General features: G+C 68.5%; 57 protein-coding genes (1 of these 57 only partly in view). 41 read left to right on the forward strand and 16 right to left on the reverse strand.

Annotation, left to right across the window (positions count from 1 at the left end):
* On the reverse strand, nt 1–1059 hold a 1059-nt coding region (locus tag NN4_RS31260; RefSeq protein WP_147138982.1), incomplete at its 3' end, for an AAA family ATPase.
* A 119-nt stretch (nt 1060–1178) separates the two neighbouring features.
* On the opposite strand from NN4_RS31260, the gene NN4_RS31265 reads away from it, so the two are divergent.
* Nucleotides 1179–1787 carry an MspA family porin gene (locus tag NN4_RS31265; protein ID WP_246181180.1) on the forward strand — a complete coding sequence of 203 codons (609 nt, stop codon included), beginning with the start codon at nt 1179–1181 and terminating at the stop codon, nt 1785–1787.
* A gap of 139 nt (nt 1788–1926) precedes the next feature.
* Entirely contained in the window at nt 1927–3162 is a 1236-nt protein-coding gene (locus NN4_RS31270) for a T6SS phospholipase effector Tle1-like catalytic domain-containing protein (RefSeq protein ID WP_147138983.1), read from the forward strand.
* Here the strand turns inward: NN4_RS31270 and treY are convergent.
* The 3 genes from treY to NN4_RS31285 all read right to left on the reverse strand — a co-directional run bounded on the left by treY (nt 3055) and on the right by NN4_RS31285 (nt 8226).
* Nucleotides 3055–5487 carry a malto-oligosyltrehalose synthase gene (gene treY / locus NN4_RS31275; RefSeq protein ID WP_147138985.1) on the reverse strand — a complete coding sequence of 811 codons (2433 nt, stop codon included), beginning with the start codon at nt 5485–5487 and terminating at the stop codon, nt 3055–3057. The genes NN4_RS31270 and treY overlap by 108 nt on opposite strands.
* 11 nt (nt 5488–5498) lie before the next feature.
* Complete coding sequence (gene glgX / locus NN4_RS31280; RefSeq protein ID WP_147138987.1) at nt 5499–7619, reverse strand: glycogen debranching protein GlgX; 2121 nt, start codon at nt 7617–7619, stop codon at nt 5499–5501.
* A gap of 73 nt (nt 7620–7692) precedes the next feature.
* Nucleotides 7693–8226 (reverse strand): cupin domain-containing protein, encoded by a 534-nt coding sequence (locus tag NN4_RS31285; RefSeq protein WP_147138989.1) that lies wholly within the window; start codon nt 8224–8226, stop codon nt 7693–7695.
* 30 nt (nt 8227–8256) lie between these two features.
* On the opposite strand from NN4_RS31285, the gene NN4_RS31290 reads away from it, so the two are divergent.
* Nucleotides 8257–8706 (forward strand): MarR family winged helix-turn-helix transcriptional regulator, encoded by a 450-nt coding sequence (locus NN4_RS31290; protein WP_147138991.1) that lies wholly within the window; start codon nt 8257–8259, stop codon nt 8704–8706.
* Between the two features lie 99 nt (nt 8707–8805).
* On the opposite strand, the gene NN4_RS31295 is transcribed toward NN4_RS31290, so the two are convergent.
* Nucleotides 8806–9747, reverse strand: a complete 942-nt coding sequence (locus NN4_RS31295; RefSeq protein ID WP_147138993.1) for a bifunctional helix-turn-helix transcriptional regulator/GNAT family N-acetyltransferase — start codon at nt 9745–9747, stop codon at nt 8806–8808.
* A gap of 182 nt (nt 9748–9929) precedes the next feature.
* Here NN4_RS31295 and NN4_RS31300 point away from each other — a divergent pair, with 182 nt between their 5' ends.
* A complete protein-coding gene (locus NN4_RS31300; RefSeq protein WP_246181181.1) occupies nt 9930–11204 on the forward strand; it encodes an adenosylmethionine--8-amino-7-oxononanoate transaminase in 1275 nt (424 codons plus the stop codon).
* Nucleotides 11205–11216: 12 nt separating this feature from the next.
* Here the strand turns inward: NN4_RS31300 and NN4_RS31305 are convergent, their stop codons facing one another.
* A complete protein-coding gene (locus NN4_RS31305) occupies nt 11217–11588 on the reverse strand; it encodes a cupin domain-containing protein (RefSeq protein ID WP_147138997.1) in 372 nt (123 codons plus the stop codon).
* Nucleotides 11589–11649: 61 nt separating this feature from the next.
* Here NN4_RS31305 and NN4_RS31310 point away from each other — a divergent pair, with 61 nt between their 5' ends.
* The 3 genes from NN4_RS31310 to bioD are packed head-to-tail and all read left to right on the forward strand — an operon-like array spanning nt 11650 to nt 14039.
* Nucleotides 11650–12129: a MarR family winged helix-turn-helix transcriptional regulator gene (locus tag NN4_RS31310; protein WP_147138998.1), complete on the forward strand. Its 480-nt coding sequence runs from the start codon at nt 11650–11652 to the stop codon at nt 12127–12129.
* Nucleotides 12130–12183: 54 nt separating this feature from the next.
* Nucleotides 12184–13368 (forward strand): 8-amino-7-oxononanoate synthase, encoded by a 1185-nt coding sequence (locus NN4_RS31315; protein WP_147139000.1) that lies wholly within the window; start codon nt 12184–12186, stop codon nt 13366–13368.
* Complete coding sequence (gene bioD, locus NN4_RS31320; protein WP_147139002.1) at nt 13365–14039, forward strand: dethiobiotin synthase; 675 nt, start codon at nt 13365–13367, stop codon at nt 14037–14039. The genes NN4_RS31315 and bioD overlap by 4 nt, the downstream gene beginning before the upstream one ends.
* Before the next feature lie 247 nt (nt 14040–14286).
* On the opposite strand, the gene NN4_RS31325 is transcribed toward bioD, so the two are convergent.
* From NN4_RS31325 to NN4_RS31335, 3 genes are all read right to left on the reverse strand, one after another.
* Complete coding sequence (locus tag NN4_RS31325) at nt 14287–15312, reverse strand: ABC transporter substrate-binding protein (RefSeq protein WP_147139004.1); 1026 nt, start codon at nt 15310–15312, stop codon at nt 14287–14289.
* A gap of 163 nt (nt 15313–15475) precedes the next feature.
* Nucleotides 15476–16480, reverse strand: coding sequence for an ABC transporter ATP-binding protein (locus NN4_RS31330; RefSeq protein WP_246181182.1), 1005 nt, complete (start codon nt 16478–16480; stop codon nt 15476–15478).
* Nucleotides 16477–17508 (reverse strand): FecCD family ABC transporter permease, encoded by a 1032-nt coding sequence (locus NN4_RS31335; protein WP_147139006.1) that lies wholly within the window; start codon nt 17506–17508, stop codon nt 16477–16479. The genes NN4_RS31330 and NN4_RS31335 overlap by 4 nt, the downstream gene beginning before the upstream one ends.
* Before the next feature lie 484 nt (nt 17509–17992).
* On the opposite strand from NN4_RS31335, the gene NN4_RS31340 reads away from it, so the two are divergent.
* The 5 genes from NN4_RS31340 (at nt 17993) to NN4_RS31360 (ending at nt 23254) form a co-directional block, all read left to right on the forward strand.
* Complete coding sequence (locus NN4_RS31340) at nt 17993–19162, forward strand: alpha/beta fold hydrolase (RefSeq protein WP_147139008.1); 1170 nt, start codon at nt 17993–17995, stop codon at nt 19160–19162.
* Between the two features lie 63 nt (nt 19163–19225).
* On the forward strand, nt 19226–20320 hold the full coding sequence (locus NN4_RS31345; RefSeq protein WP_147139010.1) for an ABC transporter substrate-binding protein: 1095 nt from the start codon (nt 19226–19228) through the stop codon (nt 20318–20320).
* The gene (locus NN4_RS31350; RefSeq protein ID WP_147139012.1) at nt 20320–21180 is read left to right on the forward strand and encodes an ABC transporter permease; all 861 of its coding nucleotides are present in this window, start codon (nt 20320–20322) and stop codon (nt 21178–21180) included. The genes NN4_RS31345 and NN4_RS31350 overlap by 1 nt, the downstream gene beginning before the upstream one ends.
* On the forward strand, nt 21156–21908 hold the full coding sequence (locus NN4_RS31355; RefSeq protein ID WP_186818722.1) for an ABC transporter ATP-binding protein: 753 nt from the start codon (nt 21156–21158) through the stop codon (nt 21906–21908). Before NN4_RS31350 ends, NN4_RS31355 begins: the two co-directional genes overlap by 25 nt.
* On the forward strand, nt 21905–23254 hold the full coding sequence (locus NN4_RS31360) for an LLM class flavin-dependent oxidoreductase (RefSeq protein ID WP_147139014.1): 1350 nt from the start codon (nt 21905–21907) through the stop codon (nt 23252–23254). The genes NN4_RS31355 and NN4_RS31360 overlap by 4 nt, the downstream gene beginning before the upstream one ends.
* A 78-nt stretch (nt 23255–23332) precedes the next feature.
* Here the strand turns inward: NN4_RS31360 and NN4_RS31365 are convergent, their stop codons facing one another.
* On the reverse strand, nt 23333–23917 hold the full coding sequence (locus tag NN4_RS31365) for a TetR/AcrR family transcriptional regulator C-terminal domain-containing protein (protein ID WP_135235943.1): 585 nt from the start codon (nt 23915–23917) through the stop codon (nt 23333–23335).
* Nucleotides 23918–24134: 217 nt separating this feature from the next.
* Here NN4_RS31365 and bioB point away from each other — a divergent pair, with 217 nt between their 5' ends.
* From bioB to NN4_RS31390, 5 genes are all read left to right on the forward strand, one after another.
* Nucleotides 24135–25148 carry a biotin synthase BioB gene (gene bioB, locus NN4_RS31370; protein ID WP_135235944.1) on the forward strand — a complete coding sequence of 338 codons (1014 nt, stop codon included), beginning with the start codon at nt 24135–24137 and terminating at the stop codon, nt 25146–25148.
* 26 nt (nt 25149–25174) lie between these two features.
* Nucleotides 25175–25384, forward strand: coding sequence for a biotin synthase auxiliary protein BsaP (bsaP, locus tag NN4_RS31375; RefSeq protein WP_107655216.1), 210 nt, complete (start codon nt 25175–25177; stop codon nt 25382–25384).
* Between the two features lie 20 nt (nt 25385–25404).
* Nucleotides 25405–26052, forward strand: coding sequence for a DUF2567 domain-containing protein (locus tag NN4_RS31380; protein WP_147139016.1), 648 nt, complete (start codon nt 25405–25407; stop codon nt 26050–26052).
* Nucleotides 26053–26145: 93 nt separating this feature from the next.
* The gene (locus tag NN4_RS31385) at nt 26146–26679 is read left to right on the forward strand and encodes a DUF1353 domain-containing protein (RefSeq protein WP_147139018.1); all 534 of its coding nucleotides are present in this window, start codon (nt 26146–26148) and stop codon (nt 26677–26679) included.
* A gap of 139 nt (nt 26680–26818) precedes the next feature.
* Nucleotides 26819–27001, forward strand: coding sequence for a hypothetical protein (locus tag NN4_RS31390; protein WP_147139020.1), 183 nt, complete (start codon nt 26819–26821; stop codon nt 26999–27001).
* Between the two features lie 6 nt (nt 27002–27007).
* Here NN4_RS31390 and NN4_RS31395 read toward each other — a convergent pair whose 3' ends face one another.
* Nucleotides 27008–27766: an NUDIX hydrolase gene (locus NN4_RS31395; RefSeq protein ID WP_147139022.1), complete on the reverse strand. Its 759-nt coding sequence runs from the start codon at nt 27764–27766 to the stop codon at nt 27008–27010.
* A gap of 76 nt (nt 27767–27842) precedes the next feature.
* Between NN4_RS31395 and nadA the strand changes: the two genes are divergently transcribed.
* The 5 genes from nadA to NN4_RS31420 all read left to right on the forward strand — a co-directional run bounded on the left by nadA (nt 27843) and on the right by NN4_RS31420 (nt 34151).
* Nucleotides 27843–28901, forward strand: coding sequence for a quinolinate synthase NadA (gene nadA / locus NN4_RS31400; RefSeq protein ID WP_147139024.1), 1059 nt, complete (start codon nt 27843–27845; stop codon nt 28899–28901).
* 49 nt (nt 28902–28950) lie between these two features.
* Nucleotides 28951–30558: an L-aspartate oxidase gene (locus NN4_RS31405; RefSeq protein WP_147139027.1), complete on the forward strand. Its 1608-nt coding sequence runs from the start codon at nt 28951–28953 to the stop codon at nt 30556–30558.
* Between the two features lie 96 nt (nt 30559–30654).
* The gene (gene nadC / locus NN4_RS31410; protein ID WP_147139029.1) at nt 30655–31515 is read left to right on the forward strand and encodes a carboxylating nicotinate-nucleotide diphosphorylase; all 861 of its coding nucleotides are present in this window, start codon (nt 30655–30657) and stop codon (nt 31513–31515) included.
* Nucleotides 31516–31617: 102 nt separating this feature from the next.
* Nucleotides 31618–32619: an alpha/beta hydrolase family protein gene (locus NN4_RS31415; RefSeq protein ID WP_147139031.1), complete on the forward strand. Its 1002-nt coding sequence runs from the start codon at nt 31618–31620 to the stop codon at nt 32617–32619.
* Nucleotides 32620–33149: 530 nt separating this feature from the next.
* Nucleotides 33150–34151 carry an alpha/beta hydrolase family protein gene (locus tag NN4_RS31420; RefSeq protein ID WP_147139033.1) on the forward strand — a complete coding sequence of 334 codons (1002 nt, stop codon included), beginning with the start codon at nt 33150–33152 and terminating at the stop codon, nt 34149–34151.
* A gap of 94 nt (nt 34152–34245) precedes the next feature.
* On the opposite strand, the gene NN4_RS31425 is transcribed toward NN4_RS31420, so the two are convergent.
* Entirely contained in the window at nt 34246–35424 is a 1179-nt protein-coding gene (locus NN4_RS31425; protein WP_147139035.1) for a winged helix DNA-binding domain-containing protein, read from the reverse strand.
* A gap of 23 nt (nt 35425–35447) precedes the next feature.
* Nucleotides 35448–35789, reverse strand: coding sequence for an ArsR/SmtB family transcription factor (locus NN4_RS31430; protein ID WP_147139037.1), 342 nt, complete (start codon nt 35787–35789; stop codon nt 35448–35450).
* A gap of 106 nt (nt 35790–35895) precedes the next feature.
* On the opposite strand from NN4_RS31430, the gene NN4_RS31435 reads away from it, so the two are divergent.
* From NN4_RS31435 to hisH, 10 genes are all read left to right on the forward strand, one after another.
* A complete protein-coding gene (locus NN4_RS31435; RefSeq protein ID WP_147139038.1) occupies nt 35896–37110 on the forward strand; it encodes an MFS transporter in 1215 nt (404 codons plus the stop codon).
* A 365-nt stretch (nt 37111–37475) separates the two neighbouring features.
* Nucleotides 37476–38465: an alpha/beta hydrolase family protein gene (locus tag NN4_RS31440; protein WP_246181183.1), complete on the forward strand. Its 990-nt coding sequence runs from the start codon at nt 37476–37478 to the stop codon at nt 38463–38465.
* A 121-nt stretch (nt 38466–38586) separates the two neighbouring features.
* Nucleotides 38587–39453 carry an arylamine N-acetyltransferase family protein gene (locus tag NN4_RS31445; protein ID WP_147139040.1) on the forward strand — a complete coding sequence of 289 codons (867 nt, stop codon included), beginning with the start codon at nt 38587–38589 and terminating at the stop codon, nt 39451–39453.
* Nucleotides 39454–39524: 71 nt separating this feature from the next.
* Nucleotides 39525–41276, forward strand: a complete 1752-nt coding sequence (locus NN4_RS31450) for a penicillin-binding transpeptidase domain-containing protein (protein ID WP_147139042.1) — start codon at nt 39525–39527, stop codon at nt 41274–41276.
* A gap of 156 nt (nt 41277–41432) precedes the next feature.
* Nucleotides 41433–43013: a serine/threonine-protein kinase gene (locus NN4_RS31455; RefSeq protein ID WP_147139044.1), complete on the forward strand. Its 1581-nt coding sequence runs from the start codon at nt 41433–41435 to the stop codon at nt 43011–43013.
* 28 nt (nt 43014–43041) lie between these two features.
* Nucleotides 43042–43644 (forward strand): maleylpyruvate isomerase family mycothiol-dependent enzyme, encoded by a 603-nt coding sequence (locus tag NN4_RS31460; protein WP_246181184.1) that lies wholly within the window; start codon nt 43042–43044, stop codon nt 43642–43644.
* A 101-nt stretch (nt 43645–43745) separates the two neighbouring features.
* Nucleotides 43746–45083, forward strand: a complete 1338-nt coding sequence (gene hisD, locus NN4_RS31465) for a histidinol dehydrogenase (RefSeq protein WP_147139046.1) — start codon at nt 43746–43748, stop codon at nt 45081–45083.
* A complete protein-coding gene (locus NN4_RS31470) occupies nt 45080–46213 on the forward strand; it encodes a histidinol-phosphate transaminase (RefSeq protein ID WP_147139047.1) in 1134 nt (377 codons plus the stop codon). The genes hisD and NN4_RS31470 overlap by 4 nt, the downstream gene beginning before the upstream one ends.
* 20 nt (nt 46214–46233) lie before the next feature.
* The gene (hisB, locus tag NN4_RS31475; protein WP_107660219.1) at nt 46234–46851 is read left to right on the forward strand and encodes an imidazoleglycerol-phosphate dehydratase HisB; all 618 of its coding nucleotides are present in this window, start codon (nt 46234–46236) and stop codon (nt 46849–46851) included.
* Entirely contained in the window at nt 46848–47477 is a 630-nt protein-coding gene (hisH, locus tag NN4_RS31480; RefSeq protein ID WP_147139049.1) for an imidazole glycerol phosphate synthase subunit HisH, read from the forward strand. The genes hisB and hisH overlap by 4 nt, the downstream gene beginning before the upstream one ends.
* Nucleotides 47478–47479: 2 nt before the next feature.
* On the opposite strand, the gene NN4_RS31485 is transcribed toward hisH, so the two are convergent.
* Nucleotides 47480–47941 (reverse strand): hypothetical protein, encoded by a 462-nt coding sequence (locus NN4_RS31485; RefSeq protein ID WP_147139051.1) that lies wholly within the window; start codon nt 47939–47941, stop codon nt 47480–47482.
* Between the two features lie 213 nt (nt 47942–48154).
* Between NN4_RS31485 and NN4_RS31490 the strand changes: the two genes are divergently transcribed.
* The 9 genes from NN4_RS31490 to hisI all read left to right on the forward strand — a co-directional run bounded on the left by NN4_RS31490 (nt 48155) and on the right by hisI (nt 53831).
* Complete coding sequence (locus tag NN4_RS31490) at nt 48155–48682, forward strand: hypothetical protein (RefSeq protein ID WP_147139053.1); 528 nt, start codon at nt 48155–48157, stop codon at nt 48680–48682.
* 165 nt (nt 48683–48847) lie between these two features.
* The gene (locus tag NN4_RS31495) at nt 48848–49288 is read left to right on the forward strand and encodes a MarR family winged helix-turn-helix transcriptional regulator (protein WP_147139055.1); all 441 of its coding nucleotides are present in this window, start codon (nt 48848–48850) and stop codon (nt 49286–49288) included.
* Between the two features lie 131 nt (nt 49289–49419).
* Nucleotides 49420–50151: a bifunctional 1-(5-phosphoribosyl)-5-((5-phosphoribosylamino)methylideneamino)imidazole-4-carboxamide isomerase/phosphoribosylanthranilate isomerase PriA gene (priA, locus tag NN4_RS31500; RefSeq protein ID WP_107655235.1), complete on the forward strand. Its 732-nt coding sequence runs from the start codon at nt 49420–49422 to the stop codon at nt 50149–50151.
* Nucleotides 50148–50963, forward strand: a complete 816-nt coding sequence (locus NN4_RS31505) for an inositol monophosphatase family protein (protein ID WP_147139057.1) — start codon at nt 50148–50150, stop codon at nt 50961–50963. The genes priA and NN4_RS31505 overlap by 4 nt, the downstream gene beginning before the upstream one ends.
* A gap of 4 nt (nt 50964–50967) precedes the next feature.
* A complete protein-coding gene (hisF, locus tag NN4_RS31510; RefSeq protein WP_147139059.1) occupies nt 50968–51741 on the forward strand; it encodes an imidazole glycerol phosphate synthase subunit HisF in 774 nt (257 codons plus the stop codon).
* A gap of 57 nt (nt 51742–51798) precedes the next feature.
* Complete coding sequence (locus NN4_RS31515) at nt 51799–51981, forward strand: hypothetical protein (protein ID WP_147139061.1); 183 nt, start codon at nt 51799–51801, stop codon at nt 51979–51981.
* Nucleotides 51978–52922 (forward strand): TIGR03564 family F420-dependent LLM class oxidoreductase, encoded by a 945-nt coding sequence (locus tag NN4_RS31520; protein WP_147139062.1) that lies wholly within the window; start codon nt 51978–51980, stop codon nt 52920–52922. Before NN4_RS31515 ends, NN4_RS31520 begins: the two co-directional genes overlap by 4 nt.
* Nucleotides 52923–53050: 128 nt before the next feature.
* Complete coding sequence (locus NN4_RS31525; RefSeq protein WP_206055052.1) at nt 53051–53476, forward strand: MarR family winged helix-turn-helix transcriptional regulator; 426 nt, start codon at nt 53051–53053, stop codon at nt 53474–53476.
* Nucleotides 53477–53483: 7 nt separating this feature from the next.
* Nucleotides 53484–53831, forward strand: coding sequence for a phosphoribosyl-AMP cyclohydrolase (gene hisI, locus NN4_RS31530; RefSeq protein WP_147139064.1), 348 nt, complete (start codon nt 53484–53486; stop codon nt 53829–53831).
* Between the two features lie 68 nt (nt 53832–53899).
* Here the strand turns inward: hisI and NN4_RS31535 are convergent, their stop codons facing one another.
* Together NN4_RS31535 and NN4_RS31540 are read right to left on the reverse strand one after the other, a co-directional pair.
* Entirely contained in the window at nt 53900–54340 is a 441-nt protein-coding gene (locus tag NN4_RS31535; RefSeq protein WP_234391360.1) for a MarR family winged helix-turn-helix transcriptional regulator, read from the reverse strand.
* Nucleotides 54341–54541: 201 nt separating this feature from the next.
* Nucleotides 54542–55062: the 3' portion of a permease gene (locus NN4_RS31540; RefSeq protein WP_147139068.1), read on the reverse strand. The gene runs 52 nt beyond the window's last position; 521 of the gene's 573 nt are visible here — the last part of the coding sequence; the start codon falls outside the window, past its right edge; it ends in the stop codon at nt 54542–54544.

The following is a 55062-nucleotide window of genomic DNA, read 5'->3' on the forward strand; positions in this document are numbered from 1 at the left end:
ACCGGTCGCCGACGCGGCCAGATGCCACGCGCGCAGGTCGGCGTTCTCCGGCCCGGTCGACGCCTCGGCGAGCGCGCCGTGCACGGCTAGGCGCTGGGTCAGCGGCGCACCCTGGTACACGGCCGAGCGCAGCAGCGGATGCCGGAAGGTGAGGGTTCGTCCGTCGCTGTGCACCAGGCCCGCGTCTTCGGCGGGTTGCAGGTCGGCGAGCTGCGCGCCGAGCGTGGCGGCGGCCCGCAGCGTCGTCGCCAGTTCCGCGGTGCCCGCGGCGGCCGCGACCAGCAGCAGCGTTCTGGTGGGCAGCGGCAGCTTGCTCACCCGACCGTGGAAGGCGACCTGCAAGCGCTGGGTCAGCGGTAGCGGACTGAGCCCGGCGTCCGGCGCCTCGGCGGCCAGCACCGCCGGAAGTTCCAGCAGCGCAAGCGGATTGCCCGCCGACTCGGCGAGCAGCCGGTACCGCAGCGCAGGTGCCAGATCGGGGCCGTGCCGGTCCACCAGCGCCGCCGCCGCTTCCTGGCGCAGCCCGGGCACCACGAGTTCGGGCAGGCCGGGCGCGGGGAACTCGGCAGCACCGGTCCGGGTCGCGAAGATCATCACCACGCCCTCGGCGTCGAGGCGTCGCGCCGCGAACAGCAGGGTCTCCGCCGTCGCGCGGTCGAGCCAGTGCGCGTCATCGATCAGGCAGAGCAGCGGGCCGTCGGCCGCCTCCTCGGCCAGCAGCGACAGCACGGCGAGCCCGATGAGCATGCGATCGGCCGGATCGTGCTCGGCCAGGCCGAAGGCGCCGCGCAGTGCGTCGCGCTGCCGGTCGGGCAGCGTATCGAGCAGATGGATTCCCGGCCGGACCAGCAGATGCAGTCCGGCGAAAGGCAATTCGGCCTCGGACTCGATGCCCGCGCTGCGCACCGTCGGAAGGCCCTGCGCGGCCGCGTAATTTAGCAGCGCCGTCTTGCCGATGCCCGGCTCGCCGCGCACGACCAGTGCGGCGCTGCGACCGTCGCGGGCCGCAGTGAGAAGCCGATCGATCTGGTTTTGTTCGGCTTCTCTTCCTTGGAGCATGTGCACACCGTAGCCGTCTGCTGGACGGGTGATCAGTGGTCGGTGGGCATTGCGTTCGACGCACCGTTCCGTCGTGTCGTACCCAGGGGATATAGCCAGCTGCTACTAAGGTCTGGGCTATGGCGTCGAATGTGAAAAGGGCGGTCCGGGCACTGACGGGCGTCGTGGTGGCCTCCGCGTCCGTGGCCGCGCTGGCGCCGACCGCGGAGGCCGAGATCATCAGCATGCCGCCGCACGAGAAGTCGTTCACCCCGCCGGGCAGCTCGAAGAAGTTCACCATCGGCAGCCGGGAGGAGTACATCTACCGGATCCCGCCGTTGAACTTCATGGCGACCACCCGGGAGGCGCTGGTCAGTTCCATCGCCTACGGCCTGGTCGACGGTGCGACAGCGGGCAAGCTCCGGATCGGCTACCACGTGGGCTGCGCGGTGACCATCGGCGCGACCACCCTCGGCGCGACGCCCGATGTCGTCATCGGGCAACAACCGAGTTTCAATCCCAACCCGGTCGCCACGCTGAATCTCGCCCCCGGCGACGTCGGCGAAGTCGCGATCGCGGAAAAGGACATGATTCCCGGCAAGCTGATCCAGCTCAGTTTCCGCGACTTCCACATCAAGGTGAATTCGTGCACCGGCCCGGTCACTATCCGGCAATATGCTTACGTCGAATACAAGTCTCCCGAGGTCGATGATTCCGGAGCTGTTTTCGGCGATCCAACCTGGCTCTGAACTGGGCATATCCCACTTCTCGCCCGGCTCTACCTGATTGAAACAAGCGCTGTTCATTAACGCTGCCGCATGCGCCCTCGATGATTCGAGTAGTCGAGTACGCGGGTTTCCTCAGGAATCCAGCGGGAGGATCTGGTTCATGAAACGCCTGGTTGTGTGTTGTGACGGCACTTGGAAAGCAGAGTCGAGCGGCACGGTCTCGAACATCATCAAGATCGCGCAGACGATCCGGTTCGACGCGCCCGGTCCGGCGGGGGAGAAGATCCAGCAGTGGGTCACCTACGTGTCCGGCCCCGGCGCCCGCGGCTTCCTCGCCGACCGGGTGATGGGTGGCGCGTTCGGCCTCGGGCTGCAGGCGAACCTGTCGTCCGCGTACTGGCACCTGGCACTGAACTGGGAGCCGGGCGACGAGATCTACATCTTCGGCTTCAGCCGGGGCGCGTTCACCGCGCGCAGCCTGGCCAGCCTGATCGACCGCATCGGCCTGCTGACGCCGGAGGCGATGATCGGCGGCAAGTACCCGGACGCGCTGGACATCTACAAGGAAGTACTGCCGCTGGACGGCGAGATCCCGGAGCGGTGGAAGAAGTTCCGCAGGGACAATTGCCACCAGGAGGCGCCCAAGATCAATTTCCTCGGCGTCTTCGACACCGTCGGCGCGCTCGGCGTGCCGGGGGTGACCTCGCTGCGCTACAAGTTCCATGACGTCAAGCTGTCCCCGAGCGTGCACTGCGCCAGGCAGGCCCTGGCCATCGACGAGCGGCGGCGCAATTTCGAGCCGTGCCTGTGGGAGGTGCCCGTCGTCCCAGATGTGAAGTACCGCAAGGGATTCCAGCGGGTGAAGCAGGTGTGGTTCGAAGGCGCGCACAGCGATATCGGTGGCGGGCACAAGGAATGCGGGCTCGCCGACCTCACGCTGCGCTGGATGGTGCGCGAAGCCGAATCCGTCGGGCTCGCCTTCGATCGCGATCGGCTGGACAAACTGTCCGAGGGCTGCCGGGCACTGGGCGAACGCCACATGTGGCCGCATCCGTCGCTGAAGCCCGTCTACCGCATCTTGAATGTGGTGCGCACACTGCGTAATCCGCGCAGCGCGCGGTTCTACCTGGACTCCTGGCGCAAGCTCGCGAACGGGCACGAGCAGGGCATCCGGCTCGCCTCGCTGGTCAACGAGAAAGAGGGCTACGATCCGCCCAATCTGCGCCGCTGGCGCGCGCAGCTGGGCGGCATGTTCCCCGAGGAGCTGCTGGAGAAGGTCAGCCCGGTCTCAGCGCACGAGCAGTGCGACGGGCAGCAGGCCGAAGAGCTTCTCGAGCCGAGCCCGGCCCTGGAAGGTGTGACCGGTCAGCCGGTCCGTCCAGGTGCCCTGCGGTAGGTCGAGGGTCGTGTCGCCCCAACCGGTTTCGGCGAGGCCGAGACTGTGCCGGGTGGTCGCGACGATCACTTCCGGGGCCGCACCGACGCGGCCCCGGGCGTAGGACACCAACCTGCCCGCCTGCTCGCCGGTAGCGAACAGCGGCAGGTAGGTGCCCCCGACAAAGCAGTCGGGGCGCTCCCTGCGCAGCCACAGCGCGTACGCGACGATCCACATCTTCGCCGCGCCGGTGGTATCCAATGCCGGTGTGCCGGTGAGCGATTGCAGCATTCCGATGCGGATCGTGAAATCCACCGGGCGGCGGTTGTCCGGGTCGACAAGGGAGTCTTCCCACAACTCGCAGCCCTGATAGATGTCCGGGATACCCGGCCCGCAGAGCTGGAGCAGCTTCTGCGACAACGCGTCCGACCAGGCGTGCGGCGCCAGCTCGTGCACCAGGTCGCCGAGCTCGCTGCCGACCGGGCCGTCGATCACCGTGTCGATCCAGCTGTGCACCGCGGACTCGAACTCGGCATCGGGCTCCTCCCAGGAGGTTTTGGTGCCGGCTTCGCGAATCGCCTTCTCGGCGAACAGGTGCAGCCGCTCGCGCAGGCCGGGTACGGAGGCGGCGGGCCTGCCGTCGGCGGGCCACACGCCGAACATGTTCTGCAACAAGAACAGGGTGGTCGCGCCGTCCGGACCGGGCGCGGCCTCGTCCCACGCCTCGACGCATTGTGCCCAGGTGTCGGCGACCTGGGAGAGCACGCCGATGCGGGCGCGCACGTCCTCACCGCGCTTGGTGTCGTGGGTGGACAGCGTCGTCATGGTGGCAGGCCACCGATGCGCGCGTTCGCTGTTGGACAGGTGGAACTCGTTGAGCGAGTGGCCGAATCGGGCCGGATTGCCGCCGACCTCCTGGAGCGAGACCAGCCGGGCGGCCTGGTAGAACATGGTGTCCTCCACCGCCTTCGCGGTGACCGCGCCACAGACCTGGCTGAACCGCACCGCCGCCTCGCCGTCCGCGGCGAGGGCGGCGACCAGCACCGCGAGCGGCGCGGTGAGTTCGCTGTTGCGCCGCTCCACCTCGGCGATGACGGCGCCGGCCATGCCGGCCAGCGGCGCGTAGTCGGCCCGGTACACCGGCATGAACGCGAGCACCTCGATGGTCGCGTTGGTCATCGCCATGGTGTCGAAGCTGTCCGCGCCCGCGTCCCGCTTGATCGCCGCGACCAGCCGCCGGATCTCCGGTGCCAGCAGGTTTTCCGCGACCGCCCGCTTGATCCGGTGTTCGGTCTCGCCGATCCAGGCGCGGTCGCTGCCGTGGCCGGCCAGCTGCTTGGACAGCTCGGTCAGCGCCTGCTCGCCCTCCGGCTTGATGAGCACGTTACCGAGATCGGCCAGCGCGTCGTAGCCGGTGGTGCCGTCGACCGGCAGGGTCGGATCCAGCGGCTCCCGGTTGGCCAGGATCTTCTCCACCAGCAGCAGCCGGTTCGGGCCGATCAGCCTGCGCACCCGCGCGAGATAGGCGGCGGGATAGGACAATCCGTCCGGGTGGTCGATCCGCACCCCGTCGATGAGGTCGTGCTCGCACCAGGCGGCGAGCTCACGGTGGGTGGCCTCGAAGACCTCGTTGTCCTCCTGGCGGATCGCGGCCAGGCTGCTGACCGCGAAGAACCGGCGGTAGGTGCACACCCCGGCCTTCCAGCTCACCAGCCGGTAGTGCTGCTTGTCGTGGATGCGCAGCGCATTGTCGCCGTCGGTGCCGGGCGCGATGGGAAATCGCAGATCGTGCAGGGCGAGCATCGGTTCCGGGCCGGAGCGGTCGACGGTGAGGGCCGCCGGATCGTTCTCGCTTTGCAGCACCGGGAGGGCCAGGCGCCCGCCCGCGCCGTTGCCCGGGCTCCAATCGATGTCGAAGTAGTGGGCGAAGCTGGATTCGCGACCGTTGCGCAGTACGTCCCACCACCACGCGTTCTGCCGTGGGTCGGCCACCCCGACGTGGTTGGGCACCAGGTCGACGACCAATCCCATGCCGCGGCTGCGCACCTCGTCGGACAGCGCCTTGAGCCCTGCGGGTCCACCCAGCGCGGCCGACACCGTGGTGGGGTCGGTGACGTCGTAGCCGTGGTTGGAGCCGTGCGCCGCGGTGAGGATCGGCGACAGGTAAAGGTGCGAGATGCCCAGCTGCTGTAGGTATTCCGCGATCGTGCGGGCGTCGCTGAAGGTCAGCGCGTCGGGCCGGAGCTGGAGCCGGTAGGTGCTGCGAATCGTCGTCGGCCTGGCCGTGGTGCGGCGCAGCGAGAGCGGATCGGTCACGTGCGTCTCGGGGGATTCCGTTGGGGTCATGGGCGTTCGGGTCATCCGGCGTGGCGCAGCACCAGCAGGCACCGGGATTCGACCGGGACGGTGGCCGACGCGGGATAGCTCGCCTCGGTCAGGCCGGTCGGCGTCGAACAGTCCAGTGCGACAGTCCACTGCGTGCCGTAGTCGGCGTTGGGCAGGCTGAAGTCCATGGCTTCGTCGTGGGCGTTGAAGCACAGCAGGAACGAGTCGTCGGAGATCCGCTGACCGCGCGGGTCGGGTTCGTGAATACCCTTGCCGTTGAGGAACACCGTCAGCGATTTGCCGAAGCCGCTGTCCCAGTCCGCGGTGGTCATCTCCGCGCCTTCCGGGGTGAGCCAGGCGATGTCGCGGGCGCGGTCCTTCGACCGCACCGGCCTGCCGTCGAGGAAGCGCCTGCGCCGGAAGACTGGGTGCTCGGTGCGCAACGCGATCACGTTGCGGGTGAATTCCAGCAGGTCCGAATTCTGCTGCATCAGTGACCAATCCATCCAGGCCAGCGGGGAATCCTGGCAGTAGACGTTGTTGTTGCCGTGCTGGGTGCGGCCCATCTCGTCGCCGTGCGCGAGCATCGGCACCCCCTGACTGAGCACCAGCGTGGCCAGCAGGTTACGGCTCTGCCTGGCGCGCAGCGCGAGGATCTCCGGATCGTCGGTGTCGCCTTCGACGCCGCAGTTCCACGACCGGTTCCAACTCTCGCCGTCGCGGTTGTCCTCGCCGTTCGCCTCGTTGTGTTTCTCGTTGTAGGACACCAGGTCCCGCAGGGTGAAGCCGTCGTGCGCGGTGATGAAGTTGATGCTGGCGCTCGGCCTGCGCCCGGTCGCCTCGTACAGATCGGAGGATCCGGTGAGCCGAGAAGCGAACTCGCCCAACGTCGCAGGCTCGCCGCGCCAGTAGTCGCGCACGGTGTCGCGGAACTTGCCGTTCCACTCGGTCCACAGACCGGGAAAGTTGCCGACCTGATAGCCGCCCTCGCCGACGTCCCACGGTTCCGCGATCAGCTTCACCTGGCTGATCACCGGATCCTGTTGCACCAGATCGAAGAAGGCGGACAGCCGGTCGACGTCGTGCAGCTCGCGGGCCAGCGTGGCGGCCAGGTCGAAGCGGAAACCGTCGACGTGCATGTCCAGCACCCAGTAGCGCAGCGAGTCCATGATCAGCTGCAACGTGTGCGGATGCCGCACGTTCAGGCTGTTTCCGGTGCCGGTGTAATCCATGTAGTGCGACGGGTCGTCGTCGAGCAGGCGGTAGTAGGCGGCGTTGTCGATGCCGCGGAAACTGATGGTCGGGCCGAGGTGGTTGCCCTCGGCGGTGTGGTTGTAGACCACGTCGAGGATCACCTCGATGCCCTCGGCGTGCAGATCGCGCACCATCGCCTTGAATTCGGTCACCGCGGAGTCGGCGCGTTTGATGGCGGCGTACTCGTTGTGCGGGGCGAGGTAGCCGAAGCTGTTGTAACCCCAGTAGTTTCGCAGGCCCTGATCGAGCAGCACGGTGTCGTGCAGGAACTGGTGCACCGGCATCAGCTCGATCGCGGTGACGCCCAAGCCTTTCAGATGCTCGATGATGGCCGGATGCGCGATGCCGGAGTAGGTGCCGCGCAACTCTTCCGGGATGTCGGGGTGGGTGGCGGTCATGCCTTTGACGTGCGCCTCGTAGATCACTGTCTCGTGGTACGGGCGGTTCGGCGCGCGGTCGGTGCCCCAGTCGAAGTACGGGTTGATCACCACGCTCGCCATGGTGTGGCCGAGCGAGTCCAGGCCGTGCGTGTACAGCGACGGGTCGTTGTCGAACTCGCCGTCGAAGGCCTTGCCGTACGGGTCGAGCAGGAATTTGCTCGGATCGCAACGTAATCCGTGTTCCGGGTCGTAGGGACCGTGTATCCGGAATCCGTAGCGCTGACCAGGACCGACCGCGGGCAGGTAGGCGTGCCAGACATACCCGTCGACCTCGTCGAGCGCAATCCTGGTCTCGGTGCCGTCCCCGGTGATCAGGCACAAGTCGACGGCGTCGGCAACCTCGGAGAACACCGAGAAGTTGGTGCCTGCCCCGTCGTAGGTGGCGCCCAGCGGGTAGGCGGTGCCGGGCCACACACCGAGGGGTGTCGCGTCACCGGACGCTGCGTCGGGCTGAGCCATAGCAACGACATTAGCGGCAGTGGCGTTTTACTCGGCGGGGGCGGTTGCGACGGGCGGGTCCGCGGGGACCCGGTCAGGTGTCCAGCCAGCGCCGAGAGTAACCGAGCCGGACGGCGAGGTGGGCCAGTCCGCCCAGTACGGCGCGCTGCGCCCAGCGCGGGATCCCGGCGAGGTAGCCGTCCTGGTAATCCCACAGCAATGCCAGGGCGAGTGGGTCGCGTGGGATCCGGGACCGGGTGGTTTTGCCGGCGGTGTCCAGGTTGTGCCAGAGCTGGAACATCTCCCAGTGCCGCAGCGGCGGCCGGATCTCATGATCGAACGTGGTGTCGGGTGCCTCGCTCCAGAACTCGTGCACGACGCCCGCCGGAGCCGTCACGGTGTCGCCGGGCTCGGCGACGAGCTCGACGCCGTCGATCTTGAAGCGTGCGCGGCCTTCGCGAATGGTCCACTGCTCGGACAGCACCGGGTGCCAATGCGGGCCCGCCTGCCGTTCGGCTCGCGGCAGTCGATGGTGCAGCCGCAGATAGGGGCCCTGCTCGTCCTCGCCCTTGGCAATGAAGGTGACCTGATGTCCGTTGCGGTAGGTGAGCGTTCTGCCGTCTTCCATAACCCAATTTATAAAGGTAACCTTTGTAATATGTCAACGGTCGATCCGGACGCCACGTTGCTCAAACTGCTGAGCCAGGCGACTACCGCTTACGAACGCGCGCTGAACCGGGAACTGCGTGCGCGGCTCGATGATCAGCTACGCCCGGCGCACTACGCGGTTTTTCGCCATCTGGATCCGTCCGGCTCGCGGATAACCGCGCTGGCGGAGTCGGCGGGCATGACGCAGCAGTCGATGGGGGAGTTGGTGACTCATCTGGAGCGCTGCGGTTTGGTGGAGCGGCAGGTCGACCCCGCTGATCGGCGGGCGCGGTTGGTCGTGCTGACCGATGCCGGTAAGGACGCGCTCGGCATTGCGGCGCAACGGATTCAGGGTATCGAGCAGATGATCGCGGGCAGTTTGGGCGATGACGGGCTGGTCGATTTGCGGCGGGCGCTCGTGGTGGTGAACGAGGTGCTGGAGGCTGACATCGCGGAATGACGACGTGGGCGCAGATCGTGGGATCGGTCTGCCGTTGATCGACGGCCGCGCCGGCACTCCGGATGTGGCGCAAGGCATTCAGACGTGAGGCAAGCAGCGCTACCTGGGTGACTCGAGCGAACGACGCCAGGTCTGGCCGATCAGGTCCGCGCCCCAACTGTGGTGCGGGCTCTCTTCGATCAGTTCGAAACCGGCCCGCTGATAGATGTGCCGGGCCGCCGTGAGGACGTCGTTGGTCCACAGCACCATCTCGCGGTAGCCGGCGGCGGTCGCGAAGCGCAGGCACTCCTCGACCAGAGCCGACCCGACGCCGAGTCCGCGCGCGCTCGGCTCGACCAGCAGCAGCCGCAACCGTGCGGTGGTCTCGTTCTCGGCAACGCAGAAGATGCTGCCCACCGGCTCGCCGCCGGACTCGGCGATCCAGGCCTGCTCGCGCCGCTCGTCGTGGGTGTTGAGGTAGTCGGCGATGATGCGCACGATCAACTCCTCATACGTTCCGTCCCAACCGTATTCGGCGGTGTAGAGCCGGGCGTGCCGCTCGATGACCCAGCCGTAGTCGCCGGGCTTCGGCGCCCGGATGACGAACGGTGGCGCCGCCGCGTTGGCGGGATGATCCAGGATCTGCTGGATGGTTCGCATCGCGGTGACCAGCCGGGCGCGGGCGGCGGGCGGTTTGGCGGTGAGCAGGTAGCCGATCTCGTCGCTGGAGCGTTGGTCGAGCACGGCGAAGATTTCCTTGCCCTTGGTGGTGAGCCGGACCTCTTGGCGGCGGCCGTCGCTGTCGGAGCGGTTGCGCTGGACCAGGCCCGCGCTCTCGAAGCGGGCCAGGATGCGGCTCAGATAGCCGGCGTCGAGATCCAGTGTCTGCCGCAGGGTTACCACCTCGGCGGTGCCGGAGTTGGCCAGCTCGAACAGGATTCGGACCTCGGTCAGCGAATACTCGCTGTCCAGCAAGCCTTCTCGGAGCACGCCGATGACCTTGGTGTAGCGGCGGTTGAATTCCCGGACTGCGGCGATATCCGTGGCGGCGACAGTGGTCACGACGGCTCCGTTCCTGCGGTGCGACTCTGTTGATCTTTGACGGAGTCAAAGAATAACCCCGGTGGGCCGCTGAGCGCCGGGAATTCGCACGGATGCCGCTCGCCCGCAGCTCCGGTGGTAACTTGAACGGCGTTCAAGCCCGTCCGCTGGGGCGGGGTCGTCGCTCGACCGCGAGGATTCCTGTGGCACTGACCCGTGACGAGATCGCCGCCATCGACGCCAAACACGTCTGGCACCCCTACGGCGGATTCCCGGCCACCACCGAACCATTGGTGGTCGCCGAAGCCTGCGGCACCCGGCTGACGCTGGCCGACGGCCGCGAGGTGATCGACGGCATGAGCTCCTGGTGGGCCGCCATCCACGGTTACCGGCACCCGGTGCTCGACGCCGCGCTGGTGGCGCAGTCGCAGCGGATGAGCCACGTGATGTTCGGCGGACTGACCCACGAACCCGCTGCGCGGCTGGCCGAACTGCTCGTCGAGCTGACGCCGCCCGGCCTGGACAAGGTGTTCCTGTGCGACTCCGGTTCGGTGTCGGTCGAGGTTTCGGTGAAGATGTGCCTGCAATATTGGCGTGCGCTCGGCCGGCCGGAGAAACGGCGGCTGCTCACCTGGCGCGGCGGCTATCACGGCGACACCTTCACGCCGATGAGCGTGTGCGATCCGACCGGCGGCATGCACTCGCTGTGGACCGACGTGCTGGTCGATCAGGTCTTCGCGCCGATGCCGCCGAGCGACTACCGGCCGGAGTATGTGGCGGAGCTGGATCGGCTGATCGGCGCCAACGCCGACGAACTCGCGGCGGTGATCGTGGAACCCGTCGTGCAAGGCGCGGGCGGGATGCGCTGGCATCATCCGCGCTACCTGACCGATTTGCGCAGGCTGTGCGACGAGCACGGTGTGTTGCTCGTCTTCGATGAGATCGCGACCGGATTCGGCCGCACCGGAACGTTTTTCGCGGCCGATCAGGTCGGCATCGGACCGGACGTGATGTGTGTCGGCAAGGCGCTGACTGGCGGCTACCTCACCCTGGCCGCCACGCTGTGCACCGCGCTGATCGCCGAGACGATCAGCGCGGGACACGGCGGCTTGATGCACGGGCCGACCTTCATGGGCAACCCGCTGGCCTGCGCGGTCGCGGTGGCCTCGCTCGAACTGCTGACGGCCGGGGACTGGCGTGGCGACGTGGCACGGATCGAAGCCGGTCTCGAAGCCGGCCTTGCCCCGTTGCGTGCGCTGCCGAATGTCGTCGAGGCCCGGGTGCTCGGTGCGATCGGCGTGATCGAGCTCGACCGCCCCGTGGACATGCGTACCGCGACCGACGCCGCCGTCGCCGCCGGGGTGTGGCTGCGACCGTTCCGGAATCTCGTGTACACCATGCCGCCGTTCATCAGCACAGACGAGGACATCGCGGCGATCGCGACCGGGATGCGTGCCGCCGTGGCGGCGCAGTCGTGATCGCCGCTCGGCTCAGGCGATCCAGGGCGGCACGACCATGGTGTCGCTGCCCTGCACGCCCGCCTTGGCGCCCGCCTGTGCCGTGACGATGGCGGTGAAGCCATGCTCGGTGTGTACCTGGCGCAACACATTGGCGGGCATGATCACCGTATCGCCTTCGGCGGCAGTGAGTTTCGTGCCGTCGAGGTCGACGGTGAGGCTGCCCGCGACGACGGTCCAGATCTGTTCGGTGTCGATGATGTGCACCGGGCCCGACTTGTCGGCGGGCACCTCGACCCGCCAGAGGGCGAGCGCGGTGCCGCCCTGGGTGGGCGAGGCGAGGGTGGTCATGACACCGCCGGGGGTTTCGGTGCGACGGGTTTCGGTGTGTTGGATGAGCGTCATGCGTGGGCACTCCGTAAGATAGACAATCAGGTTGTCCATATAGTCAACGAGGTTGTCCAATATGTCAAGTGATTCCGGTGGATACGAACTGCCGTTGCGGATGCTGCTCGGCTTTCGTGCGGTGATCGACGAGGTGCACGCCGAGTTGGCCGAGCACGGGCACGCCGAACTGCGGCCGATGCACGGCTTTCTGTTCCAGGCCGTCGGCCGGGTGGGTGGGCCGTACGGGTGTACCGCCGCCGATCTCGGTCGCGCCCTTGGTATCTCGAAACAGGCCGCGGGCAAGCATATCGAGACGCTCGAGCGGTTGGGGTATCTGCGGCCGGGGCATGATCCGACTGATGCGCGGCGCAAGGTCTACACGCTGACCGAGCGCGCCGTCGACATGCTGAACCGGTCCGCGCAGGTCTTCGATCGGATCCATGAGCGGTGGGCGCGGCAGCTCGGGGCGGATCGGCTGGCGCAACTCGAGCAGGATCTGCGCACGGTGACGCCGGGGGAGGTTTTCCGGTTCGATACGCCGAACTGGTTCTCCGGGTGAGTGGATCGGTCGGGGCTATGCGTCCTGAACGGTGTTCAAGTATGCTCCGGAGCTGTGACTACCGATCCATTGAGTTGGTTGGACGAGCGTGCGTCCGCGCGGGTGGCCGCCGGGCTGCGGCGTGAACTTCGTCCCCGCGCGGCGCGGTCGCCGTCGCTCGACCTGGCCTCCAACGACTATCTCGGGCTGGTCCGCCACCCCGAGGTGATCGACGGAGCGATCGAGTCGGTGCGGCGCTGGGGAGCAGGCGCGACCGGCTCCCGGCTCGTAACCGGCACCACCGCCGAGCACGAGCTGCTGGAGACCGAGCTCGCCGAATTCGTCGGTGCCGAGGCGGGACTCGTGTTCGCCTCGGGGTACGCCGCCAACCTCGGCGCGGTCACGGCGCTGGCGGGGCGTGGTGCGCTGGTCGTTTCGGATGCGGGCAGCCACGCGTCGCTCGTCGACGCGTGCAGGCTGTCGCGGGCGCGAGTGGAGGTCGCCGCGCACGGGGATGTCGACGCGGTGGATCGCCTGCTTGCCGCGCGGACTGAGGAGCGGGCGCTCGTGCTCACCGATTCGGTGTTCAGTGCGGACGGTGATCTCGCGCCGCTCGCCGCGTTGCACCGGGTGACCCGGGCGCGGGGCGCGGTGCTGATCGTGGACGAGGCGCATGGTCTCGGGGTTCGTGGTGCGGGTGGGCGCGGGCTGGTGCACGAGCTCGGGCTGGCCGGGGAGCCGGACCTGGTGATCACCGCGACCTTGTCGAAATCTCTTGCGGCGCAAGGTGGCGTGGTGCTGGCCAGTGAGCGGGTTCGGGCGCATCTGATCGATGCCGCGCGCACCTTCATCTTCGATACCGGTCTCGCGCCCGCTGCAGTCGGCGCGGCGCGGGCAGCGCTGCGGGTGCTGCGCCGGGAACCGGAATTGGCGGGCCGGGTGCTGGAGCGGGCCGCCGCTATCGCGCGGATCGCCGCTGTGCCGGTGCCGGATTCGGCGGTGGTGTCGGTGGTGCTCGGCAAGGCGCAGGTCGCCTTCGATGCCGCGCAGGCCTGCCGGGCGCAGGGGTTGGATGTCGGGTGCTTCCGTCCGCCGTCGGTGCCGGAGGGCACGTCGCGGCTCCGGCTCACCGCCCGCGCCAACTTGACGGATGCCGAACTCGACACCATCGCAACGGTCCTCGGTGATGTGCTGGCGCAGGCGCGCGGTGCGGGCGTGGGCATCGCCGGAACGGTGGGAATTCGAAGGATGGCGGTATGAGCGTTCTCTTGGTTACCGGGACTTCTACGGAAGTCGGTAAGACCGTGGTCACTGCGGCTGTCGCGGCGGCCACGCTGGCCGTCGGTCGGTCGGTGGCGGTCTGCAAACCGGGCCAAACTGGTGTAGCCGCAGGTGAACCCGGCGACCTCGCCGAAATTGAACGGCTCAGTGGTGTCACCCGGACCTCGGAATTCGCGCGTTACCCGGATCCGCTCGCGCCCGATACCGCCGCCCATCGTGCGGGACTGCCCGAGCTCACCCTGGCCGAAACCGTCGCAGGCATAGCGGCACTCGATGACGCCGACCTCACCCTGGTGGAGGGTGCGGGCGGTCTGCTTGTTCGGCTCGGTGATTTCACCCTGCTCGATCTCGCCCAGAAGCTCGACGCGCCAGTGCTTCTGGTGACCGCCGCCGGTCTCGGCACGCTCAACCACACCGAATTGACCACGCGTGCCTTGCATTCGGCGGGTGTGCGCTGCGCGGGCTTGGTGATCGGCTCGTGGCCCGCCGAACCCGACCTTGCCGCGACGTGCAACCGCGTCGATCTACCGCGCGTCACCGGTGTCGACCTGGTCGGCGCCGTCCCCGAAGGTGCGGGCTCCTGGGGCCGCGACCGTTTCGCCGCCGCGGCACCCGGCTGGTTCACTCCCGACTGGTCGCCGTTCACCTGACCTTGATCGCCGCCTCGACCTTCCGATTGCGATGGCACGCGCAGGCACCCAGGGCGGCCGCCTGCTACTCGACGCGGACGCGGACGCGGCCGCGGTAGTGGGTGTGCCGATCGCATCGCCGTAGATGTGGTGCACGATGGGCGCCGCCGGTGACTCGCTGGCAGCCAACGAAAGCGGCTGGTTTCGGCCCCTCGGCAAGCTGGCCGCCTTGCCGAGGCCGACGCTGTGCCCTGACTGTGTGCTGGCTTCAGCGGAGGGCGTCGTCTGCCAGGGGTTGAATGTTGGAGGCGGGGACCAGATTCCAGTGTTCGAGTTGCTTGCGGATCTGCTCGGCGGCGTCGATGTTGAGGGGGCCGCTGGTCCACATGGCGTAGGGGAGGTTGAGGAAGCGGCCCTCGGTGACGGCACGGAGTTGGTTGATGCCGGGCTTGGCGCGCAGGGCCTCGACCTTCTGGGCGAAGGTCTGCGGCGGGTAGTCGACGAACATGATGGCGTCGGGGTCCGCGGCGGCCAGGCGCTCCCAGGACACCCTGGTCCAGGTGTCGGCCACGTCGCTCAGCGCGTTGCGACCACCGGCGGCGTCCAGGATCGCTTGGGGTGCACCGAAACTGCCGCTGGACATCAGGGAATCGGTGGCGCTGTCGAACAGGAAGATGGTCGGCTTGCGCTCGGACTGCGGTGCGGCGCTCAGTGCGGCCAGGCGTCGGTCCAGGTCGGCGGTCAACTCGGTGGCGCGGTCGGCGCGGCCGGTGATGGCGCCGAGATTGGTGAGATCGGTGCGCAGCGCCGTCCACGGCTCGACGATGCCACGCGGGCGTTCGCCATTGCGCTGACGGCAGCTCTCGGTGAGGGTGTAGGCCGCGATTCCGGCCTTGCTCAACGACTCCGGAGTCAGATTCTTGGCTTCGTCATAGCCGTAGCTCCAGCCCGCGACCATCACATCGGGTCCCTGCGCCAGCACGGTCTCGCGTGAAGGATATTCGGGCGCAACAGACTTCAGCTGATCGACCACCGGTCCGTAGTGCCTGCGCAACGTATCGGCGTCGCGCTGCACGCTCGACACCGCGACCACCTGATCCTGTGCCCCTAGCGCGAGCGCCATCGAGATCAGATTTCCGTCGTTGACGAACAACCGTTGCGCGGGAGCCGGAAACCGCACGTCCACATCGCAATTCCGGATCGTGAGATCCCCGGCCCTCGTGTTCTCCGCACTGCATCCGGCCACCGCCGCGGCCAGTGCGACCGCTACCAACACTCGCAGAGTGTGCTTCATAGTTTCGCCTCTCAAGGTATTCAACGGTTCGAGTAGTCCACGAACGGGGATGGCGGCGCCGATAGGCTCGAGAACCCGCCTTGATGGCCCGTTCGATGTGCAGCGGCCGCGCACGGGATTGCTGGGTGATTCGTGCGCGGTGAACTGATTCGCGCGCACCGTGTCATGGGCCCGCCTCGCGGGGAGTGATCAGGAGGTGGGGGTCGCCGGTTTCGGGGTGCGGGACGCGGAGGGCGCGGACGCCGAACACGGTGTCCACCACCTCTGGAGCGAGGGCGGTGGCCGGCTCGGCAAGGGGATGGGCGGTGCCGTTGTGTAGCACCAGGATTCGGTCGCAGTAGCGGTCCGCCAAGGTCAGATCATGCAGCGCCATGATGACGGTTCGTTGCAGGGTGCGGGTCAGCGCGAGGAGTTCGAGGCGGTGAGTGATATCCAGGTGATTCGTCGGTTCGTCCAGCAGTAGCACCGGGGTGTTCTGCACGAGAGCGCGGGCGAGCAGCACTCGTTGGCGTTCGCCGCCGGAGAGTCGATGCACCGGTCGGTCGGCGAATCCGGTCAGGTCCACCGTGGCCAACGCCTCTTGGACAGCCTGCTGTTCGAGCGGCGAGCCGGCACCCCATGGCGGCAGGTACGGGGTGAGGCCCAGCGCCACTACCTCGCCCGCGCGCAGGTCGGCGGGTGGGCGCTCGTCTTGCGCGACCATCGCGACCGTGCGGGCCCGTCGGCGCGACGACATCTCGTGCAGCACTTCGTCATCCACCGTGACCCGACCACGCACCGGCCGCCGCACCCCGGCGAGAGTCTGCAACAGCGTCGACTTCCCAGCGCCGTTCGGCCCGACGATCCCGATCGTCTCGCCGGGCTGGATCGCGAAACTCACGTCAGTGACCACCGTCCGACGCCCAGCGGCGCACGTGAGTCCGTGCACTTCTAATGCCCCAGTGGTGCTGGTGGTTTCGACGCTGCCGTGCGCAGTTCGAGTGGTGCTGGTGGATTCGGCGACGCCGTATGCAGTGCCAGTGGTTTCGGCGATGCCCTGTGCAGCGCCAGCGACGGCGGAGGTTTCCATGACGCCGCTTCCAGTGGGTTCCTTGCCGTTGACGCGACGATCGGCTGCCTCGCTCAGCTCTGGCTTCGTGCGGCCCCGGGCAGTTTCGTTGCTGCTCATGACTCCCCGAACCGGTAACGCCGTCGCCCCATCAGAAGCAGGAAGGTGGGTGCGCCGATGAGCCCGGTCAGCACCCCGACGGGGATCTCGATGGGGCGAACCACGATTCGAGTGGCGGCGTCGGCCACGACGAGGAACAGTGCACCGCAGAGCGCACAGGCGGGTAACAGATTGCGGTGACGCGGGCCGACCAGCAGACGAGCCGCGTGCGGGACAACCAGCCCGACGAAGCCGATACCACCGGAGACCGCCACGAGCACGCCGACCAGCACCGCGAGCAACACGAACAGCGCAATGCGGAGCTCTTTGACGGGAACGCCCAGCGAGGCGGCGGTATCGCCGCCGACGGTCAGCGCGTCGAGCCAGCCACTCGCACCTAGCAGCGCGACACCCGCGACAACTACCACGCTCAGCGGCAACGCGATTCGCGTCCAGTCGGCGCCCGCGAGGCTGCCGAGCAACCAGAACAGCACCGCCTGGGCGTGCGAAGGATCCGGGCGGCGGAAGATGAGATAACTGCTCAACGCGGCGAACCCGGAGCCGAGCACGGTGCCGGTGAGCACCAGCCGCAACGGCGTCAGCCCGCCTTGCATGACCGCAATCAGGAACACCAGCCCCGCCGCGACGAACGCCCCGACGAGTGCACCACCGGACAACGCCCACACCCCGGCCCCGGCGAACAACCCGGAGGTGATGACCGCAGCCGCGCCGACGCCCGCACCTGACGAAACTCCGAGCAGATACGGGTCGGCCAGCGGATTACGCACCAGGGTCTGCATGGCCGCGCCCGCCAGCGCCAGCCCAGCGCCGACGATCGCGGCGAGCACAGTTCGCGGCACCCGCAGCTGCCACACGATGGTGTCCAAGCCGAAGTCGGTGGGCGCCTCCCCGGTCACCCGGTGTTGCAGCACCGTCAATACCGAAGAGACGGGCAAGGTTTCCGCACCGAATCCGGTGGCGAGGATCATCGCGCAGATCAGTAAGGCCCCGAGGACAGGGAAGATGATCGCCGCACGGACACGAGTCATGCCGCCACCCCGCCAGCGCTGGGTTTCGGCGTGCCGCAAGGGCACTGCCACACGATTGGCTCGCTGCGATCGCTCATGCCGCCGCCGCGCCTGCGCTCGGTTCCGGCATGCTCCAAGGGGGCCGTGATGCCTGTCCCGCGCCAGCGGTCGGTTCCGTCAGGCCCCAGGAACGCTGCCAATTGACGCGCTCGCTCATGCCCGCCCCGGCACCGGCGGTCGGCTGCGGAATGCGCCGGGCGTACCGGCGCATGGTTCGGTGGTGCTCCACAGGCAAGTCGCGGCCTCTCCAGAGTTGTCCCGGCAGGGGAGGTCTGACTTTCGCCGTGAGGGCGATCACAGTGGCGCGACCGTTCCGGAATTGCACCGGATTCCCGCACCCGCCGAGGGTTGACGGCAGAACTCTACCGTTCGGTCGGGTTCGCGGCGTCGCGGGGGCAAGGTGTGGAATGGCGACAGTCCACATTCTTTACCTACAGTGGGACAGATGTCGCCGTTCGATGACCGGCACCCGTCCACTGTCGCGGACTGGGACGACGCGCGACGCAAAGCCCGGCTACGGGACACCAGCCTGTGGCACGAGTGGAAGACGTTGCGTCGGACCAGGTCCGCGGTGCTGCGGGTGGTCGTACTGCTGGCCGCCGTACTGGTCGTCTTCGCCCAGTACCTCACCTACGACGTAGAACCCGAACAGGTACGACTCGCCCGCACCGACCCCGCGATCCTGCCCGTCGCCGCCCCGGCCGATCCCGAAGACTGGGACACGGTGGTGGTCGACATGGTCGGCCTCGGCGGCCTGGACGCCAGCGCGACCGCCGCCGCCCTGCCCGCGCTGCGCGGGATGGGCGTGGTCTGGGCCATCCGCTACGACAACGAAGGTATCGACACCAAGGTCATCGCCGACCTGATCGTGCGCGCCACCGAGCTGTCCGGGTTGAAGAACATCGTGCTGGTCGGGCACAGCATGGGTGGGGTGATCGCGCTGGAAGTCGCCAAACACATCCACCTCGACAGCGACCGCCGCCTGGCCGGTGTGATCCTGGACTGCACCCCGGTGGACCTGAACGCCGTCCGCCCGGAGAGCCGCGGCCGCGGCGAGGACATGGTGCGCTGGATGCGCTGGCTGCCCGGCGCCCGGGAAAGCCGCCTGCTGCGGCTGACCGTGGAAACCTATGCGCGCCGCGACCGTTTCGTCTCGTACGGCGGCGACGGCCGGCCGCCCGGCATCCGCTTCGCCCGGCTGCGGGCGGTGATAGGGGAGGTGTTGCGGGAGAAGATCTTCTCCCGCAACGCGGCGAGCAACGGACTGATCGAGGCGCAGTTCACCGCGATCGTGGCGGGCGGCGCGACCAAGGATCTGAAGGCGCTGGCCGCTCCGGTGGACGGAAAGCCGCGCCCCGCCATCGTTTTCATCCGCCCGCGCGACCCGAGCCGGGACCGGGTGGTCGATGTCGAGTACTCGCACCAGGTGTTGATCGAGCAGGTCGGCGGCGTGGACGGCACGCTCTCGGTGGTGCAGGCGCGAAACACCGGGCATGCCAATCCCATGCAGCGCCCGGTCGAATACAACACGGTGATCGACCAGCAGATCCTGCCGTTCATCCGGCAATACCAGGAGCAGGTCCGGGCGCAGACGACCGCGGCGGCACCGCGCTGAGCAGTTCGAACCAGCATGCGACAAACGGTGTTCGGGCCGGATTTGTCTTGTTTGAATCCCTGCATGTACCGACCACGCACGTTTCTGTTCGGCCGCCAAGGCCGCACCACCGCCGCATTGCTCGCCGTGGCCACCGTTGCGACCCTCGGACTCACCGGCTGCGCGAACAACGACAAGCCGGTCGGTCCCGTCGCCGCGGACACGCCGCTACCCGTTGAGGTTCCGGCAGGGACCAAGCTGATCGTCGCCGACCAGTCCGAGCGCCTGCAGTCGGTGCTCCGGATCTCCGGTGAGCTGGACAAGCTGCCGTTCCAGGTCGAGTTCGCCAATTTCGTCGGCGGACCGGCCATTCTCGAAGCCTTCCGCGCCGAGGCCGCCGACGTCGCGCAGGTGGGCGATGTGCCACCGATCCACGCGTTGATCGCCGGGCAGGACGTGCCGATCGTCGCCGCCTACCAAACCAGCCCGACCGCACTGAAACTCGCGGTGGCGCCGGGCAAGTCGGTGAGCACGCTGGCCGACTTGAAGGGCAAGAAGATCGCCTACGCCGAGGGCACCGCCCAGCAGGCCGCGGTGCTGCGCGCACTGGACAAGGCCGGATTGAAACCCGGTGACGTGCAATTGATCCGGCTGCAGCTGGCTGAGTTCCTCGACGCCGTGCGCACCGCACAGGTCGACGTCGCGCCGCTGATCGAGCCGAATGTGACTCGGCTGCTGCGTACTCCGGGTGCGTCGCTGATCCCGGACGCGCAGACCGAAGGCATCTACGGCGGGCTCGGCTACCTGTATGCCCGCCGCGCGGTGGCGCAGGATCCGGCCAAGGCCGCCGCGACCCGTGCCCTCGTCGGCGCGTTCGTGCGGGCGAACCAGTGGGTCAACGCCCATCAGGAAGAGTGGGCGCGCAGGTATTACGTGGACAACCAGAAGGTCAGTCCCGAGGACGCCAAGCGCATCGTGGACTCGCTCGGCACCTTCACCTTCCCGCATCTGGATCAGAAGCTGGTCGACCGGCAGCAGGCCACCATCGACGCCATCGCCAAGGCCGGTGAGCTGCCGAAGAAGGTGCAGGCGGCCAACGGCTTCGACCTGCGCTACGACGCCGCGATCACCGAGGCGGTCACCGCCAGCGGTGCCGCGTTCGCCCCGAAGGAACGCTGATGGCCACCTTGGACGCCGGAGTATGGAACAAGTTCGGGCGCAGTGCCGCACCGGCGCGCGAACTCGCCAAGCGCAGGCCGACCCGGCCCCGGCTAGGCCCCGGCCGGCCGATCCCGTTCGGCGCTGCTGTCGGACCGACGCTGCTGGTCGCCGCGTGGGTGCTCGGATCTGCCTCCGGCACACTGGATCCGGAGACCCTTCCTGCGCCCTGGACGGTCGCCGAAACGGCCGGTGACCTGCTCGCCGACGGCAGGCTGCAATCCAACCTGCTCACCTCGATGCAGCGCGCCGGTTACGGCCTGGTCCTCGGTGTCGCCGTCGGGCTGGTCCTCGCGCTCGTCGCGGGCCTGAGCCGGATCGGTGAAGCGCTGGTGGACGGTCCGATTCAAATCAAACGCGCGATTCCGACGCTCGCGCTGATCCCGCTGTTCATCGTGTGGTTCGGCATCGGCGAGGAGATGAAGCTGCTCGTCATCACGACCAGCGTGGCCATCCCGATCTATCTGAACACCCACGCCTACCTGCGCAGCGTCGACGCCAGGTACGTGGAACTCGCACAGACGGTAGGGCTTTCGCGCTGGGGCTTCATCCGCCGCATCGCGCTCCCCGGTTCGCTGCCGGGCTTCTTCCTCGGACTTCGCCTCGCGGTCACCATCGCCTGGCTGGCCCTGGTGGTGGTGGAACAGGTCAACGCCACCAGCGGCATCGGCTACCTGATGACCCAGGCCCGCACCTACGGCCAGATCGACGTGATCGTGGTCGGGCTCGTGATCTACGGCCTGCTCGGACTTTTCGGTGATCTCGCCGTGCGTGCGGTGGAAAGGAAGGCGCTGTCATGGCGACAGACATTGGGGGACTGAACGTCGTGCGAACACGCGCGTTGCGTCGCGGCTTCGGCGAGCGGGTCGTGCTGCGCGACATCGACCTCGACATCGCGCGCGGGGAGTTCGTTGCCCTGCTCGGTCGTAGCGGTTCCGGAAAGAGCACGCTGCTGCGTGCGTTAGCGGAACTGGACTACGACGTGCCCGGCTCGGGCGAACTGACGGTTCCGGCCGAACGTGCGGTGGTGTTCCAGGATTCCCGGCTGCTGCCGTGGATCCGGGTACTCGACAACGTGATCCTCGGTCTGCGCGGGCCGGGCGCCGCCGAGCGCGGGCGGGCCGCACTCGCCGAAGTCGGCCTGGCCGGTCGCGAAAAGGCTTGGCCCAGGGAACTTTCCGGCGGCGAACAGCAACGCGTCGCGCTGGCCCGTTCGCTGGTGCGGGAGCCGGAACTGCTGCTGGCCGACGAACCGTTCGGCGCGCTCGACGCGCTCACCCGGATCAGGATGCATGTGCTGCTGCAAGACCTGTGCGCGCGGCACAAGCCGGCCGTCCTGCTGGTCACCCACGATGTCGATGAGGCGCTGCTGCTCGCCGACCGTGTCCTCGTGCTCGACGAGGGGCGAATCGCCCTCGACCAGCGGATCGATCTGGAACGTCCACGCAGGCACGGTGATCCGGCCTTCATCCGGCACCGCGCCCTGCTGCTGGCCAGCCTCGGCGTCGGCGCCGACGACCTCCACGAAGAAGAGAAGCAAGCCTCATGAGTATTCCGCGTCAGCTCAGCCTCAACGCGTTCATCTACCCGTCGGGCCACCACGAGGCCGCCTGGCGGCATCCCGACAGTCAGCCCGGCCGGATCTACGACGTGGACTACTACCAGCAGATCGGGCGCACCGCCGAGGCCGCGAAGCTGGACGCGGTGTTCTTCGCCGACGGACCGGCGCTGCGCACCAACGTCAAGCACAACGCGGGCTCCGGACTGGAGCCGATTACCCTGCTCACCGCCATCGCCACGGCGACAACGCATCTCGGCCTGATCGCCACCGCGTCGACCACCTACTACGAGCCCTACAACCTGGCCAGGCTGTTCTCCACGCTGGACCACATCTCGCGCGGCCGGGCGGGCTGGAACATCGTCACCACCGGCACCGACCTCGCCGCCGCCAATTTCGGCCTCGACAAGCATCCCGACCATGCCGAACGTTACGCGCGGGCACGGGAATTCGTGGACGCTGTGGTCGCATTGTGGGACAGCTGGGAGGACGACGCCATCCTGCTCGACCAGGCGAGTGGCGTGTACGCCGACCCGGACAAGATCCACCCGATCGACTTCGTCGGCGAACACCTCAGTGTCCGTGGTCCGTTCAACGCGCCGCGCACACCACAGGGGTACCCGGTGCTCGTGCAGGCCGGTGCCTCCAACGAGGGCCGCTCCTTCGCGGGTAAGTACGCCGAGGCGATCTTCACCGCGCACCAGCGGCTCGAGGACGCGCAGCGGTTCTATGCCGACATCAAGGCGCAGGCACTGGGTTTCGGCCGCAACCCGGACCACGTCAAGATCCTGCCGGGCATCAGCCCGTTCATCGGCGACACCGAGGCCGCCGCCAAGCGGCTCGAGCGCGAGTTCAACGAGCTCACCGTGCCGGAATACGGTCTGACGCAATTGGAGAACATCGTCGGCAAGAGCCTGCGTCACCTCCCGCTGGACGAGGCGGTCCCGGTGGATCTGTTCGACGACGCGGGCGAGGTCACCGACAACGCCCGCAGCCGGCTCCAGGTCGTCGCGGGCATCGTGCAGCGGGAACGGCCGACCGTGCGCGGCCTGCTGCACAAGCTGGCCGGTGCGCGCGGTCACCGGGTGTTCGCAGGCACCCCTGAGCAGGTCGCCGACACGATCGAAGAGTGGTTCCGCAACGGCGCCGCCGACGGTTTCAATGTGATGCCGCCGTACTACCCGGGCGGTCTGGAGATGTTCGCCGAGACCGTCGTCCCGATCCTCCAGCAGCGCGGCCTGTTCCGCACCGAGTACACCGGCAGCACACTGCGCGACCACTTCGGTCTGCCCCGCCCCGCAGGCCGGACCGCCGCGCAACCGGCGCTGGCCGGCTAGAACAGCCGCACACTTTCTGTCGAGACGCACACAGAATCGCATGCGATTCCGTGTGCAGGAACTCGAAAAGTGTGCGGCTCAGCGCACTCGGGTGCCGAGCAGGTGGCGGACGCCTGCGATGAACAGTTGCAGGCCGAAGTCGAAACGTGCGGTGGGGTCGGGGGTTTCGTCGAGGGGGGTCTCGTCGTCGGGCAGGGCGCCGGCGGATTCCATCTGCATCCTGGACTGTTCGTCGACGGTCTGGCCGAGGACGTAGTACAGCAGGGTGAACGAGCTGAGCTCGGCTTCGTGGCGCGGCATGCCTGCGCGAATGGCCGCGCCCGCCATGCGTTCCCGGCCCTTGCTCGTGGTGAGCCGTGATGCGTAAGTGGCGGAGACCAATTCGGCGCCGTCGCGGTAGGCGAGCAGGCAGTCGCGTAGCCGGTGCGCCAATTCGCTGATCTGGCCGGACCATTCGGTGGCGACGATCGGCTCGTCCATCGGCAGCAGGATCTTGTCCGCGACCGCGCCGAGCAGTGCCTGCTTGTTGGGGAAGTGCCAGTACAGCGCGCCCGGCTGGACCTGGAGCGAGCCGGCGAGGCGGCGCATGGTCAGGTCGGCGAGGCCGTACTGGTCGAGGATCGCGATGGCACCGTCGACCACGTCCGCTCTGTGCAGTTGCACCCGATTTCCTTCCCTGTCCGAGGGGGCGTCGCCAGCCCCTTCGTGGTTCGCAGGTTACCGCCTCGGGGTCGCTCGCTGGTGCGCCGCGGTGGTCGATGAGAGCCACGGCACGGTCGATCATCCGGCCCGCAGTGTTTTGACTCACTGTCCCGTCTACCCTAGCCTGAACACCGTTCAAGTTGCACGGCCACCTCGGCCGAACGAAGGGATTCGTGCAGTGACCCAGGCCCCCGTAGACCTCTCCATCCTGGCGCTCGCCCGCGAGCAAGTGCTCGACCGCGGCGAAGGACTCACCCAGGAACAGACCCTGGAGGTGCTCCGCCTCGGCGACGAACACCTCGAAGAATTGCTGGCCCTGGCGCACGACGTGCGGATGAAGTGGTGCGGCCCGGAGGTCGAGGTCGAGGGCATCATCAGCCTGAAGACCGGCGGCTGCCCCGAGGACTGCCACTTCTGCTCGCAGTCCGGCCTGTTCCAGTCGCCGGTGCGCGCGGCCTGGCTCGACATCCCCAGTCTGGTCGAGGCGGCCAAGCAGACCGCGAAGACCGGTGCCACCGAGTTCTGCATTGTGGCCGCCGTGCGCGGGCCGGACGAGCGGCTGATGGCGCAGGTCGCGGCCGGCGTGGAGGCGATCCGCAACGAGGTCGACATCCAGGTCGCGTGCTCGCTGGGCATGCTCACCCAGGAGCAGGTCGACCAGCTCGCGGCCATGGGCGTGCACCGCTACAACCACAACCTGGAAACCTCGCGCTCGCATTTCCCGAACGTGGTCACCACGCACACCTGGGAGGAGCGCTGGGACACGCTGCGCATGGTCCGCGAGGCGGGCATGGAGGTCTGCTGCGGCGGCATCCTCGGCATGGGCGAAACGCTGGAGCAGCGTGCGGAATTCGCGGCGAACCTCGCCGAGCTGGAGCCCGACGAGGTGCCGCTGAACTTCCTCAACCCGCGCCCCGGCACGCCCTTCGGCGACCTCGAGGTGCTGCCCGCCGCCGACGCGCTGCGCGCCGTCGCCGCGTTCCGGCTCGCGTTGCCGCGCACCATCCTTCGCTTCGCGGGCGGTCGCGAGATCACCCTCGGCGACCTCGGCGCCAAGCAGGGCATCCTCGGCGGCATCAACGCCGTCATCGTCGGCAACTACCTGACCACCCTCGGCAGGCCCGCCGAGGCGGATCTCGATCTGCTCGGTGAGTTGAAGATGCCGATCAAGGCGCTCAACGAAACCCTCTGAGCGCCCCCATGAGTAAGGTCTTGCCTATGGACGAGCGCTACAACCCGTTCACCGGCAAACGGATCGTGCCCGGCCTCGACGACGCCGTGCCCGCGGCTGCCGCGCTGGGATTGGAGCCGCCGCGCTTCTGCGAGCAGTGCGGTCGCCGGATGGTCGTGCAGGTGAGTCCCGACGGCTGGTGGGCCAAGTGTTCCCGGCACGGCGTGATCGACGCGACCAGTCTGGAACGCCGCTAGTGCAGGCGCTGCGGAGCGGAATGCGGAACGAGGCGCGCGCGGCCGCGGTGATCGCGCTGGCCGTAGTGCTGGTCAGTGCGGTCGTCGGCGTCGGGTGGGGACTGCTCGCGCCGACCGAGCAGCTGTTCGTGGTCGAGCCCGGCCGCGGCGCCGTCTTGACCGGTGAGAGCGTGCACCAGTTCGACGGTGTGGCGATGTTCGTGTGTCTGGCGGCCGTCGTCGGCCTGCTGACCGCCGTCGCCGCCTGGCGGTGGCGGGCGGCGCGCGGGCCGTTGCTGCCCATCGGTCTCCTGCTCGGCTCGCTCGTCGGCGCCGTGGTGATGGCGCGGCTGGGTGAACAGGTCGCCGAGTGGGCGCACCCGCGGCCGGACGATCCGCCGCTCGGACAGATCGTCGAACTGCCGACGGAAGTCGGCACCTGGCTCGCGCTGATCGTGCAGCCGCTGATCGCGTCACTGCTCGTGCTGTTCCTCGCCGCGTTGAATTCTTCGGAGGATCTGGGCAACAACACCGCCGTGCCGTCCGGATCGTTCGACCCGGCAGGCGCATTCGGGCCATACGGTGCCGCGTCGTACCCGGCGGGCGGTGCCCCGATGCCTTACCGTGGCTACGAACCGGCCCCCGAGGCCGGTTCCGGTTCGATGCCGGAGACTCGTCCCCGCCGCTGAGCGTTGTCCGAACCGTTGCCCGCGGGACGGCACCGGCGTACCGAAAAAACCTAGAATGGTGGCATGCGCTGTGCGTTCAGAGAGGAACGAGTCGTGGCGTTCGTCGGTAGCGGGCTGGTTGTCGAGGAGATCGACGCCAAGTTCTGGCGGGTGGTCGAACCCCTCGTCTATCAAGGTGATTCCCAAGAATTCGTGATCCCGGCCGGGTTCCGTACCGACTTCGCCTCGGTGCCACGGGCTTTGGTCTGGCTCGTGCCGCGCTACGGCGCCTACACCCGTGCCGCCATCCTGCACGACTACCTGCGCGACACCCGTCAGGTGAGTATCGCCGACGCCGACGGGATCTTCCGGCGCTGCCTGCGTGAGCTCGGTGTCTCGGTGCCGCGGTACTGGATGATGTGGGCCGCAGTGCGATTGGCCAGCAGGCTGCGCGGCGCGAGTTTCGGCGCGGTCGTCATCTGGGTGCTGATCGCCGTGCCGTCGGTGCTGTTCCTGGCGATCCCGGTGATCGTCGTCCAGGTGTTCCTGGTGCTGTTCTGGTTTGTGGAATTGATCTTCTGGGGCTTGGCGCGCGTGTTCGCCCGCACCGCCACCCCGCCGCCGCAGCCGCAGATGAAGACCGCCTGAGCCGTTCTCGCCGTGGCACTTCCACCGCTTCGCTGTGCACCATGATGTGCTGCCTGGTAGGGCGGCATAAATTGAGTGGAGGCGATGTTGGGGGTGGGGGTAGCTTGTGCTGGCCCGGCTATGGAAGGGAGGTCCGGTGATGAACGAGAACAACAGGGTGGGGACAGCGTCGGATCTGCCCGCCGAGCAGGTGCGTGAGCGGGCGGATCTGGCCGCTTGGCGGCGGCGGGATGCGTTGCGGCGCAGCAGTGCCGCGCAACCGGTGGCGAACAAGCGGCGGTATCGGCGGGGGAGTAAGCATCGCAAGGCGAGCGTCGAATAGGTCTCGTCAGGTCGGCGGGCGTAACGCGGCGAATTCGTCGGTGACGCGGATGCCGGAGTCGGTGTAGCGGTAGACGGCTGCGGGGCGACCGCCCGCGCGGCCGGGGGCCCGGGTCTTGCCGGTGGGCGTGATCACCTTGCGGCGCGTGAGGACTCGTTGCAGGTTCGTGGTGTCGACGTCGTAACCGAGTGCCGCACAATAAATTTCGCGCAGCGTGGACATGGTGAAGTCGGCCGGGGCGAGTGCGAAGGCGATATTCGTGTAGGAGAGCTTGGCGGCCAGACGGGTGCGCGCGTGCTCGACAACCGTGCCGTGGTCGAAGGACATCGGCGGCAGCGCGGAGAGCGGATGCCAGGCCGTGTCGCCGGGTAGCTGTGGGTCTGCCGTGAGCGGGACCAGTCCGAGATAGGCCGAGGCGATGCGGCGCGGCGCAGGCACCCGGTCCGGGGCGCTGAACACCGACAGCTGCTCGAGATGGGCCAGTTCGCGCACATCGACCTTCTCGGCGAGCTGACGACGCGCGGAGGTGTCGAGGTCCTCGTCGTCGCGCAAACGGCCGCCGGGTAGCGACCAGGTGCCTTTCTGCGGGTCGAGCGCGCGCTCCCACAGCAGCACCGCCAATTCGGTCCGCTGCCCAGGTGGGCAGCGACCAATAACCCCGTTTCCGACGTCGGCAGGGCTGGGACCTGCGGCGATGTTCGCGGGGAAGCGGCGAACCTGGAACACCGCGGTGAGCGATTCGTGGATAGTGCTACTATGGGCCACGTTTTCGATTATAAGTCGAAAACCTGGTTTGGTGCGAATCGGCGGAGGAGTCGGTCGCACGACGAAGGGAGCCATCATGGCGACGATGGGTGCGAAACTAGCGCCTCCGCTGATGGGGCAGGTGTTCGACGGGCCGTCGGGGTTCACCGGTGTCGAAGCAACCCCGGAGTGGGCGCAGGAAGTCAAGCGACTGGCCCGCGCACAGAACGCGACGATTCTCGCGCACAACTATCAGTTGCCGGAGATCCAGGACGTGGCCGATCACGTCGGCGACTCGCTGGCACTGTCGCGGATCGCCGCGGCCGCACCCGAGGACACCATCGTGTTCTGTGGCGTGCACTTCATGGCCGAGACCGCGAAGATCCTCAGCCCCGCCAAGACCGTGCTGATCCCCGATCAGCGGGCAGGCTGCTCGCTTGCGGACTCCATCACCGCGGACGAATTGCGTTCCTGGAAAGCCGAATTCCCGAACGCGGTGGTGGTGTCGTACGTGAACACCACCGCGGAGGTGAAGGCGCTCACCGACATCTGCTGCACGTCGTCCAACGCGGTCGACGTGGTCGCCTCGATCGACCCGGACCGCGAGGTGCTGTTCCTGCCGGATCAGTTCCTCGGCGCGCACGTCAAGCGGATCACCGGCCGGGAGAACATGCACATCTGGGCAGGCGAGTGCCACGTGCACGCGGGCATCAACGGCGACGAGCTGACCGAGCAGGCGCGCACCCACCCGGACGCGGATCTGTTCGTGCACCCCGAATGTGGTTGCGCCACTTCGGCGTTGTACCTGGCGGGCGAGGGCGCGTTCCCGGCCGACCGGGTGCACATCCTGTCCACCGGCGGCATGATCGACGCGGCCAAGCAGGTGCGCGAACAGCGCGGCCAGGCGACCCAGGTACTGGTCGCCACCGAGGTCGGCATGCTGCACCAGCTGCGTAAGGCCGCTCCAGGCGTCGACTTCCAGGCCGTGAACGACCGGGCCTCGTGCAAGTACATGAAGATGATCACTCCGGCGGCGCTGCTGCGCTGCCTGGTCGAGGGCAAGGACGAGGTGCACGTCGACCTGGAAACCGCTGCGCGCGGCCGTAACTCGGTGCAGCGGATGATCGAGATCGGCAATCCGGGCGGTGGTGAATGACGCCGACCCCTGCCGTAACGGCGGTGGTCGGCGAGGAAGGCACGGGCCGATGACTCCGGTGTCGATCGACTGGGAGGCCGAGGCCGATCTGGTGGTGATCGGCGGCGGCGTCGCCGGTCTCACGGCGGCGCGCACCGCGTCGCTACGCGGGCTGCGGGTGCTCACCCTCAGCAAGGGCGGTGCCACCGATACGTCGACGCAGTACGCCCAGGGCGGGATCGCCGTCGTTGCGCCGCATGGTGATTCGGTCGAATCGCATGTGCACGACACGGTCGAGGCCGGTGCCGGGCTGTGCGACGTCGAGGCCGTGCGATCCATCGTCGAGGGCGGGCAGGCCGCGGTCGCGGCACTGACCGATCTCGGCGCGGTCTTCGATCTCGGCCGGGACGGGCAGATTTCGCGGACCCGCGAGGGCGGGCACAGCACCCGGCGGATCATCCACGCCGGCGGCGACGCCACCGGCGCGGAGGTGCAGCGTGCGCTGAACGCGGCCGGGCTTCCGGTGTTGTTCGGCGCGGCGGCCTGCGAGATCCTCCCCGGCCCCGCCGGGGTGCAGGGCGTACTCGCGGTGTCCGACAAGGGTTTCGGGGTCGTGCACGCGCCCGCGGTGCTGCTGGCGACCGGTGGCCTCGGCCAGCTGTACGCACTCAGCACCAACCCGCCGGGGGCGACCGCCGACGGAGTCGCGCTCGCGCTGTGGGCGGGTGCGGCGGTGGCGGATCTGGAATTCCTGCAGTTCCATCCGACCGTGCTGTACACGCCGGGTGGACTCGGACGGCGTCCGCTGATCAGTGAGGCCGTGCGCGGTGAGGGCGGCATTCTGGTCGACTCCGCAGGTGATTCGGTGACCGCCGGGGTTCATCCGCGCGGGGATCTGGCACCTCGGGATGTGGTGTCGCGGGCCATTGCGGCGCGGATGCGTGCCCTCGGTACCGATCACATCTATCTCGACGCACGGGCGATCGACGGGTTCGCGCAACGGTTTCCGACGATCACCGCGTCCTGCCTGGCCGCGGGTATCGATCCGGGCATCGATCTGATCCCGGTTGCCCCGGCGGCGCACTATCAGTGCGGCGGTGTGGTGACCGACCCCTACGGTCGAACGGCGGTCGCCGGTCTGTACGCGGCGGGCGAGGTGGCCCGTACGGGACTGCACGGGGCGAACCGGTTGGCGTCCAACAGTTTGCTCGAAGGTCTCGTGGTCGGTGAGCGAGTCGGGGCGGCCGCGGCCGAACGGCTCGGAGAGCGAGTCCGCGTTACCGACGTCCGTACCAGGGTTGCCGAACGTGCGGATCGTAATGTGCTGCAGCAGTTGATGACCGAGCACGCCTCGGTGGTGCGGGACCGGGCAGGGCTGGACGAGGCGATCAAGCGCATGAAAGATGCGGTGACGCAACGTGAAACGGTGTCTGCCGCAGTCTCGTTCGACGGTGTTGCGGCGGATGACACGGCAGAGCCGGTAATCGCCGACCGCATAGCCGAAATCGAGGACGCCGCACTCACCCTCACGGCGCAAACCCTGCTCCTCGCGGCGGCGGCCCGTACCGAAAGTCGCGGCTGCCATACCCGATCCGATTACCCGGAGTCCGACGACCGGCTCCGGCGCAGCAGGTCGGTGGTTCTGGACGAACAGGGGCGTCCCCAGCTCGACCGATGACATCCCGGCGTTGAGCCGAGTGGCACAGCAGCTTTCGCCCTGTGCCGCTCGACCTCAGTGAAAAGCGTTCGCGCGTGAGTAGTAGAGGAGAGGTTGATGGGTCTGGACAGTGGGTTGGCTCGGGACGAGGTGGTCGCGCTCATCCGGACCGCGCTCGATGAGGACCTGCGCTACGGGCCGGATGTCACCACCGCGGCGACGGTGCCCGCCGATGCGGTGGTGAAGGCGTCCGTGGTGTCGCGGCAGCCGGGAACGGTCGCCGGGCTCGATGTCGGACTGCTGGTGCTGGACGAGGTGATCGGCGCGGGCAAGTACGAGGTCACCGGGCGGGTCGCCGACGGAACCCGGGTGACGCCGGGACAATCCGTGCTCACCGTGGTCGCCCCGACCCGCGGGCTCCTCACCGCGGAGCGGACCATGCTGAACCTGGTCTGCCACCTCTCCGGCATCGCCACCGCCACCGCCGCTTGGGTCGACGAGGTCGCGGGCACGGACTGCAAGATTCGGGACAGCCGCAAGACCCTGCCCGGGCTGCGCGCGTTGCAGAAGTACGCGGTCCGCGTCGGCGGTGGGGTGAACCACCGCATGGGTCTCGGTGACGCCGCGCTGATCAAGGACAATCACGTGGTCGCGGCGGGTTCGGTGGTCGAGGCGTTGCGCGCCGTTCGCGCGCTGGCTCCCGATATCGCCTGCGAGGTGGAGGTCGACAGTCTCGAGCAGTTGGATGCCGTGCTGGCTGAGAACGTGGAACTCGTGCTGCTGGACAACTTCCCGCTGTGGCAGACCCAGGCCGCCGTGCAACGCCGCAACGCGGCCGCGCCGGCGACAAAACTGGAATCCTCCGGTGGGCTCGTTCTCGAGGTGGCCGCCGACTACGCCAGGACCGGTGTCGACTACCTCGCTGTCGGTGCACTGACCCACTCGGTCCGCGTGCTCGACCTCGGCCTCGACATGTAGCGGAACGATCTCCGGCGCCGATCAACAGGCGTGTCGTCTCGTCTTCATCGCTTTACCGTTGTTGCGCAACACGATCGCGTGCGCCCGTGCCACGATGCCGGGATGAACGGCGGGTATCGCGTGGTTGCCGCGTTGCTGTCGATCGTGACAACCCTTGCGCTCTCCTCGGTCGGCGCGCCCTCGGCGGTGGCCGAACCCGAGTGCGCGGGGGACGTGACGATGCGGCCGATCACTGTCGCCGTCGACGGGGAGCAGTCGCACGGGTGGGCTTACGAGCCGTACCACTGCGCGCCCGGCGACCAAGCGCCGCGCAGTCTGATCCTCGCGGTGCACGGGTTCAACGAGAAGGCCGCCGACTATCCGGATGTCATGTCCGCGATCGCGCGACGCACCGGTGCCGCGTTGCTGACGTTGGACCAGCGCGGCGGAAACAGTGTGTGGAAGACGGGGGAGTGGAATCCGTGGGCCGGTTGGCACGACGTGGTGGCCACCGCGGAGTGGTACAAGAAGGAGCATCCGTCGGTCGGTAAAACCGTGCTGTGGGGGTGGAGCCAAGGTGGCATGACGAGTGGGTTGGCATTGGCGCACGGGCCCGCGGGGCTGTTCGACTATTGGGTCAATACCGCGGGGCCCTCGAATACTGTCGACTACTGGAATGTGGGGAACACGCTGGGTCTGCCGCAAATCCAGCAGATCGAACGCGATGCCGGTGGTTGCCCACCTTCGGTCTGTCCGCAGGCGTATGCGGATCGCTCCACCGCGGCGCTCGCGGCGAAAATGACCGCCCAGCGCGTGTTCTTGGTGCACGGCACCGCGGATCCGATTGTCCCGTACCAGCATTCGCTCGATCTGAAGGTCGGGCTCGCAGCGGCGGGGCAGGCGTATTCGATGTACACAATCGTCAGCGGTCGCGGACCCGATGGTGCCGTGCTGCCCGGTACGCACTGGATCGGTCCGGTGTGGTTCCAAGGTGCCTGCGTGGTGGAGCGGGTGCTCACGGATCTGGAGCCGATGGACGGGGCGGCCCGCGAGTACGTCACGGATGTGCTGGCGGATGTGGATACCGCGCCCGCGCCGCCGCCAGGTGCAACCTGCGCGGGGTGATCTCATGGCCGGTGGGTTGCGGGTACGCGTCACCGGCGTCGGCCTGCGCCTACGCCGCGGGGTGCCACTTGCGGTTTGACCTGTGGCCGGGTGGGTTGCGGGTACGCGTCACGGGCGTCAGCCCGCGCCCACGCCGCTGGCTGTCACCTGTGGCTCGATCTGATGGCCGGGCGGCTTGCGGGTGCGCGTCACGGGCGTCGGCCTGCGCCTACGCAGCCGGGTGCAATCTGTGGTTTGACCTGGTGCCGGGTGGGTTGCGGGCATGCGACACCGGCGTATTCGTCGATGGCCCCGCGCCGCCACCGGGTGCGATATGCGCGGTGTGACCTGTCGTCGGCGTCGAACCACGGCGAGTACCGCTCTGCGCGTGCCGCACCTGAGGCCGCCGTGGCGTATCGGACCGGTGCCGACCTCGCACAGCCACGCCGCCGACCTGTGCTGGTACTCCGAGTGATGTGCCCGACTCTGCGCCGACGGCCACCTCGTCTGCCGTTAGCCGAGCATTTGCCATAGCTGGGTACGATGCGGCGATGACTGCTGGCCGTCGCTCCCTTGCGTGGTTGTTGTCGATGGTGACCGTGTTGGCCGCATCGTGGCTCGCCGCACCATCGGCGTCCGCCGAGCCCGAGTGCGCCGGGGACGTGGCGGTCCAGTCGATCGCCGCGACCGTCGACGGGGAAGTGGCGACCGGGCGGGTCTATGAGCCGTTCCGGTGTAATCCGGGTGACCTGGCCCCGCGCAGTCTGATCGTCGCGGTGCACGGGTACAGCGAGACGGCGGCCTCCTATCCCGACGTGATGGCCGGGATCGCCCGGCGTACCGGTGCGGCTCTGGTGACGCTGGATCAGCGCGCCGAGAACAGCGTGTGGAAGCCCGGCGAGTTCAACCCGTGGGCCGGTTGGCAGGACGCGGTGGCCATCACTCAGCAGTACAAGGCCGAGCATCCGTCGATCGGCAAGACCGTGCTGTGGGGGTGGAGCCAAGGTGGGATGACGGCCGGGTTGGCGGTGGCGAACGGGCCCGCCGGGTTGTTCGACTACTGGATCGATGCGTTCGCGCCGACGAACATCGTCGACTACTGGAACCTCACCAGCGCGTTCTTCCCGGCGCAGCGCGCGCAGATCGAACGCGACGCGGGTGGTTGCACGCCGCAGGTGTGCCCGCAGGCCTACACCGACCGTTCCTTGGTCGCGCTCGCGCCGAAGATCGACGCCCAGCGCACCTTCCTGATCCACGGGATCTTCGATGTGGATGTGCCGTACCAGCATTCGGTCGATCTGAAGAACGCTTTGATGGCGGCGGGTAAGCCGTATTCGATGTACACGGTGGTCACCGACCGCGGCACCGACGGGAGCATCCAGCCCGGCGTGCACGACGTCGGACCCACCTGGCGGCAAGGCATCTGCGTGGTGGAGCGGGTGGCCGAGGGGCTGGAGCCGCTGGATGGCGCGGCGCGCGACTACGTCACCAACGTGCTCGTCGGTGTCGATACCGCTCCGCCGCCACCCCCGGGTGGCACCTGCGCGCGGTGAGCAAGTCATGCGCCCGGCGGATCATCGGAAGCTTTGTCGACGCTGGGTTTTCGCGACAGCGCGCGATGCAGGTCTGCCCGAGACATCCTCGCCGTCAGGCGGTCAGTTCCCGTTGCAGCGGGGTACGGAAACGCGGGATGGCGCGGACGTCGCCGAACCACTCGGCGGTCCGCGCGACTTCCGCCTCGATCATCGCCGTGGCGTCGGTGCCAACGTCTTCCAGCAGGCGATAGACGATCTCGCCGTCCTTGCGCTGCGCCCAACCGCCCACGATGCGTCCGTTCCACCAGATGGACGGCCCGATATTGCCGTTGGTGTCGAACAGGGCGGGCGCGTGCGGGCCGAGGTACCAGTCGCGGGACTGCCAGCCCATCGGGGTGGGATCGAGCGCGGGCAGCAGTGACGCCCAAGGTTCCGGCGCCGCAACGGGTTCCACGTCGTCGGCGAGCAGCAAACCCGTTGTGCCGTCCAGATCGACCTCGACCAGATCGAGATCGGTGAGGGCCTTGCGGACTTCGCCGACGCCCCAGCCGGTCCACCATTTGAGGTCGGTGATCGGGGCCGGTCCGAAGGCGTGTAGCCACTGCCGGAGCAGTTCGGCGCGGGCCTGCTCGATCGGCAGCGACGGAACACCGTGGGGCAGCCAGGATTCGATCGGTTCCCAGGTGTACTGGCTGCTCGACCAGCTGCCGTTCGGGCGGCCGCGGACGATGCGGCCTTCGCAGCCGAGCGTCACCAGCACCCAGGTGGTGATGTTGGTCGGCTTCGAATACGCCTTGTCCGGCGCGGTATTCACCTGCGTGCGCAGCCGGGGCACATCCTTGCTCAGCTGCATGCCGGTAGCGGCGCCTCTCGCGAGCAGTGCGTCGTGGGTTTCGGCTTCTACCTCGGCGAGCCACCGCTGGACGTCACCGTCGATGACGCCGGCCTGCTCGAGGTACTTCCCGTAGGTGCGACGCTGCTTGTGCGCCAATGCATCCGCGCACGACGCCTGCAACACCGGGACCAGCTCGATCGGCGCGACGAACATGGTGCGCCGCATGGCGAGCAGGCGCAGCAGCGTCCGGTCGTCGTAGAGCGCCCGCTCGACGTGCGCCGGGATGGCGGTGTTGCTGCGCGCGCCGACGGACAGGAACACCGTCGCCGGATCGGTCGCGTGCAGCACCACCAGCGACCGGACGATCTCGGCGACCTCGTCGGTACGGTTCGCCGCCGCGAGCCGGTGCCGTACCGCCAGCCTGGCCCGCCGCTCGGCGACATCAATCGAACGCATAGGCGAATCCTAGCGTTCGGAGGTCATTCCGCCGGTTCCCAGGCGCGGACCAGGTCGAGCAGGCCGGGGAAGCGGGCGTCGAGGTCGTCGATGCGGACCTTGCTGCGGCGCTCGAGGCCGTAGCGCTGCTGTCTGGTCACGCCCGCTTCGCGCAGCACCCGGAAGTGGTGCGTGAGTGTCGATTTCGGGCGGTCGATGTCGAACCAGCCGCAGGAGCGGTCGGTGTCGGGGGACTCGGTCAGCAGCTTCTGCACCATGGTCAGCCGCAGCGGGTCGCTGAGTGCGGCGAGCACCTGGTCGAGGCGCAGGTCGGCGCGGTCCGGTTCGGGCAGACGGGTCTCGGGGACTGTGCTGGCCGGTGGCATCGGGTCTCCTGGGGTCGTCGCGCCCTGTACGTATTTTATCGTACTAGATGCTAAGTTCGACCGTGATCGTATCGGTACGAGAAAAGTCGAACTAGTGGAGGTTGGTATGGCGACGCTCACGACGCACCGACAGTCGGTGCCTGCGAAGGACGGCCTCGTGTGGTTGGCGGCGTGGCCGGTCATGACGGTGTTCGTGCTGTCGAACGCCGCGACGCCGCTGTATGTGGTGTGGCAGCGCGAGCTCGGCTTTTCCGCAGGAACCTTGACGGCGATCTTCGCCAGCTATATCGCCGGGCTACTCGGCGCGCTGCTGGTCGCCGGGGTGGTGTCGGATCGGATCGGCCGCAAGCCGGTGCTGCTGCCCGCGATCGCGCTGGCGATGGTGGCGTGCGTGCTGTTCGCCACCGCGGGTTCGGTTGCGGTGCTTGCCGTTGCGCGGCTGCTCACCGGTATTGCGGTGGGTGCGGCGGTGTCCGCCGGGATGGCGGCGGTGACCGATGTGGGCGGGCCGGGACGCAAACGTACTGCGGCGCTGGCCGCTTCGTCGGCGATGGTGTTGGGTGCCGGGCTCGGACCGCTGCTCGCCGGTGTCTTGTCCGAGACCGTGCCCGGCCCGACGGTGACCATCTTCGTGGTCGAGATCGCGCTGCTTGCTTCGGCTTTCGTGGTGGTTGCCCGGCTGGAGCTGCCGAAGGGCGCGGGTGGGCGCGGGCCGTGGCTGCGGATTCCCGCCGTGGCACCGGGCGGACGAACGGCGGTGCTGCTCGGCATCGCGGTATTCGCGCCGGGGATCACGGCGACCTCCTTCGTGCTCTCGCTGGGACCGTCGCTGCTCGCGCACCTGCTCGGCGCCACCAACCGGGTCGTCGCCGGCGGGCTCGCTTTCGTGATGTTCCTGGGCGCCACCGGCATTCAGTTCGCCGCGCGGCGCTTATCGGTGCGCACGATCCTGCTCGGCGGCGCCGTCGCCACTACGGCGAGCATGCTGACGCTGATCCTCTCGCTGCGGCTGTCGTCGCTCGTACTGTTCGCGGCGGCTGCGGTCCTGGCCGGAGTCGGGCAGGGGTTGGGCCAATTCGGTGGTCTCAGCGCGATCAGCGCGAGCGTGCCCGCCGATCGGCTCGCCGAGGCGAACGCCGCACAGAATGTCGGCGGATACCTGCCCGCCGCCGCACTGCCGTTGACCGCCGGATTCCTCAGTGACGCAATCGGTCTGACCGGTGGTGCGACGGTGTTCGGGATCGTGGTGGGAGCGGCGGCGATGGTGGGCGGCGCAGTTGTCGCGGTTCGGTCTGGTGCCGAATCGCCTCGAGCTGCGTGACGGGTCGCGGTCCGGCCCGAGTTGGATCACGCTGGGCCGGGTGGCGCCGGGCGGGGTGACGGTTGGTGTCGGTTCGCGCGGGGTCCGGTCGGGTCGGCTGGATGACGGTCGACTGTCGGTTCGCGCCGGGCCGCGCGGATCGCGCCGTGTCGGATTGCGCCGGACCGGGCCCCGTCGGGCCGGGTGGGATCGCGCCGCGCCCGGCCGGATGGGGTCGCGCAGGGCCGGGCCGGTCGGCTGTCGGTTCGCGCCGGGCCGAGGGGCGGTCGAGGGCTGACGTCGGATGGTGCTGGGACGGGTGACAGTCGCCGTTCGCTACGGCCGGGTGCTCGGGCGCCGTACCGGTGGCGTGCCATTATTCGAGGATGAGGCGCGGATACGTACTGGTGGCGGTGGGTGCCCTGTTGGCTGCATGCGCGATGACCAGCGCGTCGGTGTCGGCCGAACCGGCGTGTGCGACGGAGGTCGCGGTGCGCTCGGTGACGCTGACCGTCGACGGTGAGGAGGCGACGGGGCTGGTCTACGAGCCGTACCGCTGCGCACCGGGTGATCTTCCGCCGACGGATCTGGTCGTCGCGGTGCACGGGCACGACGGGGCCGCCGGCGACTACGCGGGTTATCTGACGTCGATCTCCCGGCGCACCGGCACCCCGGTGCTGTCGATGGATCTGCGCTCGGCCAGCAGCGTCTGGCGCACCGGTGAGTGGAACCTGTGGGCAGGCTGGCGCGACATCGTCGCCGCGACCCAGTGGTACCGGGACGAGCATCGTTCCATCGCGCGCACGGTCCTGTGGGGCTGGAGCCAAGGCGGCATCATGAGCGGGCTCGCCGCGGCGCACGGACCGCGCGGACTGTTCGACTACTGGGTCGACAACTACGGTCCCGCAGATGATTTCACGATGTGGCTCGGCGCGTCGGTGGTCGATCCGGACCTGCCCGCGCAGATCGAACGCGACGCGGGCGGCTGCACGCCGATCGTCTGCCCGCAGGCCTACGTCGAGCGTTCGCCCGCGCTGCTGGCCGGCCGGATGGACGTAAAGCGCGCGTTCCTGATCCATGGCACCGGCGACGATGTGGTGCCGTATCCGACCACGCTGGAGATGCGGGCCGGGTTGCTCGCCGCGGGCAAACCGACCTCGATGTACACCATCGTCACCGGCCGCGACCTGAACGGCGCCGTGGTTCCCGGGGATCACAGCGTCGGCCCGGCCTTCTTCGAGGGCGGTTGTGTCGTGGAGCGGCTGCTCCTCGGCATCGAACCCGTCGACGGTCCGGACCGCGACTACCTGGTCGACGTCGCCCACGGCATCGCGACCGGACCTGCCGCACCGCCGAATGCCAAGTGCGCCGCCTGATCCGGGCCGAACGGAGCAGCAACCATGGCGGAGCCCACACTCGCCGATTCGCACCACGGGGAACAGGATCGTGACCGGACACGGTTGTGCCTGGCAACACCGACGAGGAAGTGAGGCCACGATGAGCGAACCGACGGACCCGGCGTACCACTGGAACGGCGCGGACCTGGACCTGGACGGGTACCTGGCGCGCATCGGGTTCGACGGCGAGCGCGCACCGACCCTCGACACGTTGCGCAAGCTGGTGCATGCGCACACCACCTCGATCCCCTTCGAGAACCTGGAGATCATCCTCGGCCGCACCATCCCGCTCGATCTGGATTCCTTGCAGGACAAGCTGATTCGGCAACGCCGCGGCGGCTACTGCTACGAGCACGTCGGCCTGTTCGCGGCTGCGCTGGAGCGACTCGGCTTCGGCATCACCGCCCTGCACGCACGGGTGACGATGGGTGCGACGGAGGGCCTGCGCCCCGCGACGCACGCCCTGCTGCGCGTGACCACCAGCGACGACGACCGAGTGTGGTTGTGCGACGTCGGATTCGGTGCGGGCCCGCTCGCACCGATCGAATTGTCCACCGAGGTGGGCGAATTCACGGCGGGCGACTGGCGGTTCCGGCTGGAGCTCACCCGAGGCGAGCTGGACAGCGACCTATGGGTGCTGCACCAGTTCGACAAGGACGGGTGGATCGACCGCTACACATTCGCGATGACGCCGCAGTACCGCATCGATTTCGCGGTCGGCAACCACTTCGTGTCGACGTCGCCGCGTTCACCGTTCACCACTCGCCCCTACGCGCAGCGGTTCCTCCCGGACGTACACCGCGTCGTCGACGGCACCACGGTGATCACCGAGCGGCCGGACGGCACCAGCGAAACCCGGCAGATCGAGGCGACCGAACTACCGAAGATTCTGGCCGAAGAGTTCGACATCGAGCTCACCGAGGCCGATGCCGCCGCCCTCGTCGCGGGCGCCTGGCACACCGCCTGATCAGGCACGCGAGCGCCGATCCCGGCACGGCCTCTGCCGACTCGCCGGGGTCGGCGGTTACAGTCGGCGGGGTGCGTACCCACCGGAAGTCCCTCGTCCTGTTCTCCGCACCCGCGCTCGTGCTCGCCGCCTGCTCGTCCGGCCCGGACCAGCCCGACACCGTCGCAGGCCAGTTCGCCGACGCGCTGAACCGCGACGACGTGGCCGCCGCCGCAGGCCTCACCGATGACCCGGCGAAGGCCTCCGACGCCCTCGGCAAGCTCTATGACGGCCTCGGCAAAGAGGTGCGCTTCGATGTCCGCTCGATCGACAAGAACACCTTCACGCTGGCCGCCACCTGGAAGCTCGGCAAGGACGGCGCGGCCGAGTGGACCTACACCACCACCGGCACCGCGGACGAGGGCGGCGACGGCTGGAAGGTCAAGTGGAACCCGGACACGGTCGCGCCGGGCTTGGCCGCAGGTCCGCTGAGTTACAGCCCGGTCTATCCCAAGCCCGCCCGCGTCCTCGACGCCAGCGGCGGCGAGTTGATGACCCAGCAGGTGGTCACGCTGGTGAACGTGAGCCCAGGCGCGGATACCGCCGCGCTCGCCGCGCTGCTCACCCCGATCGCGCCCGACATCACCGCGCAGTCGCTGCAAGCGGAACTCGCTGCGGCGCAGGGTAAACCGATCACCGCGATCAGCCTGCGCGACGCCGACATCGCGCCGATCCAGCCGCAGCTCGCCGCCGTGCCCGGCGTCACGCTCGCGCCGCAGACCCGCCTGCTCACCACCGACAAGTCGCTGGCCTCGCCCGCCCTGTCCGGACTCGCCGAGCTGTGGCAGCAGAACGCCGACGCCGGCGCGGGCTGGGCGGTGCGCGCGCAGACCGGCGAGGGCACCCAGCGGGTCGGTGGCCAGGATCCGAAGCCGACCGCCGATATCGCCTCCACCTTGAACATCGACCTGCAGCAGGCGGCCGAGGCGGCGCTGGCGCCGATCACCCAGCCCGCGGCGATCGTCGCGCTGCAACCCTCCACCGGCAACGTGGTCGCGGTCGCGCAGAACAATGCCGCCGACGCACAGGGCCCGATCGCGCTCACCGGCCTGTACCCGCCCGGTTCGACCTTCAAGACGGTGACCGTCTCGGCCGCACTGCAAGCGGACACGGTCACCCCGGACACCGTGCTGCCCTGCCCCGGCGTCGCGAACATCGAGGGTCGCAAGATCCCCAACGACAACAATTTCGACCTGGGACAGGTGCCGCTACATACTGCGTTCGCGCGTTCCTGCAACACCACCATGGGCTCGCTCGCGGTGAAACTGCCCGCCGATGCGTTGACGAATGCAGCGGCACAGCTCGGTCTCGGCATCGACTACGTCACACCCGGGCTGACCACCGTCACCGGCAAGGTGCCGCCCGCGGACACCCCGGCGCTGCGGGTCGAGTCGGCTATCGGTCAGGGAAAGGTGACCGCTACGCCGTTCGGCATGGCGCTGGTCGCCGCGTCCATCGCGCGCGGCTCGGTGCCCGCGCCCGCCATCGTGCAGGGCAAGCCCGGCACGCCGGACAAGACGCCGGCCGCGCTGCCCGCCAGCGTTGCCGAGCAGGTCAAAGCCATGATGCGGGAGACGGTCACGGCAGGCACCGCGACCCAGCTGCGTGATATTCCGGGCTTGCTCGGCAAGACGGGCACCGCGGAATACATCGACGACCAGCACGCGCACGGGTGGTTCGTCGGTATCGCCGATGACCTGGCGTTTGCGGTATTCGTCAACGACGCGAACAGCTCCGGACCCGCGGTGGACGCGGCGGGGCGGATGCTGCGGGCGGCGCGCTAGCCCCGCCGCGCCGATGTGGGCGGAGAATATGCCCCTGCTGGCGCGGACCGAAGTTCCGCGGCCAGCTACACTCGTCCCCGGACCGCGTCTGTAAGCAATAAGCGGGATGTCACGATTTCGAGAAGGTTCGGAGTAGGCGCCATCGATACCGGTCAGTTGATCGCGGAGCATTACCGCCTGGTCGAGCGGATTGGTAGCGGCGGCACAGGTGTTGTTTGGCGTGCCATCGACGAGCGCTTGCAACGCTCGGTGGCCGTCAAGCAGATCCATATCAAGCCGAGCCTGCCCGAGGCCGAGCGTGATGTGGTGCGCCAACGTGCGATCCGAGAGGCTCGCAACGCTGCCCGCTTCCAGCATCCGAACGCGATCGTCGTGTTCGACATCACCGAGCATCAGGGCGATCCCTGCCTGGTGATGGAGTACCTGAAGTCCAACAGCCTGGCCGGCGTGCTCTCCACGCAGGGCCCGCTGCCGTTGACGCAGGTCGCCCGCATCGGTGAGCAGGTCGCCTCGGCGCTGATCGCCGCGCACGACGCGGGCATCGTGCACCGCGACGTGAAGCCGGGCAACATCCTGCTCGACGACCACGGCACCGTGAAGATCACCGACTTCGGCATCTCCCGCGCCGCCGGTGACGTCACGCTCACCGAAACCGGCCTGATCTGCGGCACCGCCGCCTACCTCGCCCCCGAGATGGCCCGTGGCGCCGACCCGACCCCCGCCTCGGACGTATTCGCCCTTGGCGCAACACTTTTCCACGCACTGGAAGGTGAACCGCCGTACGGCGCGAACGCCAACCCGCTCGCGGTGCTGTACGCCGCGGCCAACGGTCAGGTCAGCGAACCCCGCAACGCCGGTCCCGCAACGGATTTCCTGCTGGACCTGCTCAGCCCGGAACCGCAGGACCGGCCGACCATGCGCGCGGCACTCGACCACCTCGCCGCCTTCGCCGACGCGGGCCCCGCCCCGGTGACCGCTGGATTCGTCCCCGCCAGTGAAGCTTTCGTGCGCCGCCGCAACGGCGCGCCCGAATCCGCCACCCGGGCACTGCGCCCCTCGGCGGTGTCGGCTCCGGTCCATCAGCCGACCGAACGCCAGCCGCGCCCGCAGCGCCCGGCCCCCCGCCCGCAGCCCGCGCCGCGTCGCCCCGCGCAGACCAACACCGCGACCCACCCGCGCACCGCAGCCCAGCCCCGCCCTGTTCCGCGCAAGTCCGGCGGTAAGAGCAAGGCCGTCATCATCGGCGCGGCCATCGGTGCCGTCGTAGCGGTGGGCGCGATCCTCATCGGCACGTTGTCGCAGCAGGACTCGAATTCACCGACGGTGAACGCAAGCCCGCCGTCCACCAGTTCGCCGACCGGTGGCACGAGCTCGACCCCTCCGTCCGGAACGGTCGGTAAGACCCCCAGCGATGGCACGGTCACCGAGGGACCTGCGGCGGCACTGGTGAAGCGGTTCTACGACGACGCAAGCGGCTCGTGGTCCACGCTGACACCCGCGGCGCAGAAGCTCTACGGCTCCGAGACGGCGTTCCGCCAGTACTGGACCACGCACACGGTCGAGAACTTCTCCAGCATCCGAGCTGTCAAAGCGGGCAACAACTCCGACGGCTCGCTCGACATCGAGCTGGCCAGCCTGATCGTCGACGGCCAGGACAAGGCGATGACCCTGCGCGTGATCAGCTCCGGCGGCAAGCTCCTGCTCGACAGCGATACCCGCTTCCCGTCCCTTACCTGAAAGGCGTTCGCGCCACTAAACTTTGGACATGGATGTCCGGGGGATGCTGGCCGAGGAACGTGCTGAACTGATCTCGTTGCTGCGTACGTTGAGTGACGAGGAGTGGGAGAGTCCGTCGCTGTGTGACGGGTGGCGGGTGCGGGATGTGGTCGGGCATTTGCTGTACGACACCATCGGGCTGCCGACGTACGGGGGAATCGCGGTTCGGTGTGGGTTGTCCGTCGATCGGTTCAATGGTCGGCTCGTGGAAAAGGCGAAGGCGCTGTCGACCGAGGCTTTGGTAGACAAGTTCGAGCATGCGGCGGGGCGGGTCTCGAAGTACGCGCCGAGGCTGGCCCTGGCGGATGTGATGGTCCATCAGCAGGACATCCGGCGACCGCTCGGGCGTGCTCGCACGATCCCGGCGGATCGCCTGATCACCGTCCTGGAACATCCTGACCCGTTCGCGATGCCGTGGCGGCGCACCAGGGGGCTGCGGTTCGTGGCCACCGATGTCAGCTGGTCGAAGGGGCATGGTCCGGAGGTGCGCGGCCCGGGGGAGGCGATCGTGCTCGCCATGGTCGGACGCGCGGTCGCGGTCGATGAGCTGGCCGGTGACGGCGTGGTCGAACTGCGGCGACGCTGCGGGTGAGCCGTAGGACACCACGCGGATAACCGGTGGCGTCGGCCGACTAGGCTGGTAGCTGCAACTTTCCTGTTGCGGATTCGGCTGAAGACAAGGATCGACACCACATGACTACCCGCATCGAGCTCGCCCGCGTTGATCTGCGCGGTCGCACTCCCTCTGTTGCCGAGCTGCGCGCCGCGCTGCCGCGCGGGGGAGTCGACGTGGACTCGGTGCTGCATCATGTGCGACCGGTGGTCGAGGCGATCCGCGATCGTGGCGTCGCGGCGGCACAGGAGTACAGCGAGCAGTTCGACGGGGTGAGTCCGGCCACGGTGCGCGTACCGGCGGCCGAGCTGGAAAAGGCGCTGACCGAGCTGGATCCTGCCGTGCGTGCGGCGCTGGAGGAATCCATCGCCAGGGCCAGGAAGGTACACGCCGACCAGCGGCGCACCGACAAGACCACCGAGGTGGTACCCGGCGGCACGGTGACCGAGCGCTGGGTGCCGGTCGAGCGGGTCGGGCTGTACGTGCCCGGCGGCAACGCCGTCTACCCGTCGAGCGTGGTGATGAACGTGGTGCCCGCCCAGACGGCGGGCGTCGGCTCGCTGGTGGTGGCCTCGCCGCCGCAGGCGCAATTCGGCGGCCTGCCGCACCCGACGATCCTGGCTGCCGCGCGGTTGCTCGGCGTCGACGAGGTGTGGGCGGTCGGCGGCGCGCAGGGCGTCGCGCTGCTGTCCTACGGCGGCGTCGACACCGACGGCGCCCAGCTGGAGCCGGTCGACCTGATCACCGGACCCGGCAACATCTACGTGACCGCCGCCAAGCGGCTGTGCCGCGGCCTGGTCGGCATCGACGCGGAAGCGGGGCCGACCGAGATCGCGATCCTGGCCGACGCGACCGCCGACCCGGTGCACGTGGCGGCGGACCTGATCAGCCAGGCCGAGCACGACGTGCTCGCGGCCAGCGTGCTGGTCACCGACAGCGCGGAGCTGGCCGACGCGGTGGACGCGGCGCTGACCCGGCAACTGACCGTGGTGAAGCACGCCGAACGGGTGACCGAAGCGTTGCGTGGCAAGCAGTCCGGGACCGTGCTGGTGGACGACATCGCGCAGGGCCTGCGCGTGGTGAACGCCTACGCGGCCGAACACCTGGAGATCCAGACCGTCGACGCCGCCGCGGTGGCCGCCCGGGTGCGCAGTGCCGGAGCGGTTTTCGTCGGCGCGTACGCACCGGTGAGCCTCGGCGACTACTGCGCCGGCTCCAACCACGTGCTGCCGACCGCCGGATGTGCCAGGCACTCCTCGGGTTTGAGCGTGCAGACGTTCCTGCGCGGCATCCACGTGGTCGACTACACCGAGGCGGCGCTGAAGGATGTCGCCGGTCACGTCGTCGCCCTGGCCAACGCCGAGGACCTGCCCGCCCACGGCCAGGCCGTGCAGGTTCGGTTCGAGGCGCTGTCATGACCAAGCAGGCCATTGTGCCCGGCGCGGACATCAGCTTGGCCGACCTACCGCTGCGGGAGAACCTGCGCGGCAAGAAGCCTTACGGCGCACCGCAATTGACGGTGCCGGTGCAACTGAACACCAACGAGAACCCGCACCCGCCGAGCCGGGCGCTGATCGACGACGTCGCCGAGTCCATTCGGATCGCCGCCGCCGACCTGCACCGCTACCCGGACCGGGACGCGGTGGCGTTGCGCGCCGACCTGGCCGAATACCTCACCAGGCAAACGGGTGTCGCGGTGGACACCGACAATGTCTGGGCGGCAAACGGTTCCAACGAGATCCTGCAGCAGCTGTTGCAGGCGTTCGGCGGACCGGGCCGCAGCGCACTGGGTTTCGTGCCGTCGTACTCGATGCACCCGATCATCTCCGAGGGCATCGACACCGAATGGATCGAGGCCGAGCGCGACGCCGACTTCTCCCTCGACGTCGACTACGCGGTGGCCGCCATCGCGGAGCGCTCGCCCAACGTGGTGTTCGTGACCAGCCCGAACAACCCGACCGGGCACAGCATTCCGCAGGACGACCTGGCCCGGATCCTCACGGCCGCGCCGGGGATCGTGGTGGTCGACGAGGCCTATGGAGAGTTCTCCGCGCAGCCGAGCGCCCTCGCGCTGATCGACCGGTTTCCGACGAAGTTGGTGGTGACCAGAACCATGAGCAAGGCGTTCGCCTTCGCGGGCGGTCGCCTCGGCTACCTGGTCGCCGCGCCCGCGGTGATCGAGGCGATGCTGCTGGTGCGGCTGCCGTACCACCTGTCGGTGGTCACCCAGGCGGCCGCGCGGGCGGCGCTGCGGCACGCCGACGAAACCCTCGGCAGCGTCGCCGAACTCGCCGCGCAGCGTGATCGAGTGGCTGCGGAGTTGACCGAGATCGGTTTCGACGTGATCCCCAGCGATGCGAACTTCCTGCTGTTCGGCCGCTTCACCGACGCGGCGGGCAGCTGGCAGCGCTACCTGGACCACGGCGTGCTGATCCGCGACGTCGGCATCCCCGGCTACCTGCGCACCACCATCGGCCTGGCCGCGGAGAACGACGAACTGCTGAAAGTCAGCCGCGTCTTGGTGCACACCGACCTCACGCCCCGATGAATCCGCCTGTGGAGGAAAAGATCATGAATAGAACCGCGCGGGTGGAGCGCGTCACCAAAGAGTCCAGCATCGTGGTCGAGCTGGACCTGGACGGCACCGGCAAGACCGAGATCGCCACGGGCGTCCCGTTCTACGACCACATGCTGACCGCGCTCGGCGCGCACGCCAGCTTCGACCTGACCGTGCGGGCCGAGGGCGACATCGAGATCGAGGCGCACCACACGGTGGAGGACACCGCGATCGTGTTCGGCCAGGCGCTGGGAAAGGCGTTGGGCGACAAGGTCGGTATCCGCCGGTTCGGTGATGCCTTCATCCCGATGGACGAGACCCTGGCGCACGCCGCGGTCGACGTGTCCGGGCGTCCGTACTGTGTGCACACCGGCGAGCCGGAACACCTGCTGCACGCTGTGATTCCCGGGTCCGGGCCCGGCGCACCGTATTCCACCGTGCTGAACCGCCACGTCTTCGAGTCGATCGCGTTGAACGCGCGCATCGCCCTGCACGTGCGCGTGCTGTACGGCCGCGACCAGCACCACGTCACCGAGGCCGAATTCAAGGCGGTGGCACGGGCTTTGCGTGCCGCGGTCGAACTCGATCCGCGGGTGCAGGGCATCCCCTCGACGAAGGGGACGCTGTGACCTCTGTTGCCCTGCTCGACTACGGCTCGGGAAATCTGCACTCCGCCGAGCGGGCGCTGGTTCGTGCGGGCGCGAAGGTCGAGGTGACCGCCGATCCCGAGGTCGCGCTGGCCGCCGACGGCCTCGTCGTCCCCGGCGTCGGCGCCTACGCCGCCTGCATGGCGGGACTGCGAAAGGTGCGGGGCGAGCGGATCATCGGTCAGCGCCTGGCCGGTGGCCGCCCGGTGCTCGGCATCTGCGTCGGCATGCAGATCCTGTTCGAGCGCGGCGTCGAATTCGGCGTGGAAACCGACGGCTGCGCCGAATGGCCGGGCACCGTGGAACGCCTGTCCGCTCCGGTGCTGCCGCACATGGGCTGGAACACCGTGTCGGCGCCGCAGGACAGCGTGCTGTTCGCGGGGATGGACGCCGACACCCGGTTCTACTTCGTGCACACCTACGCCGCGCAGAAGTGGGAGTTGCCGCCCGGCGATCACTTCGACGCCCCCCGGCTGACCTGGGCCGAGCACGGCGTGCCGTTCCTCGCCGCGGTGGAGAACGGGGCGCTCTCGGCGACCCAGTTCCACCCGGAGAAGTCCGGCGACGCCGGCGCTCAGCTGCTGCGCAATTGGGTGCAGGCGCTGTAGCCCTACTTGGTTTCGGCCCGGTTGACCAGCCAGCGACCGTTCACGTTCTCGACGGTGATCAGCAGGGACATCTTGTTGGTCTTCGGCAGGCCATCGGTGGCGTCGCTCGTCGTCGTCCGCACCACATCGACGGTGATGTCCGCCGTGGCGGCGTCGCCGGAGACGACCCGGCAGTCCACCGAATTGACCTCGGCGCGGGCGTGATTCGCGGCGGCGTCGGCCTGGATGGTCGGCCGGGCCTGCTCGAACTCCGTCCGGAACGTCCCGGTCGTCAGCTCGAGCATCTTGTTCGCGTGCTCATCGAAGCTCGCGTAGTCGTAGGTCCCTGCGACGGTGCCGAAATCGCAGCCGGCCAGCCGTGCTTCCTCGGGCGGGGCGGCCGCGGCGGTCGGCGCGGTGGCGAGCACCGCGGTGCAGGTGGCTGCCGAAATCATGAGCACGGCAGCGTGAGTCGAGCGCGTCATATGAGATCCCTAGGGAGAGTGCGGAAGTAAGTGACCGGAGCGATCGCCGAGGCGAGACACTACCGGTGGTTTCCGGCCGACGGGGCGGCTCGCTCACGAGACCGTGGTCGTCGGCCCTCCGGGTAGACCCTGACCTCGGCGCGGCGGATATGGGGGTTCGCTCCGGATTCGGCTGCGACGGCTCGGATCTACGGTCGATCCGAGGAGGATGATATGCGCAGCGTCACAGTTCCATTGGTCGTGCTATCGGGGTATGCGGTGGTCGCGTGTTTCGCGTTCGGCACCACCGCGGCAGAGACAATGCTGTTGTATCCCAACATTTTCCGGGACATCCCTGAGTCGCTGGAGCTCACCGAACAGTTCATGAGCGTGGTCGCGGTCGGTGACGTGATGCGCCCACTCGGCGGTGTGCTCACGCTATGCGCGTTGATCGCCGGTGTGGCGGCGGTGCGCTATCGGATCGGGCTGCGCTGGGTAGGACTGTCGCTGGCCTCACTGGTCAGCGGACAGTTCCTCCTGTCGATCCTGTACCAGTGGCCGCGCGCATCGATCCTGTTCGACGACCGCGACAAGCACACCCTCGCCGAAATCGAGCGCGCCGCAACAGAATTCCTGATCGGGCAAGGTTTCCGAATCGCTGCGGCGGCGTTCACCGCACTGTTCGCAGTGACCGCCGCGCTGGTCTGTTACCGCCGACGGGTACTGGCAAATGGCGCTGAACCTGTGCCGTCGCTGACCTGACACCGACGGCAGCAGCCGAATGGTTCGGTTCAAAATGGCCGCCGGCTGCGGTGGGTGATGAAGAGTTGGACGCGGCTTGCAGCAGTTGCCGGCCAAGGCGTCGAGCCGCTGTCCGACCAGCGGCAACATATTGTGGGTGTGACCAACAAGCGTTAGATTGCTGGCATGGAGATCTCGCGCGAGGACGCTCCCGCCAAATTGCGGGCCTTGCCGACTCGGCTGGTCAATCAGGTCGCCCTCGTCGCCAACCGGGCGACCGAGCGGGCCCTGCATGCCACCGGCTCGCGGCGCTATCACTACGCGCTGCTCGCCGCGCTCGGCGAATTCGGTGCTATCAGCCAGGCCGACCTGGGTAGGCGCACCCGGATCGACCGCAGCGACATCGTCGCCACCGTCAACGAGCTAGCCGACCGCGGCTTCGTCGAGCGCAGCCCGGACACCGGCGACCGCAGGCGCAAAATCGTCACCATCACCGACGCGGGCACGGCCCATCTCGCCGAACTGGACGAGCGCCTGGCCGGTGCGCAGGACGAACTACTGGCCGGTCTGGACGCCGCGGAGCGCGCCGAGTTCATCCGGCTGCTCACCCGCATCCTCGATCGGTGACCCAGCTCCTATCCGCGCAGGCCGGAGACCGGGCGCGCACAGCTAACCACTAGGCTCATGCCCGTGAGTGTGCGCAGCGACCGAACCATCAACACAGCGTCGAGGACGACGGAGCCGAGCGAGGCACAGTCGTGAGTCTCGTGCTTTTGCCTGCCGTCGATGTCGCCAACGGCGAAGCTGTGCGCCTCGTACAAGGTGAGGCCGGTAGCGAAACCAACTACGGCTCCCCCCGCGAAGCCGCCCTGGAATGGCAGCGCGCGGGCGCGGAGTGGGTGCACCTGGTCGACCTGGACGCGGCGTTCGGCCGCGGCTCGAACCGCGAACTGCTGGCCGGGGTCGTCGGCGAACTCGACGTCAAAGTGGAGCTGTCCGGTGGCATCCGCGACGACGACACACTGGAGGCCGCCCTGGCCACCGGCTGCGCCAGGGTGAACCTGGGCACCGCCGCGCTGGAGGATCCGGTGTGGTGCGCCAAGGCCATCGCCAAGCACGGCGAACGCGTCGCGGTCGGCCTGGACGTGCGCATCATCGACGGCGACTACCGGTTGCGCGGCCGCGGCTGGGTCAGCGACGGCGGCGACCTGTGGGAGGTGCTCGAGCGCCTGGAGCGCGACGGCTGCTCCCGCTACGTGGTCACCGACGTCACCAAGGACGGCACGCTGACCGGCCCCAACCTGGACCTGCTCCGCGAGGTCTGCGCCGCGACCGACGCACCGGTGATCGCCTCCGGCGGCGTCTCCACCATCGAGGACCTGATCGCGATCGCCGAACTGGTGCCCGACGGCGTCGAGGGTTCGATCGTCGGCAAGGCGCTCTACGCGGGCCGGTTCACGCTGCCCGAGGCGCTGGCCGCGGTGAGATGAGCCAGGACCTCCCCGCACTGCTCGCGGTCGCGCGCGAGATCCTGGACTCGGTCACCTCGCGCTTCATCGAGGGGGTCGGCGCGCCGAGCGCGGTGACCAAGGGCCGCAACGACTTCGCCACCGAACTCGACCTGGAGCTGGAGCGCACCATCTCCGCCCAGCTGGAGCAGCGCACCGGAATCGAGGTGCACGGTGAGGAATTCGGCGGCCCGCAGCTCGTGTCGGGCACCGCATGGGTGCTCGATCCGATCGACGGAACATTCAATTACTCGTCGGGACACCCACTTTCGGGCATGCTGCTCGCGCTGGTGCACGAGGGCGAGCCGGTACTCGGCCTGACCTGGCTGCCGCTGCTCGGACAGCGTTACGCCGCCATCGCAGGCGGCCCGGTGCTGCTCAACGGCCAACCGCTGCCGCCGTTGCCGCACGGGAAGCTGGCCGACGCGATGATCGGCTTCGGCGCGTTCAACGTGGACGCGCAGGGCCGGATCCCCGGGCAATTCCGCTTCGATCTGCTCGGCCCGCTCAGCAGGCTCTCCTCCCGCGTGCGGATGCACGGCTCCACCGGCATCGACCTGGCGTTCACCGCGTCGGGGGTGCTCGGCGGGGCCATCGTGTTCGGCCACCATCCCTGGGACAACGCCGCGGGCGTCGCGCTGATCCGCGCCGCGGGCGGTGTGGTCACCGACCTGGCGGGCGAGCCGTGGACCATCACCTCGGGTTCGGTGCTGGCCGCCGCGCCGGGCGTGCACGAGGAACTCCTCGAAATGATCTGCACGGTCGCCGATCCGGTGACCACGGAGGAAGGGTGAGCCGATGACGTTGGCGGTACGCGTGATTCCGTGTCTGGACGTCGACGCCGGCCGGGTGGTCAAGGGCGTCAACTTCGAAAACCTGCGTGACGCAGGCGATCCCGTCGAGCTGGCCGCGGCCTATGACGCGCAGGGCGCCGACGAGCTGACCTTCCTGGACGTCACCGCCTCCACCGGCGATCGCGGCACCATGATCGACGTGGTCACCCGCACGGCCGAGCAGATCTTCATCCCGCTCACCGTCGGCGGCGGAGTGCGCACCGTCGAGGACGTCGACCGGCTGCTGCGCGCGGGCGCCGACAAGGTGTCGGTGAACACCGCCGCCATCGCGCGACCCGAGGTGCTGCGCGAGATGTCGGAGCGGTTCGGCTCGCAGTGCATCGTGCTGTCCGTGGACGCCCGCACGGTTCCGGCCGGGCAAGCCGCCACCCCGTCTGGCTGGGAGGTCACCACCCACGGCGGCAAACGCGGCACGGGCCTGGACGCGGTCGAATGGGCAACGCGCGGAGCCGAATTGGGCGTCGGCGAGATCCTGCTCAACTCGATGGACGCCGACGGCACCAAGGCAGGCTTCGACCTCGCCATGATCCGTGCCGTCCGCGCCGCGGTCTCGGTCCCCGTCATCGCCAGCGGGGGAGCCGGTGCCGTCGAACACTTTGCACCCGCCGTCCAAGCGGGCGCCGACGCGGTGCTCGCGGCCAGCGTCTTCCACTTCGGTGAGCTGACCATCGGGCAGGTCAAGGACTCGATGCGCGCGGCGGACATCGTCGTCCGCTAGTCACCGCCGCGGCCCACGCCGCCGCGATCCCGATCGATACCCCGCTCTACCGCCGCGTTGCCACCCGCCGCGGCTGGCGGCAAAGGCATCACCGAGATCGCCTACCTGGATCCGGTGACCAGGCTGCAACGCGACACCACCCGCAGCGACCGCCGCCACTCGGTCACGTGGCCGGTCGCGGTGGCGGAATCCACCGTGGCGGAATCAGTTTCGTGGCGACCGATGTTGCACCGGGGATGAGCATCGGAATCTCGCTGTCGCCCTTCAGCCTCGACGCGACCGACAACGTGGTGGACGCTGCGGTGGCCGCAGGCAGGCAAGCCGCCGCGGCCGGGTTGAGTTCGCTGTGGTTCGGGCAGACGTTCAGTCACGACAGCGTCGTGCTGTCCGCGGTGGTCGGCCGGGAGGTGCCCGAGTTGGCCGTCGGGACCTCGGCGATACCGATCTCGGCCCGCCATCCGCTGCTGATCGGCAGCCAGGCGCAGACCGCGCAGGCCGCGACCTACGGCAGGTTCACGCTCGGTCTTGCCCTCGGCACGCAGGCGTTCACCGAGCCGGCCTTCGGTGTCACCTACGACCGGCCGATCGCCCGGCTGCGTGAGTTCCTGACCGCGCTGCACGACGTACTCGACAGCGGCACAGTGGATTTCCACGGCGAGACGCTCACCGCGGTCGCGCCGTTGACCACCGCGGTCGCGGGCGCGCAGCCGAAGGTACCGGTCCTGGTTGCCGCGATGGGTCCGCAGGCGCTGCGCGTCACCGGCGAACTCGCCGACGGCGCACTACCGTTCCTGGTCGGGCCGAAGGCGCTGGCGGACCACATCGTGGCGCCCCTCACCGAGGCCGCCGACCGGGCTGGTCGGCTCGCGCCGCGCATCGTCGCCATGGTCCCCGGTGTCGTCACCGACGACGTCGACGGCGCACGGGCGGAAGCCGAGGTGCAGTCCGCCTTCTACAACGACATCCCCTCCTACCGCCGAATCATCGAGCTGTCCGGGGTTTCTCGCGCCGCGGAGCTCGTCGTCATCGGCGACGAACAAACCGTCGCCGACCGCGTCGCCGAGTATTTCGAGGCGGGCGCCACCGATGTGGTCTTCGCCCAAACCGACCTCACCACGCCCGCCGATCAGCAGCGCACCTGGCAACTACTCGGCGAACTGAATCGCGCCGCTGAGCGGTGATCTCGGCACGAAATCTGCCCGCCGCGCACGGGATTGCCGACGATCCCGTGCGCGGGCAGATGATCTCGTGCACGACCAGGCCGGCACCCCTCTTTGCGCAGGCAGGAGCATGCATGTACACATAAGTGGTGTCGAACAGTGCGCACGACGAGCAGATGTGGAACCGATTGATCGCCCTGCACGCCCAGGTGGAGGGTCGATTGGCGGCGGCCGTACAGCGTGGGCACGGTCTGGGGCTCTCGGAATTCCGGGCCCTCGGCTTCCTCGCCGAGGCGCCCGACGGCGAACTGCGGATGCAGGACCTGTCCGCGCGGCTCGGCTTGAATCAGAGTTCGGTGACCAGGCTGGTCGGCAGGCTCGACGCCGCCGGGCTGGCCTATCGAGATCTGTGCCCGGATGATCGGCGCGGCGTCTACACGGTGATCACCGACAAAGGGCGCGAACGGCTCCGGTCCGCCGGGGACACCTACCGCAACACGCTGACCGCCGCGCTCGACGAATCCGACAGCGACACCGTGGCCGCCCTGCGTAACGCCGATGTCCGACTGTTATAACGGTCCCATGACTCTCGACCCCACCATCGCCGCCCGCCTCAAACGCAATGACGCGGGCCTGGTCGCCGCTGTCGCGCAGGAACGCGGCACCGGTGACGTGCTGATGGTCGCGTGGATGGACGACGAGGCGCTGGCCCGCACCTTGGAAACGCGCAAGGCGACCTACTACTCGCGCTCGCGCCAGCAGTACTGGGTCAAGGGGGAGACCTCCGGTCACACCCAGTACGTGCACGAGGTTCGGCTCGACTGTGATGGCGACACCATCCTCTTGGTCGTCGACCAAGAGGGCGCGGCCTGCCACACCGGAACACACACCTGCTTCGACTCCGACGTCCTGCTGGCCGACCCGGCCTGATCAGGTCCTCTGTCGAAGTCCCATCGGCGCCTCTGGGCTGGATCGCCGGCCGGATTTCGACGCGCGGCCTAGGTCTCCGAAGACCGATCTTCCTGCCCGGACCCCGGGGAGCGACTCAGCGCATCGGTGAGGTGATCGGCGAGCAGCTCGCTCAATTCCGCCAGCTGGGCCGTCTGTTCCGGCTCGAGCCCGTCGAACACCAGGTGCCGCACCGCATCCAGATAACCGGGCGCCGCCTCGATGACCTTGTGGTAGCCGTCGTCTGTCAGTACCGCCTGCACGCCACGGCGCCCGGCGGTAGCGGAGCGCTCCGCCCAGCCCATCCGTTCCAGCTTCGACACGACATGCGAAAGCCGTGATAGCGATGCATTTGCCTTGTGGGCGAGGTCACTCATCTGCAGCCGATGACCCGGTTCCTCGGACAACAGGGTCAAAACCCAATACTCGAAATGGGTGACCCCGGACTCGCGCTGCAGCTGGGTATCCAAAGCGCCTGGTAGGCGGGTCATCAGCGCAACAATCGCGCGCCATGCTCGTTGTTCAATCGGGTCGAGCCACTTCGTCACTGTGTGCCTTCTTTCAAGCCAAGTGACGTGGTTTTGTTAGTAAGCCTACCGATTATTGAAAAGCATGTTCACAGTCACCCGTGACTTCGAGTTTGCCACGACTTCGCTCGCCCGTCATGAAGTTGCTAAGGAGCGTGAGCTCACTCACAAACCGTCGGGCCGCGTCATGGTGGTGTCGCCAGGGGTAGCTGGAGCGGTCTGGCGCTTCGGATGCCTGCGCCGCCACCAGCGGGTGACCACCAGGAAAAGCGCCGCGAGGAAGACCGCGGCCGCGGCGATCGCACCGGCCATCGTGGCACCGCGGAAGGCGGGTGCGTCGACATCGAGAATGCGCTGTCCGGCATGCGCGGCATTGCTGCCGCCGAGCACGATGGTCAACGTCATCAGATTGGGAATCGCGACGAGTACCGCGATGACGGCCGCCACGCCTGCCATGAACCGCCCGCCCCGGCGCCGCCACACCCGCACCGCGAACAGCAGCAGGAACAGCGGGACGACCGTGCACACGCAGCCGAAGACCAGCCCCCAGCCGATGCCCTTGCTGAAGCTGCCGTTGACCATCTCCGCGATCCGCTGCGCCCACCAGCGTGGGATGAAGGCGGACAGGATGAAGTAGGCGATGAACAAAAGGGCGAGAACCGCAAGCCCGCCGACGGCCCATGTCT

Source organism: Nocardia ninae NBRC 108245 (genome assembly GCF_007990755.1).
GTDB classification, from domain to species: domain Bacteria; phylum Actinomycetota; class Actinomycetes; order Mycobacteriales; family Mycobacteriaceae; genus Nocardia; species Nocardia ninae.

Bases quoted from the DNA above. Each gene is read 5' to 3' on its own strand.
- NN4_RS31265 (WP_246181180.1), top strand. From the start codon at position 1,179: ATGGCGTCGAATGTGAAAAGGGCGGTCCGGGCACTGACGGGCGTCGTG.
- NN4_RS31270 (WP_147138983.1), top strand. From the start codon at position 1,927: ATGAAACGCCTGGTTGTGTGTTGTGACGGCACTTGGAAAGCAGAGTCG.
- treY (WP_147138985.1), bottom strand. From the start codon at position 5,487: ATGACCCCAACGGAATCCCCCGAGACGCACGTGACCGATCCGCTCTCG.
- glgX (WP_147138987.1), bottom strand. From the start codon at position 7,619: ATGGCTCAGCCCGACGCAGCGTCCGGTGACGCGACACCCCTCGGTGTG.
- NN4_RS31285 (WP_147138989.1), bottom strand. From the start codon at position 8,226: ATGGAAGACGGCAGAACGCTCACCTACCGCAACGGACATCAGGTCACC.
- NN4_RS31290 (WP_147138991.1), top strand. From the start codon at position 8,257: ATGTCAACGGTCGATCCGGACGCCACGTTGCTCAAACTGCTGAGCCAG.
- NN4_RS31305 (WP_147138997.1), bottom strand. From the start codon at position 11,588: ATGACGCTCATCCAACACACCGAAACCCGTCGCACCGAAACCCCCGGC.
- NN4_RS31310 (WP_147138998.1), top strand. From the start codon at position 11,650: ATGTCAAGTGATTCCGGTGGATACGAACTGCCGTTGCGGATGCTGCTC.
- bioD (WP_147139002.1), top strand. From the start codon at position 13,365: ATGAGCGTTCTCTTGGTTACCGGGACTTCTACGGAAGTCGGTAAGACC.
- NN4_RS31325 (WP_147139004.1), bottom strand. From the start codon at position 15,312: ATGAAGCACACTCTGCGAGTGTTGGTAGCGGTCGCACTGGCCGCGGCG.
- NN4_RS31330 (WP_246181182.1), bottom strand. From the start codon at position 16,480: ATGAGCAGCAACGAAACTGCCCGGGGCCGCACGAAGCCAGAGCTGAGC.
- NN4_RS31335 (WP_147139006.1), bottom strand. From the start codon at position 17,508: ATGACTCGTGTCCGTGCGGCGATCATCTTCCCTGTCCTCGGGGCCTTA.
- NN4_RS31340 (WP_147139008.1), top strand. From the start codon at position 17,993: ATGTCGCCGTTCGATGACCGGCACCCGTCCACTGTCGCGGACTGGGAC.
- NN4_RS31345 (WP_147139010.1), top strand. From the start codon at position 19,226: ATGTACCGACCACGCACGTTTCTGTTCGGCCGCCAAGGCCGCACCACC.
- NN4_RS31350 (WP_147139012.1), top strand. From the start codon at position 20,320: ATGGCCACCTTGGACGCCGGAGTATGGAACAAGTTCGGGCGCAGTGCC.
- NN4_RS31355 (WP_186818722.1), top strand. From the start codon at position 21,156: ATGGCGACAGACATTGGGGGACTGAACGTCGTGCGAACACGCGCGTTG.
- NN4_RS31360 (WP_147139014.1), top strand. From the start codon at position 21,905: ATGAGTATTCCGCGTCAGCTCAGCCTCAACGCGTTCATCTACCCGTCG.
- bsaP (WP_107655216.1), top strand. From the start codon at position 25,175: ATGGACGAGCGCTACAACCCGTTCACCGGCAAACGGATCGTGCCCGGC.
- NN4_RS31380 (WP_147139016.1), top strand. From the start codon at position 25,405: ATGCGGAACGAGGCGCGCGCGGCCGCGGTGATCGCGCTGGCCGTAGTG.
- NN4_RS31390 (WP_147139020.1), top strand. From the start codon at position 26,819: ATGAACGAGAACAACAGGGTGGGGACAGCGTCGGATCTGCCCGCCGAG.
- nadA (WP_147139024.1), top strand. From the start codon at position 27,843: ATGGCGACGATGGGTGCGAAACTAGCGCCTCCGCTGATGGGGCAGGTG.
- NN4_RS31405 (WP_147139027.1), top strand. From the start codon at position 28,951: ATGACTCCGGTGTCGATCGACTGGGAGGCCGAGGCCGATCTGGTGGTG.
- nadC (WP_147139029.1), top strand. From the start codon at position 30,655: ATGGGTCTGGACAGTGGGTTGGCTCGGGACGAGGTGGTCGCGCTCATC.
- NN4_RS31415 (WP_147139031.1), top strand. From the start codon at position 31,618: ATGAACGGCGGGTATCGCGTGGTTGCCGCGTTGCTGTCGATCGTGACA.
- NN4_RS31420 (WP_147139033.1), top strand. From the start codon at position 33,150: ATGACTGCTGGCCGTCGCTCCCTTGCGTGGTTGTTGTCGATGGTGACC.
- NN4_RS31425 (WP_147139035.1), bottom strand. From the start codon at position 35,424: ATGCGTTCGATTGATGTCGCCGAGCGGCGGGCCAGGCTGGCGGTACGG.
- NN4_RS31430 (WP_147139037.1), bottom strand. From the start codon at position 35,789: ATGCCACCGGCCAGCACAGTCCCCGAGACCCGTCTGCCCGAACCGGAC.
- NN4_RS31435 (WP_147139038.1), top strand. From the start codon at position 35,896: ATGGCGACGCTCACGACGCACCGACAGTCGGTGCCTGCGAAGGACGGC.
- NN4_RS31440 (WP_246181183.1), top strand. From the start codon at position 37,476: ATGAGGCGCGGATACGTACTGGTGGCGGTGGGTGCCCTGTTGGCTGCA.
- NN4_RS31445 (WP_147139040.1), top strand. From the start codon at position 38,587: ATGAGCGAACCGACGGACCCGGCGTACCACTGGAACGGCGCGGACCTG.
- NN4_RS31460 (WP_246181184.1), top strand. From the start codon at position 43,042: ATGGATGTCCGGGGGATGCTGGCCGAGGAACGTGCTGAACTGATCTCG.
- hisD (WP_147139046.1), top strand. From the start codon at position 43,746: ATGACTACCCGCATCGAGCTCGCCCGCGTTGATCTGCGCGGTCGCACT.
- NN4_RS31470 (WP_147139047.1), top strand. From the start codon at position 45,080: ATGACCAAGCAGGCCATTGTGCCCGGCGCGGACATCAGCTTGGCCGAC.
- NN4_RS31485 (WP_147139051.1), bottom strand. From the start codon at position 47,941: ATGACGCGCTCGACTCACGCTGCCGTGCTCATGATTTCGGCAGCCACC.
- NN4_RS31490 (WP_147139053.1), top strand. From the start codon at position 48,155: ATGCGCAGCGTCACAGTTCCATTGGTCGTGCTATCGGGGTATGCGGTG.
- NN4_RS31495 (WP_147139055.1), top strand. From the start codon at position 48,848: ATGGAGATCTCGCGCGAGGACGCTCCCGCCAAATTGCGGGCCTTGCCG.
- NN4_RS31505 (WP_147139057.1), top strand. From the start codon at position 50,148: ATGAGCCAGGACCTCCCCGCACTGCTCGCGGTCGCGCGCGAGATCCTG.
- hisF (WP_147139059.1), top strand. From the start codon at position 50,968: ATGACGTTGGCGGTACGCGTGATTCCGTGTCTGGACGTCGACGCCGGC.
- NN4_RS31520 (WP_147139062.1), top strand. From the start codon at position 51,978: ATGAGCATCGGAATCTCGCTGTCGCCCTTCAGCCTCGACGCGACCGAC.
- hisI (WP_147139064.1), top strand. From the start codon at position 53,484: ATGACTCTCGACCCCACCATCGCCGCCCGCCTCAAACGCAATGACGCG.
- NN4_RS31535 (WP_234391360.1), bottom strand. From the start codon at position 54,340: ATGACCCGCCTACCAGGCGCTTTGGATACCCAGCTGCAGCGCGAGTCC.